The 55,308-nt window shown below is 40.9% G+C and carries 37 protein-coding genes and 3 tRNA genes (1 of these 40 cut by a window edge); 13 read left to right on the top strand and 27 right to left on the bottom strand.

Translation table 11 applies throughout. From position 1 onward, the window contains the following. The 3 genes from SANK73390_RS05995 to SANK73390_RS06005 form a co-directional block, all read left to right on the top strand. Positions 1–333, top strand: partial view of an NUDIX hydrolase gene (locus SANK73390_RS05995; protein WP_462764635.1) — the 3' portion only. The gene continues 237 nt to the left of window position 1, outside the view; 333 of the gene's 570 nt are visible here — the last part of the coding sequence; its start codon lies off the left edge, out of view; the stop codon is at positions 331–333. Between the two features lie 89 nt (positions 334–422). After that, the gene (locus SANK73390_RS06000; RefSeq protein WP_462764637.1) at positions 423–1,799 is read left to right on the top strand and encodes an L-serine ammonia-lyase; all 1,377 of its coding nucleotides are present in this window, start codon (positions 423–425) and stop codon (positions 1,797–1,799) included. 404 nt (positions 1,800–2,203) lie between these two features. Then, complete coding sequence (locus SANK73390_RS06005) at positions 2,204–3,061, top strand: hypothetical protein (protein ID WP_462764639.1); 858 nt, start codon at positions 2,204–2,206, stop codon at positions 3,059–3,061. Between the two features lie 119 nt (positions 3,062–3,180). On the opposite strand, the gene SANK73390_RS06010 is transcribed toward SANK73390_RS06005, so the two are convergent. The 9 genes from SANK73390_RS06010 to dapB form a co-directional block, all read right to left on the bottom strand. After that, entirely contained in the window at positions 3,181–3,777 is a 597-nt protein-coding gene (locus tag SANK73390_RS06010) for a rhomboid family intramembrane serine protease (RefSeq protein ID WP_462764641.1), read from the bottom strand. Positions 3,778–3,871: 94 nt separating this feature from the next. Then, on the bottom strand, positions 3,872–6,355 hold the full coding sequence (locus tag SANK73390_RS06015) for an AAA family ATPase (RefSeq protein ID WP_462764643.1): 2,484 nt from the start codon (positions 6,353–6,355) through the stop codon (positions 3,872–3,874). A gap of 41 nt (positions 6,356–6,396) precedes the next feature. Then, positions 6,397–9,534, bottom strand: coding sequence for a DNA repair ATPase (locus SANK73390_RS06020; RefSeq protein WP_462764645.1), 3,138 nt, complete (start codon positions 9,532–9,534; stop codon positions 6,397–6,399). A 126-nt stretch (positions 9,535–9,660) separates the two neighbouring features. Continuing rightward, entirely contained in the window at positions 9,661–11,766 is a 2,106-nt protein-coding gene (locus SANK73390_RS06025; RefSeq protein ID WP_462764647.1) for a hypothetical protein, read from the bottom strand. 49 nt (positions 11,767–11,815) lie between these two features. Then, positions 11,816–12,442 (bottom strand): DUF1449 domain-containing protein, encoded by a 627-nt coding sequence (locus SANK73390_RS06030; RefSeq protein ID WP_462764648.1) that lies wholly within the window; start codon positions 12,440–12,442, stop codon positions 11,816–11,818. A gap of 239 nt (positions 12,443–12,681) precedes the next feature. Further along, positions 12,682–13,158, bottom strand: coding sequence for a transcription elongation factor GreA (greA, locus tag SANK73390_RS06035; protein ID WP_261592881.1), 477 nt, complete (start codon positions 13,156–13,158; stop codon positions 12,682–12,684). A 45-nt stretch (positions 13,159–13,203) separates the two neighbouring features. Beyond that, complete coding sequence (gene carB, locus SANK73390_RS06040; protein ID WP_261592690.1) at positions 13,204–16,422, bottom strand: carbamoyl-phosphate synthase large subunit; 3,219 nt, start codon at positions 16,420–16,422, stop codon at positions 13,204–13,206. Between the two features lie 15 nt (positions 16,423–16,437). Next, entirely contained in the window at positions 16,438–17,574 is a 1,137-nt protein-coding gene (gene carA / locus SANK73390_RS06045) for a glutamine-hydrolyzing carbamoyl-phosphate synthase small subunit (RefSeq protein WP_462764651.1), read from the bottom strand. Between the two features lie 209 nt (positions 17,575–17,783). After that, positions 17,784–18,584, bottom strand: a complete 801-nt coding sequence (gene dapB, locus SANK73390_RS06050; RefSeq protein WP_462764653.1) for a 4-hydroxy-tetrahydrodipicolinate reductase — start codon at positions 18,582–18,584, stop codon at positions 17,784–17,786. A gap of 180 nt (positions 18,585–18,764) precedes the next feature. On the opposite strand from dapB, the gene SANK73390_RS06055 reads away from it, so the two are divergent. Continuing rightward, complete coding sequence (locus SANK73390_RS06055) at positions 18,765–20,846, top strand: TonB-dependent receptor (protein ID WP_462764655.1); 2,082 nt, start codon at positions 18,765–18,767, stop codon at positions 20,844–20,846. A gap of 68 nt (positions 20,847–20,914) precedes the next feature. Next, on the top strand, positions 20,915–21,364 hold the full coding sequence (locus SANK73390_RS06060; protein WP_462764656.1) for a hypothetical protein: 450 nt from the start codon (positions 20,915–20,917) through the stop codon (positions 21,362–21,364). A 75-nt stretch (positions 21,365–21,439) separates the two neighbouring features. On the opposite strand, the gene dapE is transcribed toward SANK73390_RS06060, so the two are convergent. The 7 genes from dapE to SANK73390_RS06095 all read right to left on the bottom strand — a co-directional run bounded on the left by dapE (position 21,440) and on the right by SANK73390_RS06095 (position 35,182). Then, positions 21,440–22,624 carry a succinyl-diaminopimelate desuccinylase gene (gene dapE / locus SANK73390_RS06065; protein WP_462764658.1) on the bottom strand — a complete coding sequence of 395 codons (1,185 nt, stop codon included), beginning with the start codon at positions 22,622–22,624 and terminating at the stop codon, positions 21,440–21,442. A 71-nt stretch (positions 22,625–22,695) separates the two neighbouring features. Continuing rightward, positions 22,696–23,487, bottom strand: coding sequence for a class I SAM-dependent methyltransferase (locus SANK73390_RS06070; RefSeq protein WP_462764659.1), 792 nt, complete (start codon positions 23,485–23,487; stop codon positions 22,696–22,698). Between the two features lie 20 nt (positions 23,488–23,507). Continuing rightward, positions 23,508–25,172, bottom strand: coding sequence for a (2,3-dihydroxybenzoyl)adenylate synthase (locus SANK73390_RS06075; protein ID WP_462764661.1), 1,665 nt, complete (start codon positions 25,170–25,172; stop codon positions 23,508–23,510). Further along, positions 25,169–27,193: a condensation domain-containing protein gene (locus SANK73390_RS06080; RefSeq protein WP_462764663.1), complete on the bottom strand. Its 2,025-nt coding sequence runs from the start codon at positions 27,191–27,193 to the stop codon at positions 25,169–25,171. Before SANK73390_RS06080 ends, SANK73390_RS06075 begins: the two co-directional genes overlap by 4 nt. A gap of 41 nt (positions 27,194–27,234) precedes the next feature. Further along, positions 27,235–28,902, bottom strand: coding sequence for an amino acid adenylation domain-containing protein (locus SANK73390_RS06085; protein WP_462764664.1), 1,668 nt, complete (start codon positions 28,900–28,902; stop codon positions 27,235–27,237). Between the two features lie 3 nt (positions 28,903–28,905). After that, complete coding sequence (locus SANK73390_RS06090) at positions 28,906–29,118, bottom strand: MbtH family protein (RefSeq protein WP_462764665.1); 213 nt, start codon at positions 29,116–29,118, stop codon at positions 28,906–28,908. Continuing rightward, on the bottom strand, positions 29,111–35,182 hold the full coding sequence (locus SANK73390_RS06095; RefSeq protein WP_462764667.1) for an amino acid adenylation domain-containing protein: 6,072 nt from the start codon (positions 35,180–35,182) through the stop codon (positions 29,111–29,113). The genes SANK73390_RS06090 and SANK73390_RS06095 overlap by 8 nt, the downstream gene beginning before the upstream one ends. A 113-nt stretch (positions 35,183–35,295) precedes the next feature. On the opposite strand from SANK73390_RS06095, the gene SANK73390_RS06100 reads away from it, so the two are divergent. Beyond that, the gene (locus SANK73390_RS06100) at positions 35,296–36,627 is read left to right on the top strand and encodes a salicylate synthase (protein ID WP_462764669.1); all 1,332 of its coding nucleotides are present in this window, start codon (positions 35,296–35,298) and stop codon (positions 36,625–36,627) included. A gap of 97 nt (positions 36,628–36,724) precedes the next feature. Then, positions 36,725–38,008, top strand: a complete 1,284-nt coding sequence (locus SANK73390_RS06105; RefSeq protein ID WP_462764670.1) for a lysine N(6)-hydroxylase/L-ornithine N(5)-oxygenase family protein — start codon at positions 36,725–36,727, stop codon at positions 38,006–38,008. A gap of 245 nt (positions 38,009–38,253) precedes the next feature. Here SANK73390_RS06105 and SANK73390_RS06110 read toward each other — a convergent pair whose 3' ends face one another. Beyond that, positions 38,254–38,733, bottom strand: coding sequence for a YehS family protein (locus SANK73390_RS06110; RefSeq protein WP_462764672.1), 480 nt, complete (start codon positions 38,731–38,733; stop codon positions 38,254–38,256). Between the two features lie 117 nt (positions 38,734–38,850). Here SANK73390_RS06110 and SANK73390_RS06115 point away from each other — a divergent pair, with 117 nt between their 5' ends. After that, the gene (locus tag SANK73390_RS06115; protein ID WP_462764674.1) at positions 38,851–39,201 is read left to right on the top strand and encodes a transposase; all 351 of its coding nucleotides are present in this window, start codon (positions 38,851–38,853) and stop codon (positions 39,199–39,201) included. Positions 39,202–39,646: 445 nt separating this feature from the next. Here the strand turns inward: SANK73390_RS06115 and SANK73390_RS06120 are convergent, their stop codons facing one another. Then, the gene (locus tag SANK73390_RS06120; protein WP_462764676.1) at positions 39,647–40,183 is read right to left on the bottom strand and encodes a DUF924 family protein; all 537 of its coding nucleotides are present in this window, start codon (positions 40,181–40,183) and stop codon (positions 39,647–39,649) included. Positions 40,184–40,664: 481 nt separating this feature from the next. Then, positions 40,665–40,988: a DUF6559 family protein gene (locus SANK73390_RS06125; RefSeq protein WP_462764678.1), complete on the bottom strand. Its 324-nt coding sequence runs from the start codon at positions 40,986–40,988 to the stop codon at positions 40,665–40,667. Between the two features lie 385 nt (positions 40,989–41,373). Between SANK73390_RS06125 and SANK73390_RS06130 the strand changes: the two genes are divergently transcribed. Beyond that, positions 41,374–41,718 carry a 5-carboxymethyl-2-hydroxymuconate Delta-isomerase gene (locus SANK73390_RS06130; RefSeq protein ID WP_462764680.1) on the top strand — a complete coding sequence of 115 codons (345 nt, stop codon included), beginning with the start codon at positions 41,374–41,376 and terminating at the stop codon, positions 41,716–41,718. A 113-nt stretch (positions 41,719–41,831) separates the two neighbouring features. Here SANK73390_RS06130 and SANK73390_RS06135 read toward each other — a convergent pair whose 3' ends face one another. The 4 genes from SANK73390_RS06135 to SANK73390_RS06150 all read right to left on the bottom strand — a co-directional run bounded on the left by SANK73390_RS06135 (position 41,832) and on the right by SANK73390_RS06150 (position 47,040). Beyond that, the gene (locus SANK73390_RS06135) at positions 41,832–42,437 is read right to left on the bottom strand and encodes a DUF998 domain-containing protein (protein WP_462764681.1); all 606 of its coding nucleotides are present in this window, start codon (positions 42,435–42,437) and stop codon (positions 41,832–41,834) included. 311 nt (positions 42,438–42,748) lie between these two features. Continuing rightward, the gene (locus tag SANK73390_RS06140) at positions 42,749–43,576 is read right to left on the bottom strand and encodes a GH12 family glycosyl hydrolase domain-containing protein (protein ID WP_462764683.1); all 828 of its coding nucleotides are present in this window, start codon (positions 43,574–43,576) and stop codon (positions 42,749–42,751) included. Positions 43,577–43,999: 423 nt separating this feature from the next. Beyond that, a complete protein-coding gene (locus tag SANK73390_RS06145) occupies positions 44,000–45,433 on the bottom strand; it encodes a serine hydrolase domain-containing protein (protein ID WP_462764685.1) in 1,434 nt (477 codons plus the stop codon). A 632-nt stretch (positions 45,434–46,065) separates the two neighbouring features. After that, the gene (locus SANK73390_RS06150; protein ID WP_261593416.1) at positions 46,066–47,040 is read right to left on the bottom strand and encodes a transposase; all 975 of its coding nucleotides are present in this window, start codon (positions 47,038–47,040) and stop codon (positions 46,066–46,068) included. 42 nt (positions 47,041–47,082) lie between these two features. Here SANK73390_RS06150 and SANK73390_RS06155 point away from each other — a divergent pair, with 42 nt between their 5' ends. Continuing rightward, entirely contained in the window at positions 47,083–47,331 is a 249-nt protein-coding gene (locus SANK73390_RS06155) for a hypothetical protein (RefSeq protein ID WP_462764687.1), read from the top strand. Between the two features lie 196 nt (positions 47,332–47,527). Here SANK73390_RS06155 and SANK73390_RS06160 read toward each other — a convergent pair whose 3' ends face one another. Further along, positions 47,528–50,806: a hypothetical protein gene (locus SANK73390_RS06160; RefSeq protein WP_462764689.1), complete on the bottom strand. Its 3,279-nt coding sequence runs from the start codon at positions 50,804–50,806 to the stop codon at positions 47,528–47,530. A 349-nt stretch (positions 50,807–51,155) separates the two neighbouring features. Here SANK73390_RS06160 and SANK73390_RS06165 point away from each other — a divergent pair, with 349 nt between their 5' ends. The 3 genes from SANK73390_RS06165 (at position 51,156) to SANK73390_RS06175 (ending at position 54,735) form a co-directional block, all read left to right on the top strand. Then, the gene (locus SANK73390_RS06165; protein WP_462764690.1) at positions 51,156–52,469 is read left to right on the top strand and encodes a Na+/H+ antiporter NhaC family protein; all 1,314 of its coding nucleotides are present in this window, start codon (positions 51,156–51,158) and stop codon (positions 52,467–52,469) included. Positions 52,470–52,560: 91 nt separating this feature from the next. Further along, positions 52,561–53,346 carry a nucleoside-binding protein gene (locus tag SANK73390_RS06170; protein ID WP_462764691.1) on the top strand — a complete coding sequence of 262 codons (786 nt, stop codon included), beginning with the start codon at positions 52,561–52,563 and terminating at the stop codon, positions 53,344–53,346. A gap of 336 nt (positions 53,347–53,682) precedes the next feature. After that, entirely contained in the window at positions 53,683–54,735 is a 1,053-nt protein-coding gene (locus SANK73390_RS06175) for a hypothetical protein (protein WP_462764692.1), read from the top strand. Between the two features lie 275 nt (positions 54,736–55,010). Here SANK73390_RS06175 and SANK73390_RS06180 read toward each other — a convergent pair. From SANK73390_RS06180 to SANK73390_RS06190, 3 genes are all read right to left on the bottom strand, one after another. Then, positions 55,011–55,097: transfer RNA gene (locus SANK73390_RS06180), tRNA-Leu, on the bottom strand. A gap of 35 nt (positions 55,098–55,132) precedes the next feature. Further along, a tRNA-Cys gene (locus SANK73390_RS06185) sits at positions 55,133–55,206 on the bottom strand. 15 nt (positions 55,207–55,221) lie between these two features. Further along, positions 55,222–55,297, bottom strand: a tRNA-Gly gene (locus SANK73390_RS06190). Positions 55,298–55,308: the final 11 nt, after the last annotated feature.

Here is a 55,308-nt window from a genome sequence, read left to right on the forward strand (position 1 = left end):
GCACTTAGGGAAACTCAAGAAGAACTTGGCATTTTGCCAAGCAATATTACCCCTCTCGGTACGCTAAATATACATGCAACACTCACAGGCTTTAACATACTGCCAGTGGTTGCCAAATTAACTCCAAATGCCCACTGGCACTCCGACAGCGAAGAAGTAGAACATGCTTTTACACTCCCCCTCGCACAATTAATTGATACTAATAACTGGCATATCTACGAGCTGATACTGGGCGGCAAAGCTCGCCAGCTCCCCGGGTTTATAACACCACATGGGCTGCTTTGGGGCGCGACTGCAAGCTTAGTTCAAAACTTTATAGCACTGATAAAATAGACATACTAATTTCATAGCGTAACGGGTTACAATGCTCCGTTTTAACGTTATGATGTGCCCCCGTTCAAAGGCAATGTTGAGTAAAAAATATGATTAGTGCATTTGATATGTTTAGTATCGGTATTGGCCCCTCGTCGTCTCATACCGTTGGTCCAATGCGCGCATCGCGGCTATTTGTTAAAGACTTGCAAGACAAAAACTTGCTAGCGCAAACAACCGAAATTAAAGTTGAGTTGTTTGGTTCTTTAGGTCAAACAGGTATCGGTCATGGTTCAGGTAAAGCAGTAATATTAGGGCTTGCTGGTCACGACCCTGAGACAATCGATGCAGATGCAGTTCCTGATATTTTAGAAAAAATAGAGCAAGATCAAGCACTCTACCTTGATCAAAGCCACAAGGTAAAATTTCCAAAGCAAGGGGCTGTGGTATTTCACCGCAGAAAAACCTTACCTAAGCATTCAAATGCTATGGAAGTTATTGCGCTTAATGGTAAAGAAAAAATACACAGCCAAGTATATTACTCTATTGGTGGTGGCTTTATTGTTACTGATGAGCAATTTGAGCAAGAAAAACAAGCGGCGCTCGATATTCGAGAGCAAAACCCTGCCCCTTACCTGTTTGATAGCGCTGAGCAATTATTGCTTTTGTGTAAAGAAACTGGGTTCAGTGTATCTTCACTCATGATGCAAAACGAAAAAACCCTCAGGCCGGTTGCAGAAATTAAAGCCGAATTGTTTAATATTTGGCAGGTAATGAAAGCCTGTATTGAACGAGGTATGCGCACTGAAGGTATTTTACCTGGTGGACTAAAAGTAAAACGTCGTGCTCCAAGTTTATATTTGAAGTTGAATGTAGAAGATAGTAACGACCCACTGCGAGCCATGGATTGGGTTGATTTGTTTGCCTTAGCAGTTAACGAAGAAAATGCTGCAGGAGGGCGAGTGGTCACCGCACCAACAAATGGTGCTGCCGGTATCTTACCTTCAGTACTGATGTACTATCACACCTTTATCAAAGAAGTAGACGAAGAAATCGCGACTCGTTACCTTCTAACTGCCGCTGCCATTGGTATTTTATATAAAAAGAATGCTTCTATTTCTGGCGCAGAAGTTGGCTGCCAAGGTGAAGTAGGCGTTGCCTGCTCAATGGCAGCTGGCGCACTGACAGAAATCATGGGTGGCAACGTAGTAAATGTTGAAAATGCCGCAGAGATTGGCATGGAGCACAACCTTGGTTTAACCTGCGACCCTGTCGGTGGTCTAGTACAAGTGCCTTGTATTGAACGCAATGCAATGGGTGCAGTAAAAGCAATTAACGCTTCTCGCCTTGCAATGCGTGGTACTGGTGAGCAAAAAGTATCGCTAGATAAAGTTATAAAAACCATGCTTGATACGGGTAATGATATGAAAACCAAATACAAAGAAACCGCCCGTGGCGGCTTGGCCGTCAATATCATTGAGTGTTAATAACCAGCTATAAAGCTCAGAACAGACATAGTTTATGCTCTGAGCTTTACTCCTTCAGAACATAAAGTGCGATTGCTCGCTTCTACCACTGTGATTATGACTCTCAATAATACGTACAGATTTTACTTAGCAGTCTATTAACACATAATACATAAATTCCTCTGAGTGAAGGCTATCCCTTTGACTGAGGCCAGTTCAGGCCCATATTAAACCAAGCTTTACTCTATAAACACCACACACAAAATTGATTTAAGATCATGATTTTTGTAAATACTCATAGATTCGCTACACAGCTAGAATTAATACTCTGTATAAACACTAAAATATTTAACTATTTACTCTAAAAAAAACATTTGGTATATTTAATTTACCTAATAAAGGTAAAAAATAATAAAGGATTAAATATGAAAAAAGAACTTATGGCAGGGCTGATCTTATCGTCAGCTTCCTTTGCAAGCTTAGCCTCTGACCATTTTCCTATAGAGTGCGGGTATGGTGATTATCAGGAAACTGAAGTCTACATATCAAAAATACCCGATGCAATAGAAGCCGGTTGGGGGTTTCATGCAGAGCCTACATGGACAAACCTGGGGTCATTTCTATCTAGTCTCAATCAAATTACAGAGAATAAATCTCGAAAGTTCAAATTAAGTGGTCCTGACTACGTACTAAGTGGTAACTCATACAGATACAAAGCAGACCTAGACTTTTTAGATTTTAACGACAAGTTACGAGATGTTTCATTTTATAACTCAGAGCAAGGCCGATTGGGTGTAGATAGATCTGACTGGGACTCAAACGCATACTACTCAATGAGTTTTAATCATACCCATGGGACTGCTTTAGTTTGGACTAGATCAGGTGATGAATGTAAAGCAAAACCAGTTAATGTTCAACACCATCGACCTATTATCAAAAACACCTCTGCTGTGCAAAAAAGTGGCGGCACGATAAGCTCAACAGTCAGTTTCGAGATAGATACATACTCAAAAGCGGCCGTAAAAAGCAATACGCATGTCACGGTTACCATGAAGTTGACACATGAAGCCTATGGCACATCAAGTAGCTCTTCTGTAAGTTATGTAAATAATAACCAAATAACAGGTCGAAAAACGGTGTCAGCCAGACCCCAAAATGGCGGTGGTAGTTACCTTGTAGATGTTATTGTCAGTGATGGTACATATGTCGAAGTAAAGAGACTAGGAAGAGTCCAAGTCAGTGGTCGCCCTAATCCTCCATGTGACGGTTGCGAACCTAATTAAAACTTAATATCAATGGGTTAACTGACACACTAGTTAGCCCATAAATCTATACTGAAGTACTGACTCTTAACGGAAAAAGTGATAATGACAACCGGCATCTTATGACCAACTCACCCGCCTCACATTTGTTGCTTGTACTTAGCTCTACCCCGGAGCATGTATGCAGCACAGATGCCGCTGATAAACCCAAATAAGTGACTTGATACACTCGTTGTAGCACTAAAAGAAAAAAGCGTACCAAATAGGTTAATTTGAAAGTAATGTGTCACTGCAAGCAAAGCCACTGCAAGCAAAAAACTCAACAAGTTACGCCTAAAAACAGCACTGCCCATAATAAAGCCAAAGTAACCCATCACAATGCCTGAGGCACCAATGTGATTAGCATGACTAGCAAATAGCCAAACTAATAAACCCGTCGTAACAAAGATAACCCCCGTAGCGCGTTTAAAGCTGCTTAGCTGGCTCGCTAAATAGCCACTAATTAATAAACCGAGCGTATTACCAATTAAGTGCTGCCACCCGCCATGAATAAATGGATAGGTAATAATGCCAAAGAGATGATCCCGACTTAATGGCACTAACCCAAAGCTATCAAAAGACAGCGCAAAGAGCGCACTTATGCCATGCACGGCCCACATGATAGCCACCATTACCAACACTATATTAAAATTATTCATTGCTGATATATGCTGCATTCTCAGTAATTTATTTATCAAAGTCTATTCCTAATACGGCTTTTAAAACTTAATATCACATATAACATTAACTCAAAAACAACTTTATATGCCATCAATTACAGGTAATGCCAAATTATGGCAATGGCTGCTTAGGTAGCAACGAGTCTATGTCCTGTTGATGCTGATTGTTGGGCTCGCTGCTATGCATTTTTTGCCCACTTACGTGTTCCTGCTGGGCCTGATTATGAGTCATGCTGTGCAGTGAGCTCAAAACGTCTTGCATCGCCTGTGAGCTGAGTTCGCTCGTTGCTAATTGCCCTTTTTCTTCATTTACACGTACTAAGCTATTTAACGCATGCGTTATATGCTCTAAAGCACTGGCCTGTGCTTGGCTATTTTGCACAAGACCCGTTGATACTTGTGTATGACTTGCTATTGCCAATGTAATGTCTTCCCCGACTTTTTTCAGTGTTTCGGGGCAGTGCTGCTGAGCAAGTGCATCAACCAGCGTAGCTATACTTTGTTGCACTAACACACTATGTTCAGCAAGCTGTTCACTCATTAATTGCTGTTGTACGCTTAACGATTCGCTTGTCTCTAATTGCCTCTGCTTAGCAATACTTTCTATCGCCACTTGCAAGCGTTTAAACTCATCTGCAATTAGTACATGACCACTTTTTGTCGCTACCGCATTGCTTTGTAGTGCTTGCGATAGTTTGACAAGGGCATTATCGTATGGCGCATGCTGCAACCCGTCACTAAGTACCTGTACCAATTGAGCTAACGTCTCTGAGCTATTGTTTTCACTCATTTGTGTAATTAGTTTCAATATTTCATCGCTGTAATCAAAGCTCAAATTTGACTTACTTAGCTTATTTGCAATCGAACTTAGGGAATCATGTACCAACCCTAGCTGCTCAACAGCCATCATCGCAGGGCTGCCGGTACTGTCCAATTTGTTGGCTCGGCGGAACTCTTGTTTTATTTGTTCCCACCTTTGCAACTCTTGCTCAGTTTGTGTACCCCTGATCTGTGCCAATTTAAGCAAGTTTTCTTCACTTCCTTTACTGAGTGTTTGTGCCTCACCTCGATAGTGATCCTGTAATAAATGATTAAGTTCTTCATCGTTCATGGCTGCCACCACTTTTTCTGCCATTTTGTTCATATTGCGATAACTACCTTGCAATTTAAACGGCGGCTCTTGTCGATACTTATCATCTTGCGCGGCCGAGGCAATATACTGCGCATTCACTTTAAGTACGGTTTCTCTTATCCACATCAACTTGCTCAGCACCGCTTTAATTTCATTAGCTTCTGCTTGCGAGTAATCATGCTCTAATTCATTAAGTGAAATATCCTCACCCTGACACATTCTTATGAACTTATACAAATCTTGCATGTTTCTATTTGCAAGTGGGGCAAGCACCTTATTTGACGTTAAACTATTTTCAATAAAGCTCATAGCAAATTCATGTTCACAGCCTGCAAGCGTGTCACCAAGGTTATAAATATCAGCACGGTTAGCGAGCATATCGGGTATTTTAAAACTCTCCCCCGATTCAGTATAAGGATTACCCGCCATCACGACTGCAAACTTTTTACCACGCAAGTCATAAGTTTTGCTTTGTCCATTCCATACACCATCAACTCTTCGTGAGCCATCACACAAAGAAATGAATTTTTGCAAAAACTCAGGATTAGTATGCTGAATGTCATCCAGGTATAACATCACATTATTACCCATTTCAAAGCTTTGATTTATCTTAAAAACTTCTTTTTCTGCAGTGGCATTAATTGCTTGAGAGGGGTCAAGCGATATCTGGTTATGGCCAATAGATGGGCAGTTTACTTTGACAAAGGTAAGTCCTAAACGGTTCGCTACATACTCAATTAACGTCGTTTTACCATATCCTGGCGGGGAAATTAGCAAGAGCATACCCATCAAATCGGTACGTTTATTCTTCCCTGCAGCGCCTATTTGTTTAGCGAGATTGTCGCCAATAAGTGGAAAATAAACCTTATCTATAAGTTGGTTTCGCACAAATGAGCTCAGAGGTCTGGCTCTAAACTCATCTAATTGTAATCGGCGTTTTTGTTGAGTAAGAATATCACTCCTTAGAGTTTGATATCGCTCAAAAGCTGGTACTTGCTGGCGTATATATGCCGTGGTTCGAGCATTAAATTCAGCATAGTCGACAGCGAGTACTTGTGCGTTGATACGTCGATGCTGGCCCATTAATTGTTCAACTTGCATTTGCGCACTCACAGCTAAACTTCGATACTGGGCACGTTTAAGATAATGAAATAAGCTATAATTAGCCGCTTCAATTTGTATTAAGACCGATACTTTTTGCTGTTTCGCGTAAGCCTCAAGCCAATTTAAAAATAGCACCGCTTGATGGTCAATATTATATAACGCGTCACAACAATCATACAGTTGGTTTTCAAATCCTTTAACTTTTGCTTCATTGGTAAATGCGTCAGACAAGTTTTTAGCCCCGTCATGTACTACAAAAGACAAGGTATTATCATTCTTTTGTTGTGCCAATTCGTAGAGTAAATATTCTGCACACAACTCAATACTCACATCACCTAATAGCTGTAAGTAATTGCTCATGGACGTACTAAAATCGTGCAATTCTTCTGTCAGTTGCGCGGTCAGTGATTGAATAAACTCTCCCGATGAAAGTGCTTGTGCATCAACAGCGCATTGCGGGCTTGATGACAGCGTGCAAGCCGTTTACTCTGCTCTAGCTGCTGTGCATATAGCTGTGCAACCACTCGACAACTGGCAGGGTAAATTAATAAATCTAAGTGCTTTTTTTGGCTAAGTAGTGCGTCAAGAATCGCATGTGCATCATGGTCATGGATGCCTTTTTCATATCCTTCTTGATAACGAGGCTGTGCAAAGTTTTGCACAATACTCAATAGCTCACCACTGCTTTGTGCCAAGAATAATGTATCAAAAGATAAGTGACTATTTGGGGTTTGAGCCGTTGCTAAAATTTGCGCAGCCAAATACTCACCACGATAAACTTCATCACTTTCAGACACTAAAGATTGTTGCCACAAATGTCGAGATGCATTTAGTGTTTCAAGCGCCGCGTCATCTTCTATAGGCTCAAAATAATCAGTGCCAGTTAAGTGCAGCATTAACTGCTCATCACGTGGTAACAAAGTAAGATCGAGTAGCTGTTTATTTACACTAAATGCGTGCTTGCCAATACTCAGTGTATTGCCACCATCGGTGTAAATATCAAGCTTATCTCTAAGTGAGCGAACGCCTTGATCTTTATGTGCTTTTAATTTACCTTGAATGTCCTGTGCACGTATTTCATCCCCTAAAGATTTTAACTCATCAGTTAATGATCTGAGCTTGCTGATCATCGGATCAGCTGCAAAGTAAGTATTCAAATCATCTAATTGCGTAAAAGCGTGTGCTCGCCTAGAGACTCCTTGCAAAATACGCTCAGCAGCATTTGCTAAGCTTAAGCAACGGCGCTGTCTTTGGTCGATTAAACTTTGTTTATGTGCTTCAAAGCTTTCATAAACATCATCTCGCTTGGCTGTAATTTCTGTTAAAAATTCATCAAAGTCACCAAAATGTGACTCCAGCTCTTCCAGTTGAATAAGCAAACGCGATAGCTGCTCATCACAGCTTTGTGGTGTTTTTGCATTGTTTAATGCATTAGTGATACTTTGCGAAAACAGCTTAAAACGCGCTGAAAACTCAGCACTTGCTTCTACACTCCCCAAGCTTTTTTGCTTGATCTCAATACTGGCTTTAGCGCGGTTTACCAAAGCATAAACGCCGCTAATATCTTCAAGAATCTTGGTTCTAACTCGGCTATCTTCAATCTCTAAATCAAGCATTGTATGGTTAAGTAAATCGAGCTCTGTACTTTGCTTATCGAGTTCAACAACATAGTTTTTTAACTGCGACACACTCTCACTATGTTCACTTAATTGCGCCAATTCATTAAGCTTGTCATGATAAGGTTGCAATGCTTGCTCATGTTGTAAAAAGTTTGCCGTTGCTAAACTCAACGACGCAATATTTTCACTAATATTTGCTTTTATCGTATCAAGCGCACTTAAATCAATAAACTTAATGTCTTGCTGGCCTATGACTTTACCAGTGAGTAACTTTAAAGCGTTCAATCCCGCAACAAACTGAGCGGTTTGTTTGAAACTATCCGGCCTAATTTCACGAATTACCGCTTGGTATTCTTGTTCAATATCACTGACGGCCTGCTTTGCTTTAACTTGGATCTGAGTGATTTTTTCAAACTCATCCAAAACCTGCTCTGATGTTTCAAAAATATCATGTAAGGTGTTTTGAATTGCTTGAAATGCTGGCTCACTTAGCCAGTGGTAGCGGTCGAATATATTTCTTGAAAGAGCAATTAAGTCTTCATAGTGATAAACACTTGGACTTTGCTCATTAATTGCCTTATGCACACTGTATAAGTCTGATAACCCTCTCACTAAATCTGGATTACCTATTTTTCCAAGTTGTGTTGTGGCAGGTGGCGTGTTGCTTGCATATTCTGCAGAGGTAAACGCACTGTCCCAAATTTGCATTGGGTGGATACGCTCGGCTTCATCTTTATCGGCTTTAAAGGTTAATACTTGGCCATTATCATAGAGCCCATAGCCATGGCAATAAATCGGGTTCTGCAGGTTTTTTTCAATGATATTATAAGCAAATAGCGCATAACGCCCCTCTTGCGGCTCATAAAATACATACAGTACATCTTCCCCATTGGGCGATTTTATTTGTCGATGAAACTCTAAGTTGGCCGTGCTGTGGTCAAAAGAGCGAGTCTGCCCTGATTGCAGGTAATAGCCACCAGGAAAAATAATACCATGATCTTGTGGTAAGCAAACACATGCATCCCCTATTGCATCTTGGCGTAGTACCTCGTTTGAGCGGCAATTAAAAATATAGTAGCGCCAAGCCTTCTCTCTATAAGGTAAGGCTTTAATTAATATAAGCTCACCAAGCTGCGCGTATGCAATGGTGCAGTCAGCTAAAGACTGGTTTTTGTCTTCAACCGGCTCTTGGTATATGCCCTGTCCATCATCGGTATTATTCTCAACCTTAACAGTTAAATACCCACCAATAGACTCAATAAATACTTTGTCAGCTAAGCTCACATGTGGAAAGCGCCCTTCAACATGATTTGAACGGTCCGTTGTTATCCACTCAAAATCATAATTTTGCTTTACGGTTATGTCTTTATCACCACGGTTATCAATATAATTAATGGTATTGTCGACATCAATTTGCCAGCGGAACACTTTGACATCGGTGAGCTTATCGCCCACTTGAAAAAGAGCAAACAGTTTGCCATTTTGTTTATAAAGGTGCTGCAATCTGGATTCTTTATAGTAGGTATAAAGCTCTTCAAAATCTCTCAAAAAGCGCGCATCAGTCAGAAACCGCGTTTCTTGGGGATACGGTTCAACTTCAAAGTGCTCATTTTGGCTCACCAGCTTATGAACGCTAAATACGTCACTAATATGAATATTCTTTTTAAGCCCAAGGAACACGTTATAGGCAAAAATAACTTTATCACCCACAATTACAATATCGCGAGGGATACAATTGTGCTCAGTTCGCACCCGAACTCGACCAGCCACTTTAAGGTCACAATTACCAAACTCATCAATACGTTGGTTATTCAATTTATCTGTTTGTTCTTTTAATTGATTACCAAAGTTATTGAGGCGTCTTTTAATTAACTCATATGAGCCCTGTTCCAGTGCTTGCTGCTCGGTTGCATCCGTCATTAATACTGTCCTGTCGTGTGATTTATCATCATATCGGTATAAAAGAGTGACATACCTGATTGGGGTTGAGTGAAGCCACTTAACAAACACATCTCCTGTGGCTTACTCTATAGTGAAAATTAATACTTAATCTTTAATTTCAATTGGCTCTGCGCCATTACTTGTGCTTTGCTGAGCACCTTGTAACAAATTAAGTAATTGCGCTTTCTCTGCGTCCGATGTATTACTTGCTAACTGACCTAGCAACTTACTCATATTAAAGTTTTTCAAGGTTTCGGCTGACCCATTTGCACCGGCAAGTAAACCTTTTAAATCTTCTATCAAGTTGCGCTCTCCAGACAAGTGCCCTTTAAACACCTTCTGCACTGTATCACTTTCATCCACTAAGCCATCAAGCGATTTACCTAGAGTAATTGCCCCCATAAACTGCTTCAAGAACTGGCCATCACCGCCCATGATATTAATATCTGCATCTGCTAGCGCTTTGCTTAACACCTGCGCCTGGTGCTCAGCAATATCTCTATTGGCGCTAATCTGTGCCAATGTTAGCTCTTTTTGCTGATTAAGCTCCATGGTGTAACTTTCATAATCTCGGGCTTCTTGGTTCATGGCATTCAGCGCAGTTAACTTTTCTTCTAACCCTTTGGCTTCAGCCGACATTCTGCGTTCAAGTGCAACCGCCTCGGCTTCACCTTGCCTTTCAACCGCTTCTGCCATCGCAGTTTGCACTTGAGCATCTGCTAAGCCAATCTCACGATTACCTTGTGCTTGTGCTTCAAGCTTCATGCGCAATACATGTGCTTCAGTATCACCATGTGCTGCATTAGCATCTGCTTTCGCTTTAATAACATCCGCTTCTGCTAAACCTTGAGCGGCGGTTTCTACCTGCTGAGCTTGCGCTAGAATTTTCATAGATTCAGCTTGCTGATTTGCGATTCTCAGTTCAACTTCAGCCATTTTTTCTAGCTCTCTGGCTTTGAATTCAGCAGCTTGCTCTTGCGCCTTTGCAGCTTCAATGTCTTTTACAAGTGCTTCCTCTGCTTCAGCTTTGGCACGAATAATTAACGCTTGTTTTTCACGTTCAGCCTCAGCAATCACTTGCACATCTTTGATCCGCTCTTGCTCTTCAGCCACTGTTTTATCAACAATCACTCTATCACGGACCACATCAGCTATTTCTTTGCGTTCAACTTCTAGTGCCTTCTCTTTATTAATGCGTAAAATATCAGTCTCTCGTTCACGCTCTATTACTTCAATTTCTCTTGAACGTGCAACTTTTTCTTCTTCAATAGCCAGTACGCGCAGACGGTTTTGCTCTGCTATATCAATTTCACGTTGCTTGTTTTGCTGTGCAATTTCGATTGCTTGGTCCGTCTCAAGGCGGGCTTGTTCTGATTTTAATCGCTCTTCTTGACGCACTCGCTCGGCTTCTGCTTGCTCTCTGGCTTTGACAGTTTCAATTTCGCGACTTTGACGTGCCATAGCATCTTGTTTTTGACGCTCAATTTCCAAGGATTTCTCAGTCGCTTCTTGATTTTGAATTTCAATCTTCGCTTTTTCGTCGCACTTTAACTGATTGGTCGATACATTTTGTTCAGCAGTCATTTCAGTAATACGACGAATACCCTCAGCATCTAAAATATTTTGTGCATCAAGCTTACTAATTGAAGTTTGCTCTAGGTAGTCTATAGCTACATCTTCGAGTGTATAACCTGATAAATCTTGACCTATCACTTCTTTGATTTTGTCTCTAAACTCATCACGATGTGTGAATAGCTCAACAAAATTCAATTGCTTACCGACTGTTTTTAATGCTTCTGAGAATTTTGCTTCAAATAGCTCTTGCAATGTCTCTGGTGCAGATGCGCGAGCACAACCTACTTGTTTAGCAACGCGTAAGATATCTTCTTTATTCTCGTTCACACGGATATAAAAAGTAATTGCAATATCAGCACGGATATTATCTTTACAGATCAGACCGCCTTTATCACGGCGTTCTAACACCATGCGTTTAGTAGAAATATCCATTACTTCCATTTTATGAATTACAGGGTAAACAATGCCCCCTGTCGTAGTAATATCAGGCTCATTTTTCATCTTATTGATGATCAATGCCTGCCCCTGCTCAACTTTGCGATAAAACTTCCCTACCATCAGCAAAATTGCAAAGATAACTAATATTGCCACCCCAACAATTGTAAAAACGGGCATTAAATTGTCTATAAATTCCATGTTCTTTCCTAACTTATTTATCTTTTGTAGATTGAATTACACTGTGAAGTTACCAAGGCTTAGTCGTTATCACATAACTGTGTGTTGTACTATCATGCTCAATTAATACGCCCGTATCACCTCGTTTAAACTCTTCTTCTCCTTGCACTCTTACTTCAATGAGCTGTTCAGCACCTTGAAAAGTAATTCGTGCTTGACCAAAAGAATGGGTTACTTTGGAAGTTGCAATAACACACTCCATTCCGAGCACATCCACTTTACTGGCCGTTTCTTTACTTTCAAAAAAACGACCTAAGGGTTTGCCCAATAGCATCGCAAGTGGTACTGCAACTGCTATGCTTGTTAATACCATCACGGCACCCATGACATAAAACGTAACACCATCACCTAGCAAATAAGCAAAGGCTTGATGGGCATACATACTCACCAACCAACTCAACATAACCACAAGTGATATCGATACAGTAATTGGTAAATCTCCAAACCCAAATTTAACAATTGAGCCTGATACGTCACTATCTCCTTGCTGCCCTTGGGCCTCTAACTCAAGATCTGCTTCAAACATATCAATGTCTGCAAAACCAAAAATGGTTATTAACCAAAAGCAAAGTACGATAAGCATCAAGACGCTAAATATAAGCGTGGGGAAAGTAAAAGCGGTATTTAAATAATCCATTTCTATCAAAACTCCATTTAATATCTTCAGTGAGAACTGAAATATCTTAGCGGTTAATTATTATAGCTTTTATACATTGACTCTCAAACCTCTGTTTAACCTGCACAGGCAGAAAGACATAGTATGTCCGTCTCTAAAATTCGCACAAATGCAACTACTGAGTCAAGGGGAATTGCTGATAACATAATAAAAAAACCGAGCCTAAGCTCGGTTTTTTTATAACTAAATCAATAAATAAGTTATAGATATTCAACTTCGATGATTTCAAACTCTACCGCGCCATTGGGTGTTTGAATATTAGCTGTATCATCTAACTCTTTACCTATTAAGCCACGTGCGATCGGTGAGTTAACGGATATCAAATTACTTTTAATATCAGCTTCATCATCGCCCACGATGCGGTATTTTAGTTCTTCATCTGTATCGACATTACAAATAGTTACGGTAGTACCAAAAATAACCTTGCCGTTATTTTCTATCTTAGTAACGTCAATGACTTGAGAAGTCGAAAGCTTCGCTTCAATTTCTTGAATTCGACCTTCGCAAAAACCTTGCTGTTCACGCGCTGCATGATATTCAGCATTTTCTTTTAAGTCGCCGTGCTCTCGCGCATCTGCGATATCGGCAACTATTTGTGGACGAACAACCGATTTTAAATGGTTTAGTTCATCACGAAGCAACTGCTCGCCTCGTACTGTCATCGGAATTGATTGCATAAGTATCTCACTTAACACCAAGGCCCTTTGGCCTTGGTTTAGTTCTTAGTTCAATCGTTGGTGTAGCTCTTGTACAGAATTTACTGTGCTTCTGTCATCTGCAGCGTGTGCAGAGCAGTTCGCAAATGCTGCGTTAAGCGTGGTTGTGTAGTTTGTTTTATGTTGCAACGCACCACGACGTAACACCTTCGAGTCTTCGATCGCTTGGCGACCTTCGGTGGTATTTACTATGTAGCTGTACTCACCATTTTTGATTCTATCAAGAATGTGAGGACGACCTTCGTATACCTTGTTCACGCGACGCACTTCAATGCCTGCTTCTTCTAACGCTTTAGCAGTACCCTTTGTTGCATCTAACTCAAAACCAATCTCTGACATGATTTTAGCTAGTTCAACAACACGTGACTTGTCGCTATTGCGCACAGATAGTAGCGCGCGACCACCTCGCGGTAAAGCATTTCCCGCGCCTAATTGCGCTTTTGCAAACGCTTCGGCGAAGTTTTCACCAACTCCCATTACTTCACCTGTTGAGCGCATCTCAGGGCCTCGTAATGGGTCTACACCTTGAAACTTAGCAAATGGCAATACCACTTCTTTTACACTGTAGTATGGTGGAATAACTTCTTCAGTAATACCTTGGCTTGCTAATGATTGACCAGCCATACAACGAGCGGCTACTTTTGCCAATGCAACACCCGTTGCTTTAGACACAAACGGTACGGTACGCGCAGCACGTGGGTTTACTTCGATTAAGTAAACTTCACCATCTTTCACAGCAAACTGTGTATTCATCAAACCGATTACGCCTAGCTCAAGAGCCATATCTGTCACTTGCTTGCGCATCACATCTTGGATCTCTTCAGATAATGAATGTGCTGGTAAAGAACACGCTGAGTCACCAGAGTGAACACCCGCTTGCTCAATGTGCTCCATAATGCCGCCAATGATAACTTGCTCACCATCGCAAATCGCATCTACGTCAACTTCAATTGCATCATCCAAAAAGCGGTCTAAAAGCACAGGTGCTTCATTTGACGCTTGCACGGCTTCAGTCATATAACGACGTAAATCATCTTCGTCGTAAACAATTTCCATAGCACGACCACCGAGTACATATGATGGACGAACAACCAATGGGAAACCGATTTCTTGTGACTTGGCAATCGCTTCTTCAAGTGATGTCACCGTTGCATTTTCAGGTTGTAGTAAATTCAAGCGCTCAACCATTTGCTGAAAACGCTCACGGTCTTCAGCACGGTCAATGGCATCTGGAGAAGTACCAATGATTGGCACGCCATTTGCCTCAAGTGCACGGGCAAGTTTCAATGGCGTTTGACCACCATACTGCACAATCACACCTTTTGGCTTTTCAACACGAACAATCTCAAGCACATCTTCAAGGGTGATTGGCTCAAAGAACAATCTATCTGACGTATCATAGTCTGTTGAAACAGTTTCAGGGTTACAGTTAACCATGATAGTTTCATAACCGTCTTCACGCATTGCAAGCGCCGCATGTACACAACAGTAGTCAAATTCAATCCCTTGACCGATGCGATTCGGACCACCGCCAATAACCATGATCTTGTCGTTGTCAGTCGGGTTTGCTTCACACTCTTCGTCATAGGTAGAGTACATATACGCGGTGTCTGAACTAAATTCAGCAGCACACGTATCAACGCGTTTGTACACTGGCACGATATTTAACTGATGACGCTTTTTACGAATTTCTTTTTCAGATACACCTGCTATTTCTGCAATGCGCTCATCAGCAAAGCCTTTACGCTTCAAGCGGCGTAAAAAGTCTTTATTTAAACCTGCAAGGCCAACTTCGGCAATAGTCGCTTCATCTTTGATAATGTCTTCAATTTGTACCAAATACCAAGGGTCTATTTTAGACAACTCAAATACATCTTCAACGCTCATACCATGGCGCATGGCATCGGCAACATACCAAATACGCTCAGCACCGGGTTCGCGTAATTCACGGATAATCGTTTCTTTGGCTTTAGGGTCATCCAGCGCAACAATCGGGTTAAAACCAGTCGCCCCAACCTCTAAACCACGTAATGCTTTATGTAGTGACTCTTGCTGATTACGGCCAATCGCCATAACTTCGCCTACCGACTTCATCTGAGTCGTTAAACGGTCATTCGCGCCAGCAAACTTTTCAAAGTTAAAACGTGGGATCTTCGTTACAACGTAGTCAATTGATGGCTCAAATGACGCAGGTGTTGCACCACCTGTGATATCATTTTGTAATTCATCAAGTGTGTAGCCTATCGCAAGTTTGGCTGCAATTTTAGCAATCGGGAAACCCGTTGCTTTTGATGCTAATGCTGATGAGCGCGATACGCGCGGGTTCATCTCAATGATAACCACACGGCCATCTTCTGGATTCACACCAAACTGCACGTTTGAACCACCCGTTTCTACACCAATTTCACGTAAAACAGCCATCGAGGCATTACGCATAATTTGATATTCTTTGTCAGTTAGGGTTTGCGCTGGCGCTACGGTGATTGAGTCACCGGTATGAACACCCATAGGGTCGAAGTTTTCGATTGAACACACGATAATACAGTTATCGTTTTTATCACGAACCACTTCCATCTCATACTCTTTCCAACCGATTAAGCTCTCATCAATTAGCAGCTCGCTGGTTGGCGACAGGTCTAAACCTCGAGTACAAATTTCGTCGAACTCTTCTTGGTTGTAAGCAACACCGCCGCCCGTTCCACCCATGGTGAATGAAGGGCGAATAATACATGGGAAACCGATACGCGTCAGTACATCATGCGCTTCTGTTATTGTGTGAGCAATCTCAGCACGCGGACACTCAAGGCCGATATTTTTCATCGCCACATCGAAACGTTCGCGGTTTTCCGCTTTATCAATGGCATCAGCAGTTGCACCAATTAGCTCAACGCCATGTTTAGCCAATACACCGTGCTTATCTAAATCAAGCGCACAGTTAAGTGCAGTCTGTCCACCCATTGTTGGCAACACTGCATCCGGCTTTTCTTTTTCAATTATTTTCTCAACAACTTCCCAGTGAATAGGCTCGATATACGTCGCATCAGCCATTTCTGGGTCTGTCATAATCGTTGCTGGGTTTGAGTTTACAAGAATAACTCGATAGCCTTCTTCTCTTAGCGCCTTACATGCTTGTGCACCAGAGTAGTCAAATTCGCACGCCTGACCAATGACAATTGGCCCTGCGCCTAAGATAAGAACGCTTTTAATATCAGTACGTTTTGGCATTTTTACTCCGCTCTATTAAGCTCTATGCTTGTGCATTAGGTCGATGAAATGGTCAAACAACGGCGCCGCATCATGTGGGCCGGGGCTTGCTTCAGGGTGACCCTGAAAGCTAAATGCTGGCTTGTCTGTGCGATGAATACCCTGCAACGTGCCATCAAACAATGATACATGCGTAGCACGTAGCTTATCTGGTAAACTGGCTTCATCAGCCGCAAAACCATGGTTTTGCGCTGTGATCATAACTACGTTACGGTCTAAGTCTTTAACTGGATGGTTACCACCATGGTGTCCAAATTTCATTTTTGCCGTCTGAGCACCTGATGCTAATGCCAATAATTGATGACCTAAGCAAATACCGAAAATAGGTGTTTCAGTCTCTAAGAATGCTTTAATTGCGTCGATGGCATAAGTGCAAGGCTCAGGGTCACCTGGGCCATTAGATAAGAAAATACCATCAGGGTTGAGTGCCAACACGTCTGCAGCGGAGGTTTCTGCAGGCACTACCGTTAATTTACAGCCACGGTCTACAAGCATACGCAAGATGTTTTTCTTAACACCAAAATCATACGCGACTACGTGAAACTTTTCTTCTTCTGCCGTTAGGGTTTTAAACCCTTCGCCAAGGGCCCAACTTGACTCTTTGAAAGTGTACTGCTCTTTTGTACACACCACTTTGGCTAAATCCATGCCTTTCAAACCTGGGAACGATTTTGCAGCCTCTAATGCGTGCTGTTCACCCACTGTATCACCGGCAATTATACAGCCGTTTTGCGCACCCTTATCTCGTAAAATACGAGTTAACTTACGCGTATCGATATCAGCTATCCCTAGGATATTTCGAGCTTTAAGATAGTCACTTAATGATTGCTCGTTGCGGAAATTACTGGCAAGCAAAGGCAAATCACGGATCACTAGGCCTTTAGCCCAGATCTGGTCCGCTTCTTCGTCTTCACTGTTAGTACCGGTATTACCGATATGTGGGTAAGTCAGCGTTATGATCTGTTCCGCGTAAGACGGGTCTGTCAAAATTTCTTGATAACCAGTCATAGACGTATTGAATACTACTTCACCGACTGACATACCGTCAGCACCGATTGCAGTACCGCGAAACACTGTGCCGTCTTCTAGGACTAACAGAGCGGATTTAGTCAAGTTAACCTCCTAATGGTAAAAAACGGGAGCAAGCTGTTACGCTTTTCATCCCGTTTACAAAGCGCTTGGTAACACGCAGTTATTAATTTTTGGCAAATTCGTTATAGTCTATAGTAATTTCTTAGATTCGTCTAATCCAACAAGCAAAAACATTAAAAACATCGTGTTTTATTAAAAAAACACACCAAAGCGCCAAAAAACCATGTTTACTACTTCAATCCAAGCACATCTTGCATGTCATAAAGTCCATTTGGCTTATTTCTCAACCACTTCGCAGCCCTTACAGCACCAGTAGCAAAGGTAAGGCGAGATGTTGCTTTATGAGTTAATTCAAGCCTTTCGCCCATAGTTGCAAAGTAAGCTGTGTGTTCTCCTACTATATCGCCCGCTCTGAGCACTGAATACCCGATTTCATTTTGAGCTTTTGCTTGTTCCTCTGTCGTTCTATCGTACCGCGCTACTTGCTCATGCTCCCATCCTTTAGCCTCAGCAATAGCCTCTCCTATCATCAATGCAGTGCCCGAAGGTGCATCAACTTTATGCCTGTGATGTGCTTCAAACACTTCAATATCAACGTCTTCATTCAAGGTCTGAGCCGCTACTTTAACCAAGTTTTCCAGTATATTAATACCGACCGAGAAGTTACGAGAAAACACAATAGGAATATGCTTCGCTGCTGCTTTGAGTTCAGCCATATCTTGAGCAGTGAGCCCCGTTGTACCAATTACGATAGGCAGCTTTCTTTCTATTGCTAAGGATAAGTGCTTTTTCATACCAAGTGGCAGTGTAAAATCAATGGCTACATCCACATCATTTACCAAGTCAGATTCGCCTGTATAGGTTAATGCAGTTTTGCCTTGGCTTATCAAATGCGTAACTTCGCTGCCAATGAGTGCATGCTCTTGTCGCACTAATGCAGCAACAAGTTCTGAGTCATTAGACATTAAGCACGCTTCACACAGCACTTTACCCATTCGCCCATTGGCACCAAAAATAGCAATTTTGGTCATTCGTCATTCCCCCATTTCAATTTTGTCTTTTTATACAGACTTTAATATGAGAAATCACGCTTTAAAAAACACAAATATAGGAAAGGGTACAATCGAACAATTAGAGATTGTTTTATGCCCTTAAAGTAAATTATAATAATAACCATTCTCAATAACACTCACATTCAATGGAGATAAAATTTGAAACTCAAGGATATTGTCATTTCTCTGGCAGTTGTAAGTTCAACAGCTCAAGTTGCGATAGCTCAACAAAGTTTACAGACACCAGACCAAGCCCACCAAGACATGACCATAATTGAAGTTACTGGTGAATTACTTTCCAGAAACTTGCAACAAACAGGTAATAGTGTGGTCGTTATCGACAGTGAATTACTAGCTATTAGACCTGAGCTTAGAACAGTGAGAGACATTCTCAGCGAGATCCCAAATATCACCATGGTCACAGGAACGGGTAAAGCACCGAGTGTACGTGGTGTTGATGGCACCGGACCTGCTGAAAATGCCAATGCCTTTTTTGCAGGAAGTCGTCCTCGCTTAAACTGGCAAATTGATGGGCGATCGGCGACCTATAATGAAATTGTTTTCAGCGATATTGGCATTTGGGATTTAAAACAAGTTGAAGTTTTAAGAGGCCCGCAAAGTACTCTTGCAGGGCGTAATGCCATTGCCGGTACGGTCAGAGTACAAACAAACGACCCCACTTTTGAACAGCAATTTGCAATACGTGTTGAAGGGGGCAATCTAGATCAAAAAAGAGCATCAGCAACATTTAACCAGCCGCTAACGGACACGTTATCATTTAGAATTGCAGCAGATAAATTTCAAAAACGCTCTCCTGTTTCCTATGACGCTTACCCCGGAGTAGCAGACCCAGCGGATATCGACGGCGCTCAAGTACGTGCCAAATTAATGTACGTACCTAAAAATGAAAACAATACTCGCTTAGTTTTTACATTAACTGACAACGAATACTCGGGCCCTAATGGCGAAATAGTAGACCAACCATTTGCAAAGCTGCGCTCAAACTTCCCTGCGCAACCTGTGCATGTTACCGACACACAAAGTTTAGGGGTCGAATTTAGCCATGATTTTTATAGCAACTTAAGCTTTGAAGCCGTTGCGTCAATCACCGACTTTACTTTTACTCGAAAGTCCACCCCTGATGGTAGTAAAGCAGAAGTTGACTCAACCGAGCATGTAATTGAACCAAGAATTAGATATACCGCTCAAAACGGCAGCGAAGTGGTGATCGGCACACGCTGGTATCAAGCAAAGCAAGACGAGTGGATCCAATTTATAGCCAAACAAAGCTTTAAAGATGAAACCGACGGTATCGCAGCCTATGTTGAAGGTGCAGTGCCACTTTCTGATAAATTAGAGCTTACTGCTGGTTTAAGATATGAAAAAGAATCACGACAACGCAGTGGTGGTGACCCTGGCAGAGCAATTGCTAATATTGAAGCAGATAATGACTACAGTGCATTGTTGCCTAAGCTAGGCCTAAGTTATGAGCTTAGCGATACCAACTTGATAGGACTACAGTTTTCTAGAGGCTACAACGCTGGAGGCGGAGGTATTACTTTTGCTATGCCAATCGTAAACTATTCATATGACGAAGAATATGTAAACTCTTTGGAGCTCTATGGCCGACAACAATTTTTAAATGGCGATATTAATACCTCTGTAAACTTTTTCTACTCAGATTACAAAGATATGCAATTGCCCTTCGATTTAACCCCCAACGACACCAGAGATGAAGCATTTGTCGTTCGTAATGCTGAGCAAGTGCAAACTATTGGCGCTGAATTCACGGGTAGATGGGCCCTCAATCAGCAACTTTCTATCAATGGTAGCTTGGCATTATTAGACTCTGAAATAAGCAAGTACCCTGACTCAGGCTTAGAAGGCAATTCACTTATTATGGTGCCTTCTTTATCTATGAAACTTGGTGCATCTTGGCAAGCGAAAAACTGGGTAGCCAATATCAGTTCAAATTACACCAATGGTTGGTATACCACAATTACCAACCTACAAGAGAGCAAAACTGATGGTTTTATCAGTGTCGATGCGAGCTTTAATTATTATGTTAATGACGATACTAAGTTATATCTAAGTATTAGAAACTTGCTAGATAACGATACACCTATTGCACTCTACCCGGGTACAGCCCCAGCAGATAGTGATAAGCCAAACAGTGCGTTTGACAAAGCAGTACTCAATCAACCTCGTACTATCAGTGCTGGATTTGAGTATAATTTCTAATCTACTGATTGATGTCGGCATAACACCCGGCATCACTTTTTTGTTTTTACTTAGTGAGTAAGATAATTATGGCAATTCTTAAATTTGATGACAGCCTATGGCCACTAGCAGTGAGCGTTGCACAGGGCAACTGTGATTTAGATATGCATAAACAATCTCTAAAAAAGTGGAACACTTGGTTTGCTCATAAGCGCCCATTCTGTGTGCTCAGGGTCTACCTTGATGAGCCATCTTTGGTTCACCCAAAAGGAGCAGGACCTATCACGCAACAATGGTTGGCTGAAGGGGGGGCTGAAAATATGCAAGAACTTGTGCAAGCAATGCTTATTGTCGTTCCACCTTCTGAACATGCAAGAATGAGTAAAATGAGCGTACAAAAAGCATTTGGTATTGATGGGGCTATCTTAGCATCAATTGAACAAGCAATTGACTGGCTTGCAGCTAAAAATTTACTGCCGGACAGTATTAATACAAATACATTAGATGCACTCATCACCAAACAATGCAGCAGCGAATAAATTACAAACATCGAGAAACTGTTTAACCGCTTCTCGATGTTTGTTTAAACAAGATCACAACAGATGATACTTACTTTACATACCAAGCACGTTACGAAATATTGTGAAGTACACAATGGACAAGGTGCTGAGCTCATTAACATGAATTCGCTCATTTTCTTGATGAATAGTTGAATTGGTGAGCCCAAGTTCTATCACTTGATTGCAAATATCTCGCACAAACCGACCATCAGATGTGCCGCCACTTGTTGATATTCTTGGTATTTCACCAATGCACTGTGCGATTGCCTGCTGACATATATTAACGAAAGATAATTCTGAGCGTGTGGGTTCATCACAGTAATATGGGACGCAACCACGATAGGCTTTACAAGTATAATCCAAAGTGCTTTTACGGACGATCTTATCAACCACTTTAATCAATGACTGCTCGTCAAATTGCTCTGTAAAACGAACATTAAAGCTAAGTTTAACCTGATCAGGAATGACATTATCACTCCATTTACCAGAGTCTATATGGGTTATTTGCAATGTAGTACTAGGTCTGCGACTTTCACCTTGCTGCCAATCATATTGTGTTAAGTTCTGTACAACTTCACCAGCTAAATGAATGGCATTTACACCTTGTTCTGGGTACGCAACATGCCCGCTTTTTCCGTTAATTACGACATCAAAACTTAACGCGCCTCTTCGCCCTACCTTTATTGTATCACCACAGACTTTGTCAGATGTAGGCTCTCCAACAATGCAAAAGTCGAACTGCTGATCACGTTGAGATAACGTATTGACAATATGTTTTGTGCCAAACTCCGCTTCGCCCTCTTCATCACTGGTGATCAAAAACCATATCTTTCCAGCGCATGTGCCTTGCTTGATGATTTCCTCCACCGCCACCAAAGCGGCAGCTATACCTCCTTTCATATCAGCAACTCCCCTGCCGATGAGGTGCTGATCAATTATTTCACCTGCAAAAGGCGGTGCATCCCATTTACTTTCATGACCTATAGGTACAACATCGGTATGACCACAAAAGGCGATATCAGGACCATCTCCTAAGTCTATCGTTGCAATTAAACTGCTCACCTCATTGCATTCAAAATGTTCAATCTCAGCACCAAGCTGCTTTAACTTATTTGCTATCCAAGTTTGACACCCCATGTCATTAGGCGTGATTGACTCAAATTGAATTAACTGCTGCGTATAGGCCACAACTCGGCTATCAATTGATTGCAATAAACATTGTTCTGTAAAAATAGTCATTTTCCTTAAATCTATAACTCGCTCAGCCATCTTTTAACCGCTGTGACAAGCACACAGCTGTTAGCAGCAAGCTAACGTTTACGCTTAACTACGAGCTCAGTATTAGCAACTTGCAGTGCATTTCTTTGCATCAGCAGTGCAAGACACTCATCAATTAATTCATCCACCTCATCGCCTAATACCACGGTTTGCGCAGCAAATGCAGCGGATCTTAAAGCACGCTTTAGGCTTTCTGGCGTTTCGCCTCCACCAACTTGCACATTTTCACGCACAGAGATCACTTCAAAGCCTTTATTTTCAAAAAAAGCAGTCACATCTTCGATGGGGAGTTGGTACATAGTCAAAGGCGCAGCTTTAAGCTTAGAGCTCCACTTTGGTCTATCAAATACCTCTTGAATGGTATCTCTGAGTACAAAACCTTGCGCTCTTGGCTGACCACAGCTCCATTGCAATAGAGCATACCCGTTTTCTTTTACCGCATCGGCCATTTGCTTTAACGTAGGCGTTGCATCAACAAGCCAATGAAGCATCCAAAAACTGGTGACTAAATCATAGTGATTTTTTTCAAGTGTCAGCTTACTTGCATCGCACACAGCAGCATTAACAGGTAAATCAATACACCGTTTTTGTGTGGCTTCTACCATTGATTCAGAAACATCAGTTGCATCTACACGCCAGCCTTGTTGTGCTAAACATGCTGCAAATTTGCCACTACCACAGCCCACATCAACCGCTTTGCGCTCATCAGGAAAAGTTGCATCTGATATTTTATCAAGCGCCTCTAATGCCGCTTTAAACTGACCATCGTTTCCTTGCTCATATTCATCAGCTAACCATTGAGGTGAAGTTGAAGAGTTTGTCATCTAGATTTTCCTTTATACATTTATGATTGTTTTGTTTGGATTTCTTGAGCTAGTTTTTTTCGAGAAATTTTGCCTATAGCCGTCATAGGTATGCTTGTCACATAGCTCATCGTATCAGGGAGCATATGTCGTGCAACGCCCTGCTCTGTTAAATACTGCCTAATTTCACTGATCTCTATTCCCTGAGGTGCCCCCTTGGACAGCACAATGGCAGCACAGGTTTTTTCGCCCAGTAATTTGCATGGCAAACCTACTACGGCGATATCTTGTATACTTTCATGTTCGACTAATAAAGCCTCTAAGGTCTCAACCGCAACCGCTTCTCCTGCGCGGCGCACCACCTCTTTAATGCGCCCCACCACCATCAGATGGCCTGTCCTTAGTTGCCTAACTAAATCCCCTGTTTGGTAAAAGCCATCCGCTGTGAACGCGCTTTTATTAGCTGTTGGATTGCGATAGTACCCTCTCAAAGTATAAGGGCCACGTGTTAAAAGCTGGCCTGTTTGACCCGGTTCAACCGCATTACCATGTTCATCAATTACTTTGACCTCATCAAATTCACTTAGTGGTCGCCCCTGCGTTTTATACTTCAAAATTTGTGGGTCTTGGCTTTGTGTAAAATTTAATAGTCCTTCAGCCATCCCAAACACTTGCTGCAACTCACACCCAAGCTCTTTAGGGATACGCCTAGCAATTCGCTCATCGAGTTTGGCACCACCAACTTGTAACAAACGCAGGCTTGCACCGGGTGTTACAGCCACTTGGGCATACTCTAACCACGCATTCACTAAGCTAGGCACCAAAGCACTGACCGTTACCTGATACTTATCAATATACGCAAAGGCAATATCAGGCGCTCCCAGCGCTGCCATTACAACATGCGCTTTTGCACAAAGCGCACCAAGAATACCCGGACACGCCAACGGAAAATTATGTGCGCTAGGTAAGGCCACGAGATAAACATCGCTGCTATTGAGGTTTGCAGCGTCGGCACTTGCCTGGGCGTTGTAGATGTAATCTCTGTGAGTTCTGGGTATTAGCTTTGGAATCCCGGTTGTTCCACCAGAGCACAGCAGCAATGCAATACTGCCGCAATCAACTGTGGCAGGTTCTATAAAGGCATGATCAGCACAAGGTGCAAACAATTCACTCAGATTGATATGTTGTGTATAGGCCACATCTTCAACAAACACCTGTAGAATTGGTAGCTGTGCCTGTAAGTCAACGCCTAATTTTTCCACGTCAAAGCTGGTTGCTTTGTCATTGACAAACCAAGCCTTAGCCTCAGTCAATTCTGCAAATGCACTGATCTCTGTTCGACCGTGGCCCGGTAATGCCATCACGGGTATCACCCCGATGTATAGCAATGCAAACAACAGCACCACAAATTCATTATTATTAGCCATCTGCACAATGACTTTATCGCCTTTGCTTAGCCCCTTTGCTTGTAGATTAACGGCACAAAAATGTACATTTTTGAGCAACGCTAATCCAGACAGAGATATTTCACCGCTATTACTTGAGCTAACACCACTTAACACGGTTTGATTGCCATAATCTGCGAGTTTTTCTGCTATCCATTGCCATAAGGTTTGCTCACCCCAAACACCTTTGCTGATATATTGGTCAACTCGTGTTTGCGGCCAAGGCGTTAATTCTGGATCCAATAAAAAATTGCGACTCATATTTGCGCCTCCAGTTGTGCAGCCAATGCTTCATCATCTAAAGACAATATTTCGCAATACACTTGCGCGATACTTTCCACTTCTTCGCTATCACACGCTGTTAATATCGTATCGCTTATTCCAGCAATAGTCGGCGCGCAAAACAGCTTTTTCATATCCATAGCATGATTACCAAATACTTCTCGTAACTGCGCGATTAAGGCGCTTGCCAACACCGAGTCTCCACCAGCGGCAAATAAATCCTGCTCAACAAAAACCTCTTCACACTCAAGTACACCTTGCCAAAGTGCTGCGACGGTTTGCTCCAATGGGTTACGCGGTGGCGTTTTTTGCACAACAACCTGTCTACTCGCCGTTACATTTGCATTTCGTGGCTTCGTGCGCACTTGAGGCAAACCTACCTTTATACTGTCCTGCCAATAAGATGGATTGCTTGCCAAGCTCTCAACTGTTTGTCTAAAATAGGCAAACATATCATCCAGTACTCCAGGTTCAAAGGCATCTTCTCGGCAATCCCAATTTACCAGCACGCCTGCATTTAGCTCTGTGACTTGCGCATCGAGCAAAACTTGCGGCCCTTGAGAAATGATCCAAATCGGCTCACCGAACACGTCAGCCACCACAGGTGCAAACAACTCGCCAAGATTTAAGGCGCTCGTAAACACAACTGGCGCTGTGACTTGTTTCCCTTTCGCTCGACCTAAGTCACGTAGTACATGTACCCCGCTATAATTAGCATGTGCTGCGTCTTCATGCATACGTGTTTGCAGTTGTTGCGCCAATTGTGAAAATTTAACTGGTCCAGTCGCATCAACATCCACCAAAATTGAGCTACTAAAGTCACCAGCCACACCTGAAACATTAGCTTGTCCCATCGGTCTTTGAAACAATGGTACGTTCAGTAAAAAGCGAGGTTCGACACTCCAACCTGCGATAGTTTCTGCCAGTACTGTCGCCAAGGCAGATGAGGGCGTTACCCCATTTGCTTTACACAACTCATAGAATTTAAGTTTTAAAGCTTGGTCAAAGTGAAAATGTCGACGCGTGGTGTTTGGCTGTGTGTTTAAACTCTCAACAAGTGGTAATTTGGGGCCTTCAGGTAACTTCGCAATGCGCGATTGCCACCACTTGCCTGATGTTTCTTTAATGAACGCCTCTTGCTGGTTCGCTGCCGTACGACAATCTTTGTAACTCAAGGGTAACTCAGCTAAAGGCGCATCAATAAGGCCATAAAGTGTCGCTAACTCTTTTAATAATGTTCGATAACTCAGTGCATCAGCAGCAACCATATCAATGTCAAAATGCAGTCGACTTCCACCGTCTGGCAATAAACTTAATGCTAAAGAAAAGACTTCCCCGGCTTCAATATCTAACATCTGGCTTGAGTATAATGCTCGCAATCTCTGCAACTCATTTTCGGCATCCGATTGCGAGTATTGAGTCAAATCAGTAACCATCACTTTATATGCTTCATAGGTCGCAGGATGAATTTGATTGCCCTCAGCATCAACAATGAGTCTTAATGAACTATGCCTTTTAACTAATTGATTAATCGCTTTTTCTAATTGTACAGGGTCAATAAACTCTGCAGCTTTGTTTGCTTCAAGCTGAAATTCACAATATAAATGTGCAGCAACACCACCTAAAGGTTGGTTTTTGTTACGCCCTACCCAATAGGCATATTGCATCGGTGCAAGTAGAAATGGTGCATGTGGTTGAATACCAATTCGGTTATTTGGTAACCCATTGAGTGACGTTTGATTTGCCTGTTGTAATTTATCTTCACCTGCACGTATTTGCCTTGCCCATGCAATCAAAGTAGGCGTTTTTGCAAGCTGAGAAAAATTGACGTCAATACCCTGTGAGCGCCATTGAGATACCAAAGACATCAGTGACAATGAGTCCAGCCCCAAAGCAAATAAGTCGCTGTCTTCATTAATAGAGTGCTTCGCTAGATTTAATCGCTCTACCACTTGCGATTGAAGCTTAAGCACAATATTTGTAAGGGTTTTATCGTTCATCTTTATTTCTTTCCTTGGTGACTTTTTGTGTACCTTTGTGTTTAAACATCGGCATTGTTCAATTGTTGTTTTCTAGCATTAAGTAACTGCATTCTCTGCTCAAGCTTAGTGCTAAGTGTGTTTTGCGTTGATAGCCACTGTTTGTGAAGTAACGCGATATCTAACTTACCGTTTATCGTTAACGGCAATTCACTAACAAATAAAAAGTCGGTCGGTAGATAATGGGCAGGCAGTTGCTCAGCAATATGGCTTTTGAGCTGTGCCTTGAGTGCTTGACTTGAAATATCAGTCTCTTTGGTTGTCAGTACTGCCAGTAAGCCTTCGACTAAACCATGCTGATTAACGGGTGTGGGAATGATAAACGCATTTTCAACGCTTTTGTGCGTTTCCAAAACGGCTTCTATTTCTGCCGGTTCGATACGAAAACCTCGTATTTTTAGCTGCCTATCTGCTCGGCCAAAGTAATACAAATTACTGCCTTGTCGCATAGCCAAGTCACCCGAACGATACAATCGTTTTCCATGGTGGAAAGGGCTTGCCACAAACCGTGTTGCTGTTAAATCTGCGCGCCCAAGATAACCATATGCTAGTTGTTCACCCGCAACGTAAATCTCACCAACTTCACCTTCATGAACTTGCTCAAGATTTTCATTGAGCAAGATAACCTCTAAACTTTCTAAGCCAATGCCAATTGGGCTTTGCAAAGCGTCCATATGTTCCTGTAAAGTTAACCATGTAACATGCACGGTGGTCTCAGTGATACCATACATATTAACAAGCTCAGGCTGTCCTTTAGGATATTTGGCCCACCAGCTTTTGAGCCTATCTAAATTTAATGCCTCACCACCGAATATCACGTACCGCAATGGCAAAGGTTCGGCGGTGTTATCAAGACTACCTTGCACATCTATTAAGCCATAAAATGCTGAGGGCGTTTGATTGAGTATCGTAATACCTTTATCTATTAAAAAGTCTGAAAATGCTGATGCTGACCACGCAATACTCTTCGGTACAATCTCAAGCCTTGCTCCCGTACTCAGAGCGCCCCACAGTTCCCATACTGAAAAATCAAACGCCAAAGAATGAAATAAGGTCCATACATCACCAGCCCTCGCATCCATTTTTGCCAAGGCACTGTCAAGTAGCGCTAATACCTGCTCATGCCCCACAGCAACCCCTTTTGGTTTGCCAGTAGAGCCTGAGGTAAAAATAATATAAGCAGGGCAATTAGGTCTTACAGGCTCAATAGACACATCACTTTGCAGCTGCAGCTCGGTATCAATATGTTCAGCAGATACTAAGTGTAAATGTCGCTTATCATGACCCATGTCATACAATGCAAATCGTGCTGCAATATCTTGGGTAATAATAATCGCACTGGGCTGTGCCGCATCTAAAATCCAATTGACTCGCTCACTTGGATAATCTGGGTCAATCGGTACATAACAAGCACCAAGCTGCAAGATAGCAATAACCGATACGACTTGTTGTACCGAGCGATTTAATAAAATACCAACATTATCGCCAGGTTTAACACCTCGTAACCTAAGGTTATGCGCTTTAAGCGTCGCACTCTGTGCTAACTCTGAGTAGGTTAACGTCGTATGCTCATCACTTACTGCAACATTATTTGGCTGTAATTCAACATGCCTAGCAAATCGAGTAAACAACGACGCTATACTGTCAAAATCTCCTTTTAATTGCTTCATCGGTTAACTTAACTCCTGCACTTGCAGTGATTTTGGGCGTAAGTCACACCAGTGAACATTGACCCATTGCAGGCATTCATCTCGTTGATGAGGGCCAAATACGACTTGCCAACCATCAGGGATAGCACAAGATTCTGGCCAAAGTGAATACTGCTTTTCATCATTGCTTAAAACCAAAAATGAAATGTGCTCGTTATCGAAAATATTGTTACTCATTAATAGACTCCGTAACATTAATTGAAATAGTACCTGTATGATTGTCGCTCACCAAATCATCAGCAATGCTCGCTTCGATTGCAGTCAGCTTTGTTACAAAGCAATCAACCATTCGCTCAGCACGGTGCTCAGTAACCGCACTGGCATCAAAACTCAATCGCAGCTTGATTTGTTTGTGCGGATAGACAAATAAGGCACAGGCATAGCCCACCGAATCTTGCCATTGAATATCATTCACACCTGCCAAGCCATAATTGACGTATTCATTCTGTGTCAATTCATATTCTTCAGCATGCTCTCGCTGGGCATTTAAGGCATTTTCAACCACCAATAAAGTATCAAATACAGGTGCAAAACCGGCCTGAGAACAAATGACCTCCATATCCAGCGGCAGCAAAGATTGCCAGTCATAGCGAGATGATTCGATTTGTGCCAAAGCGCTGATCAACGGTTGTTCTACATCCAGTCGTAGAGGTACACACTGTGTTACCAAGCCAGTCAAAGTTTCGATACCATCAAAATGAGTTGCCCTGCCAGAGTCAAATAAGCCAAATGTGACATCCGAGTATGAGACTACCTCTGACACTGTGTGAGCCCACGCAAGTTGCAGCAATGTCGCAAATGACACTTTTGCTTGATGCGCCGCAATATTCAGTCGCTCACTAAACTCCCTCGCCAGCGTTTTCGATATATCCACTGTGATGCTAGAATGCAGTCGTTGCGGTGCAATCAAACTCGCACGCTTTAACCCTTTGAATTGCTTGAGCCAATATTTCCAGCTCTGAGTAAAATCTTGTTTAGTTAACCAATCTAGGTATGCATGCCAAGTTGCATTTTGGGCTATAGTCGGCAGCTGCTTCGTGGGTGCTAGCCAACAACTCAACAACTTCGGTAACGACCAACCATCAAGTAATAGATGATGGCAATGCACACTTACCTGCCAAGTATTATCACTCACTTGCAGACATAAAAATCTCAATAATGGTGGGTTAGTTAAATCGAATTGAAATTGTTGCCATTGACTGACATTCCGTTGAGCTTCGTGCATAACATCACTTGACTCAAAATCTCGTAAATCGACACTCTGCCAATCAGGCACTAGTCCTTGATGAAACTGACATAGGTAGGTTTTTTTATTGTAACTTGTTGTTAATACATCAAATTGTGTTAATAACTGCCTTGCATTAGTTTTTAAATACTGCTCATTAAGCCACGGTGCTTGCTCAGCACTTAAAGACAAGGTAATAAATGATGTCCACGGATCGCTATGCGTTGATATTTGCTGCAACATAGTTTTTTGTAATGGCGTTACTGGCATGCTCTGCGAACTTGCAATAATCGCTTGATTATTATCATTGTGGCTGCGCTCATCAAGCAAGCTGACAAGCGCCATAAGAGAAGTGTAAAAATCTGATAGCTTGTCAGTGTTGGTCAAGCTATCAGTGAATATTGCGGTTAGGCATAAAGACTTACCCCCCTCTTTTTGAGCATAATAAGCACTAAAGTCTATATCATTCAAAATAGGCCAATGCTCGCCCGAAGCACTTTTAATTTGCTCTAATAAAGGGCTGACGCGCCACATATCATCACTACTGCCTTCTAACACATCACCTAAGTAGTTAAACCCCACTCTGAGCGACGTCATATTTGCTATTTGTTCAGACTTGACTGTTGTTTGCTCTAACAGCGATACATCATGGGCTATGATTGAACTCACATGTGCGATAAGTTGTCTCATCACTTGCTGACGTGTTGCTTTATCAAAACAAGGTGAAACCGATATAGGGACAAAAGTCTCTTTGGCAAACCAGCCAACAGTACGTGACAAGTCTTGGGTTGCATTAATAGCCTCTCGTCCGTGTCTCTCTAATATCAATGTATAATCGCCATCAGCCGTCATTGCTTGTGCATTTTGTAATGCCATCATTACAAGTGCAGGCAACATACTTGCTAAAGGAAGATGATTTTGTTGTGCAATGTGACGAACTGGGCAACCTTTGTTAGACAGTGGAATATGCCAGCTGATTGTGTCGGTATTGGCCAAGGTACTTACTTTGTGCGGCTGATAGATTTGTTGCGTCAAACCCACATTAGGCAGTGACTTAGACCATGTTGGCCACGCTGTCGCGGTTGGCTCAAGTTGCAACGTCTGTGCATGGCTAAACTGTTCAAACAACGTTGCCAAATCTTCTATCAGCACAAACCAAGAGCCAGTATCAACCACCAGATGATTAACGGCTATCCACACACTCTTGTGCTTAGTACCTTTTGACTCAATTAAAAAACTAGATAGCATGGTGCCATGCTCTGGAGATAGCTGGTTGCATAGCGCTCGTGCGAGCTGCTGCGCGTTGCAATACTGCGCTAATGTATCATCGCTGTCGACGCTATTTATTAACTGATACTGCCCTTGTTCAACTTGTTGATACAGCGCATTGCAGTAAGTTTTAAACTGCGGTGGTTGAGTGATTTCTAAGTGCGGTATTGTATCGTTTTGCGGGTAAGCCAATGTCGCATGCAACATACTATGGTGCGCTACTAAATGATTGAGCAATTTATTCAGCATGACAACCGACACCCCACTTGGGACCGTGACTGACACTAATTGCGCAAATCGTTGTAAAGGTATTTGAGTTGATAAATACTTGCGCATTAAAGGAGTACTGAAAACCTCGCCCAACACATCATCATGCTTAACCGCTTCAGCCTTACCTGTTAACCCTCTGCCCGCTAACGCCATGGCTATTTTGGCAACTGTATTTGCATCGAATACCAATTTTGGTGATAAATATATGTTCTTTTTGCGCGCTCGGCTTACTAATTTAATCACTGAAATACTATCTCCGCCGCAGTCAAAAAAGCCCTGCTCAACACCGATGCTTTCTAGTCCCAAAACGTCACAAAATAGCTGACATAAAGTAATTTCAAGCTCAGTAGTTGGTTTTTTTATGGTGGTTTTTTCAATGTTTTTAGGTACTTCAAGCTGTTTACGGGCAATTTTACCGCTTGGTAACTTAGGCAAGTTAGTTGCCAATACAAAATATTTAGGTATTAGGTGCGAAGGTAACGCTTGCTCACATAGTTGCTTATAGGTCGCAATGGTACTAGCTTCATCAATTACATGTGCGCTTGCTGTTTCTACAAAACAAATAAGGTGAGTACCAGTAGACATCTCGTTAGCAATAACCGCACATGGGCTTTTGATAAGCTGCTCTATGTTTGACTCCACTTCCAATGGTTCAACCCTAAAGCCACGAATTTTAACTTGCTCATCAATGCGACCTAGGAACTCAAGCTTGCCGGCATCATTCCAACGCACTCTATCCCCCGTTAAATAAAGGCGTTCGTGTTGAGATGAGAATGGGTTGGCAATAAATTTCTCTGCCGTTAAGTCACCCCGATTTAAATATCCTCGCGCCAACCCTGAGCCAGAAACAGCCAATTCACCCGCAATGCCTATTGGTGATAGTTGCATACACTCATCAAGAACGTACACTTTAGCGCCCGATACAGGCACACCAATATTTGGCTTGGTGTTTTGCTCAACGAAGCCAATCATAGTGTCAACCGTTGCCTCAGTAGGACCATATAAATTCACAGCCAATGTATTATCAAGCATGGCAAGCTGTTGCCATAATAAGCTTTTAACCGACTCACCACCAAACCCTAATACTGCCGGTACATGCGGTAATAACGCTTGCCCACTTGCAGAATCAAAACCAGAGCGTAACCAAGGAAGTACTTCTTCTAGCAAGCTGGGAGTTAGCTCAATAAAGTCCAATTTTTGGCTAATAATTGACTCTGCCAGTGCTAACGGATCTCGCATCGTTTGAGCATCAAACAAGCACACTTTGTGCCCTGCAAACAGCCATAATGTGGGTTGCCAAGCAGCATCAAATGCAAACGACCATGCATGGCCCACATTCAGCTGTGTTTTGTTGGTATTTAAACAAGTTGGGTTATATAAATCTCGCTTATGGCTGTTAAACAAGTTCACCAAACTCGAATGAGGCACCATAACCCCTTTGGGCAAGCCAGTTGAGCCAGAGGTAAATATTAAGCAAGCAATATTCTTAACACCTAACGGGCGCACTCTATCTGATTGCAAAACATCATCTGCTGCATTTGATGTTGCCTGCATGGCATGTTCAATACACTTAATTGACGCCAGAGTGATTTTCTGGTTGCCGGTATCAAACTTATCTGCTTGTCCACAAATGACAACTTTAGGTTGTGCAAGTGATACAACCCGAGCTCTATATTCATGAGGATAAGCGGGGTCAATAGGTAAAAATGCCGCACCCGATTTGAGCACCCCCAACATAGCTATAAACCAATCAACGGTTCTGCCCAAACTAATGGCAACACTATCTTCAGGACCGACATTTTGTAAAATTAACCAACGAGCAATGATATTAGCCTGCGCATTTAACTGTGCAAAGGTCAGCGCAGAGCTGGGAAAATGAGCATTAATTGAGCGCAATTCACAAGCAGTTTCATCTTTATTTTTTAACACTGTTTGCTCAAAAACATCCACTAATGTCTGCTCTGCGTTATCTTGCGCGTCACCTCTGTCGCCCCATACAAGCTGCTGGCGATCGGCTAAATTACATATCGAATGATGCGCAAGCACTTTGCGAGGTTCATTAACACATTGCTCAATTAAAGCCAACAAGCGCTGTAAATGACTTTTTATAGTTTTAGTGTGATATAGCGATGTGCGCCATGTTGCTTGAAATTGTAGTTGCCCATTTATCAGCAATGCATCAAATGAAAGGTCTGTTTGCGTTGTGCCATTAAAGTGTTTTTGCCAAGATACATCTACCCCTGACATATCAGGCGCTGCCATACCACGACTTAAAAAGGTCAACATAGTATCTAACAGTGGACTTTGCTTATGACCCCGCGGCACTTTTAATTCATTGAGTAGTATCTCAAATGGCAGATCGGCATGTGAAAAACTTTGTCGACAACGCGCAGCAGTTGCACTAACAAAAGTGGCAAAGTCTAGAGTACTGTCAACAGGTATACGCAGTGGTACAACATTACCAAAATTACCAATTAACGGCTCTTGCTCTGGTAAGTTACGCAATGAAGCGACTGTGCCAATGGTCACTTCTGAACTACGTGATAGTCGAGTCATAAAAATAGCAATCACAGCCACAACCACCTCGAATGCAGTGATTTTTAGCTCAGCAGCAAATACCTGCAGGTTTTGAGTCGCCTGCTGTGTTAGGTTTGCTGTTAGCCACCCACCAGCTTCATTTTCATTGCCAGTACGAGGTAAATCGGTGGGAAAGTCTATTGGCTCTGGCAGTGGTGTTAATACACTGCGCCAATAGTCTAAATGTTGCTGCTTGATATCATAATCTGATTGCCACTTTGCTCTATGCCACCTTGCAAAATCACCATACTGGATGGGCAAAGGCTTACGCTTTGCCTCTTTCCCTTGCACTAGCTGATTATAAAAATAGCCAAGTTCTTGCGCAAAAATGCCAAACGATGGACCATCCCAAACAATATGCTGTCCGACCATAATTAATGTATGTTGTGTTTGAGATTGCTTTACTAATGTGAGCTTTAAAGTACTCAAGCAGGCTAAGTCAAATGCTTGTGTACTAAGCGCTTGAGCTAAATTGTGAAGCTTTTGTTGTTGCTCTTCTGCTGGCAAGCCACTCAAGTCAATATAATCCCATTGCGGTTCAAGCCTATCTAAAACCTGCTGTTGTGCACCATCAGTAGCATCAGCCCTATATATCGTTCTGAAAATATTATGCCTTTTAGTGATTTCTATGCAGCTGCTATGTATTGCCCCACCATCAAGATCACCTTCAAAATGCCATAAAACGCAAACATTGAATGCAGATGATGTAGGGTCTAATTGATGTAATAACCACATTCGCTCCTGAGCATGAGACACCATGCTCGGTTGCAATGTTGTGTTTTTTAAAACGGGAATAGTCAATTGCACCGTATTAGACTCGCTACCTCCATTAGTGCTTTGCTTTAATCCACGCGCTTTAGCTAGCTGTTTTGCCAACTTAAGTCTCAGAGCAGCATCCATAAATAATTTCCTTTAAGCAAATGACAATCATTTGCATTATCATTTAATTGATGTATGATTTCAAGCCTTAACAGCATATTGTTTCAGATATCTAAAAGGAGGTTTCTTTGAATATGAATAGCAACAGTGAACTTAATTATTCTAATAACTCAACACAACAATCAGTGCTAAACCAAGCTGCAGCTTTGGCAGATAGCAATTTATTTGCAGATTACCTTGTTTACGAAAACCAAGGCGAATGTTGGTATGCAGGTGGTATTCAACGTGCAATCACTGTATATGCAAATTACATAGAAGTGAAAACAGGCGAGACAGTTAAAAGTATCAGTGTTGCTCCTCAAGACTTAGCACAAGAACTGCATGAGCAATTAAAGCAATGGCAAGGTAACTGGCAAGTATGCGGTTGGGCTTGTTTTGAATTTGCATATGCACTGCATACCCCTGAGCTACTCAAACACGGTGAGCTTGACGAGAAAGAGCCTCTGCTTTTTTTATGCGAACCTGAACTGTCTGTAACACTACGAGACAATCATTACGAAATCAAAACAACCAATAATGCGCTGCAAAAGCAGGCACAGGCGATTTTAAATAATGTAACTCTGGCAAGTACACTCAACTACCAACCCGTTACTGTGACAGATGACCCACGCTATCGTGACGCAGTACGAAAGTCAGTAACTGCTATCAACAATAACGAGTTAGAAAAGGTTATTTTATCTCGTAAAGTACCGCTTCATTTTACACCTGACTTAACCGCCACATGGTTGTATGGGCTACAAAACAATACTCCTGCTCGTTCATTTACCATGCAGTTAAAAAACTGGAAAGCCACTGGCTTTAGCCCTGAGATTGTTATGGCGCTAGACAAGCACGGCATGCTAACAACCCAGCCGCTTGCTGGTACTCGAAGGCTTGAAGGTGACATGGAGCAAGACAAACTTATTTTTGATGAGCTACTTAAAGACCCGAAAGAGACGCATGAGCATGCTATTTCTGTTCGCTTATCTATGGATGAAATGGAGCAAGTCTGTACGCCATCCACCGTACATGTCGATGAATTTATGACACGTAAGCTACGTGGCTCAGTACAGCACTTAGCCTCCAAAGTACGTGGGCAGTTAAAACCCAATTATAACGCGTGGCATGCCTTTACCAGTTTGTTTCCGGCAGTAACCGCTTCGGGCATACCAAAAGCGCCTGCTTTTGCACAAATTTGCAGTCATGAACTAAGCAGCCGGGGATTATATTCAGGGGCTATCTTCAAACTAAACAGCGAGGGTGAAATGGATGCGGCGCTGGTGCTGCGCAGCGTGCTAAGCCATGGTGATAATTACTGGCTACAAGCTGGGGCTGGTATTGTTAAAGACTCGACACCATCACGCGAGCACACAGAAACGACTGAAAAGATGAACAGTATTTCACCTTGGGTAGTCGCTCAACGCTAGCGGCGTTACTTTTTGCAGACTCAACACTAATTTTAAAAAGCCAAGGAACTGGCTTTTTTGACTACATCACACTTTACACCCGTGACAAGGAACATTTATGACTCAAACAAATGACGCAACCTACGACCTAGTTGGTGTCGGTTTCGGGCCTTCAAATATTGCTCTGGCGATTGCGCTTGAAGAAGCAAACCAGCAAAATAAAACGACCAATGCTTTATTTTTAGATAAGCAAGTTAAGTACCAGTGGCATGGTGATACAATCACCGACCAAAGTGGCCTACAAGTTTCCTTTTTAAAAGACTTAGTCACACAGCGCAACCCACAAAGCCCCTATACATTTTTAAACTATTTGAAAACCCATAACAGACTGATAGATTTTATCAATTTAGGCACCTTTTGCCCCAGTCGATTAGAGTTTAACGATTACTTAAATTGGGTTGCTTCACACTTTAGTGAACAGTGCAGTTATGACAATAATGTAACAGCCATCCACCCAGTCTATGAAGGGAGTAATGTCACTAAGCTAAAAATAGACACTGTTTCAAGTAACGGTGAACACCATGTTCATTTCGCTCGCTCTTTGGTATTTAGTACTGGCGGCAGCCCAAATATACCTGCGGCATTTCAAGGCCTGCGAGATTCGGCCCAAGTATTTCACCACAGTCATTACCTTAGTAAGCTGTCTGAGCTTGCCATAGACAAAAACCGGCCATTAAAAGTCGCAGTCATTGGCGGCGGACAAAGTGCCGCTGAAGCCATTTTAGATTTAAATAATAGATATGATCATGGAGAGGTTGACTTACTGTTTCAAAGTGATGCTATGAGACCCGCCGACTCAAGTCCGTTTGTAAATGAAGTTTTCAACCCTTCAACAACCAACAGAATGTTTGAAAAATCACACAATGAAAGGCAACGACTCCTCACAGCTTATAAACATACCAATTATTCTGCTGTTGATGCTGATATGCTTGACCAAGTCTACCGACTCTTTTATATGCAAAAAATAACTAAAAAGCAAAAACATAGTTACAATCCTAATAGCCGAATTACACAGGCTAAATCGGTCAATAACAAAATAGAACTGACGGTTTTAAACAAAGACCTTGGCATAACCACAAGTAAGCAATATGACCTTGTGATCCTTGCAACTGGGTATCAACGACCCAAAAACAACCCTATTTTAGCGCCATTACAAGAGCATTTAGGTGACTTTACCATAAACAGAAATTACCAAGTTAAGACTGGACCAAACTTTGCTCCGCCTATTTTTGTCCAAGGCTTGTCAGAGTCAACTCATGGCTTAAGTGATACGCTCTTATCCGTACTGGCTATTCGCTCACAAGAAATTGCCAGTGCACTGCAACATTCACTAAAGATTTAGTACACAACAATACTTGGATAAAATGCAGTAACATCACTTGGTGTTAGTAGAGCAACCTAAGTAACTTTTAACTTGCTTCTGTCAGACTAGATTAGGGAGAATAAAACCTGACAGAAGTATGAATGACTATAACGAATGTTATAACGAGACTAATAAGGCACAAATAACGCACACATCAGTCGCTGCACCTTTAATGCTTAACCCAGCTTAGACTTAATAAAGCTAAACCTCTGTTTAGCGTTTTATCATGATTCGGTTTTATGACTATTTGGGCGCAACTGATGTTGAAGGCCAAGTAAAAAGTTTCTAAGAATTTGGTCTTTACACTCTCTGTAGTGCTTATTTTGAGGCTTGCGAAAAAACGCACTGAGTTCATGCTTACTTAACCGAAAATCGACACATTGCAGGGTCTCTAAAATATCTTCAGCTTTGAGGTTCAAAGCAATACGTAACTTTTGAAAGACAATATTATTGCTTAACTTATCTTCAGGTTTAGGCTGCTCACCTTCGCGCTTACCACGCTTTAAATTAATGAAACCATTAAGGAATACAGCTAATTCAGTATCGCTAAGTTCAACGAAAGACTCTTCCTCTTCTTTTTTCAGCCATTGAGAGACTTGTGCATTGGTTACATTAACATTTGCTAAAGAGAAAATTTCAGTCATTACATTATCTTTTAAATCAAATATATAGCGAATACGTCGTAAAATATCATTGTTGGTCAAAATAGTTCCTAGTCTTAGGTAAATCCAGCACTATCAACATAATTACTGGCAAACTTGGATTTTATCAGATTAGTGGTTTACTCCCTACTAATTATGTCAACTGGCTAACTAATTGTAATGCCCAATAAGTTAGCTAGAAACACTCTCTCTGCCTTTGTGCATTTTGCAAACAAAATATTTAAAGCTTTAGCCTATGTTACTGACAGTGAGTGGCTAGTTATTGATGGAAGCATTGTAAGGACACATCAGCATAGTAGTGGAGCACAAAGTAAAAAGAACGAATCGAGTGGTAAAAGCCGTAGTGGTTTTTCAACGAAAATTCATTTAGCCATTGATAGCTTTCATTTTGAAATAGCAGGAGGTCAAAGAAACGACTTTGTGATGCCTGAAAGTTTGATAGCCAATTCACCTAAAAGCGAATACGTCATTGCCGATAAAGGTTATTACAATCAATTAGAGACTTTTTAACAGAGCAAACGGGCGGTAAAGCAGTGATACCTCGGCGTAAAGGTAATACTAAGAAAAACAAAGAGATGGATTGGTGTCTATATAAATACCGTCACCTAGTTGAAAATGCTTTTGCCAAAATTAAACATTTTAAAGCTATTTCAACAAGGTACGTTCATATTTACTGTAAAATAGTATGATGCAAACATTCTGACCATTTTACTTAATTGTTGGTACAGCTTAAAAAGACCGTTACTTAAAAAGAGCAAATCAAACTTTTCCAGCCACGTACTATTTGTTGGCCTATCTATATGCCGTATGCTACTTGCTTAACTGCCGCATCGACAGAGGCAGTAAACAAGTTTGTTTACTGATTTAAAACTGACTGTCACCGTGCAAAAATAGCCAAGATAGAACATTATTGCCTATTAACATAATTAAGGCCTATATGTGTTAAGTTGTAGCTCTAGAAGCTTGAATTTGGCTGACGCAAAAACTCCAACTCTTCTTTTGTTGAACTACGGTTTAACATTGCATTTCGATGCGGATAACGACCAAACCTGTCAATTATAGCTTTGTGCTTGTGTTCAAAGTCGAGACTGCTAAGTATCCCTACAGACTCAAATAGCTTAACTGCCTCCGTATGAATTAATTTCGATTCGCTGTGCATAAAAGGCATATAAAGAAACGTTCTTTGAACATTAGATAGATGTGAATCAAGCCCCTTTGAAATTGCAAACTGAGCTAACGCTAGCGCCATGAAATCACATGCAAATGACTCTGGTTTATCTCGGTAAATATTGCGAGAAAATTGGTCTAAAATAATGACTTCAGCTAAAGAGCCAATCGCGCTATCACGCCACATAAACAATTCACCTGCTTTGGCTTGATGGTGTAACTCGCCAAAACGAGTTTGAATCATAAGATCCAAACTTGAGCTTTTTCCCCACCACTGCCGTGGTTCAAGTTCATTAAACCAAAAATCAACAACTTTACTCTTCATATTCGCCCTTTTCTATATAAACCATTGTGCAATATAACGAGCCTGTAGAATTACTCGTTTTAATTTATTGGTGCCTCAACCTGAGCTGAGTTACTATTTTGATTCAATCGATTAGAGGCTTTCCACTTGACATTCAGGAGTAGCTTGAAACGCAGTGATAATATTTGGTATCCGACAAACTGATTGCCGCCTCCTGCTAATCCGATCGCCTTATCCTTAAAGCATGCAATTATTTTTGAAGAACTTACAGCATAGCAAGCTAATTAAAATTTCAAATTTGCCTACCTGCCCATAAAATTAGCCTAAAGCCTGCCTAAAATTCGATCTTTTATTTGGCATTAATCACTGCTGCCACCACCTGAACCATCATATCCAGAATCACTATAGCTAGAAAATGAATCTAAGCTATTTAAGTACTTGGAATTGAGATTTCCTGCAGAGTGTAACAAACACGATAAATTGAATGATTTTTTCTTTTTATTTAAAAAAGAACACCGATTATTTCTGTTCTTAATTCTTTGTAATCAAGCTTGGGATATAAGTTGGTAAACTCACTCTCTGAGCAAAACATTGCATAAGCATATTTTTCTCGTTTGATGTTTTTTAACAGGCCTGTACCTAATTGAGTTATTCTAAGGACTTGAGCTACTTGATCACGGCTGAAGCTTTCCTGCTCTTTGAATCTCATCTTCAATTGTATTGGCATTTCTATTGAGTATTTCTTAATTAATTTCTTATTTCGATATTTAAATAAACTTGAAATCATCCACGAACCTCTTTTTGCCTTTTCTTTTGTAGTGGTCAACTAATTTTGGCCACAGTTTTTGAATGCCTGTCCATAAAATTTGTTAATACTTCAACCATAGCCGAGTTCCTATTTTGGTTCAATCGTTTACTGCAATTGCGCATTCACTTTCATTTGACGCGTATGGTCAGTTGATCCATTTATACTGCTCTGATAGCACTATTAATCTTAAACACCTATTACTTAATAATGATCATTTTTGCTGGTTTGTTAATGACTTATTCCAGACTATCTATCGTGATTTCCTCCTTGCCATTCACTATTGGTTATCGTTTAATAATAGTCAGTTATTAAGCGGTGATCTGTCTACGGAGGGCTTCTCCTGATAAGTCAACACCCATGTTAGGCGAACACAAAATCATCAACCATAAAAAGGAGATAAATCATGCCACACTTTGTTATGGACTGCTCTGAGGAGATCCTCAAATTTTATGATGAAGAATTTATTATTGAACAAATTCATTTAGTCGCAATTGCAAGCGGCCTGTTTGATGAAAATGAAATAAAAGTTAGGATCACCCCTTTCAAAAAATATTCGGTAGGTAATAAGCGAGAAAACTTCATTCATATTTTTGCTCACATTATGCAAGGGAGAACAACAGAACAAAAATCAAAGTTATCTCTTCAAGTAGTTTCAAAACTTACAACTATGTTTCCAGATGTGCCTAATGTGGCAATGAATATTAGCGACTTCGAAAAGGCTACTTACTGTAATAGAGCAATGCTGTAGAGTATTGTTTACCAAGTAGCCAGAGGCCAGTAACCTCCAGCCCCTAGAAAGTCACTTCAGCTCAGTGAGTCTTGATTGACATCGCAGCGTTAGAGCCTTTTACGAGTTTACAACTACGCCAACACTAATGAAAAAGTACTTAACCAAATTAGCTGAATTCCATAAGAAATACGTTGATAGATACCCATACCACTTTGTGATTTGATAGCTTTAGCCATGGCAAATAGATAATAAACAGCTGCAATAACAGATATCACAGAAAAAATACGAAAGTATAGAGGATTCATTGCAGTTGTTGGGCTTATGGCTATTAATATTGGGGCCACAACGAGTGAAAGCAACATGATAAAACCAGCCCAAGAGTGCACCTGACAATTAAAAGTTGGATTTTTAGTAAATGGATCAGCGTCCATTGGAAAGTAACCTGCCACCCATGTACCAATACCATGCGCTATCACTAGCCAGCCAGTTATATTAACTAAAATAGACAGATTTGATAGTTGCACCAAATACCAACCAAAAAAGCAAAACAGAAAACCTAAAGGGTAATTATTAATTATTGGAGACAATTTTTCTGTTGGGCTTCCAGTTGCACCCAGTTCACTACAAAACTGTTTTGAGTGACTATAACCTGGGTAGAATCGGCTTACTACGTATACACCTATAAATATCCAAATTGTTGCAATTAACCCTGAATAGATCGCAAGACTTTCAAACACCACCAAAATCCTTTTTTGTAAACTAACGAGTGTATAGAATTACTCATGCTTTAATTTATCATTTTTAATACATTAACCATAGCTGAGTTCCTATTTTAGTTCAATCGTTTACTTCGATACCATATTAAATAAAAAAATGTCACTTGCCGTTGTTTCAGTTAGCTTTTTTAAAGGTATTAGCAGAACGATTTAACTAGGAGCCCGAACTCTAAGGTTTAACACACTGGCAACTTACAATAGAAATTGAACTAGTTTAATAACATAATTTAGGCTGAGGCAGAGCTCTGAACACCTCAACGTTTGTTAGAGATTTACTCATAAAGTACACTAAACTCTTTTACCCACGCGATTCCAGAGCCGCTCATGATCTCATTTCCTAACTCTACATCTGCTATAAATAGGTTTTGCGAAATCAACCTCTCGTTGATAGCATATTTTAAAAGTTTAAGTGCCGGGATATTAGCTGACATCATGAGTTTTTTAGCTCTAAATGAAACATTTACCCACTTGTTATCATTTACACCCGACTTGTCGTCCCAGTCTTTCTGATGCCAAACTTCCCAAGTAGTATCATTAACCATGATTTCACCGAGTTTTTGACCCGCTGGATTAAAATGCCCAATAGTGGAATATGTCCAGAACATAATTTCAGCAGCAATGACTGATTTATTAGGTTCCGAACCGTTATACTCTTCAGTAATAAGCCACATAGTTGTAGCTATATTATGCTCTCCGTTTGTTTTAACTTCGATTTGGTATGAAACATCTAGTTTTTTAAGTTCAGAAATTTTTAAGGGAAACGAAGTGTCGAACTTTGGCTCAGGCGCCCAAGGTGAAGCACCAATTTTAATTTGAGGCTGGGAATAGATAACTCTGCGCCCGAATGGCCATGACCAAGACCAACCAAATTGAACCTCACCATCAATTGTTCTCTTTTCTAGACATTGGCTCCAATCATCACTCTGTGCAGCCGTTTTATTCCAAACATTATTGGTCAGTATCCCTTGCTTAGAATAAACAGTAGAGTAGTCATCACAAGTGATCGTAACTGAGTCAGGCTTAATCCATACCCTTTTTTGCTCAGCCTCCCCTGTACAAGATAAAAGAAGAGGCAAAAGTAATATAATTATATTCTTCAAAATGACTCGTCCTGCATTTAGAAAATACATAAAAAGCAGAGTACTCAAGGCTTCAAATTTGAGTATTTGTTCATGTTTAATTTTTGGAGGCTGAGGGTTTGAGACCTCCGGCTACCCAATTAGAAATTACTAGCACAATATAAAGTGCATTGAGGTAAGGTTTGTTGCTTCAGAATACTTTTTAATCAAATGTATGTGTCACCATTAGTGCTATCATCGCTAAGTAGTTACTATAAAGTATTATGAAGTAAGCGATATGACCCCTTTATTCTATAAGATCACAGTAGACAAGATGAGTTAAATTTACTTAGTATTGTTCAAAATACGTTCGCATTCTTGCCCTGACCTATTACTCTTACAGCTCCAATTTATCTGTCCAAGTAACGTAAAAACCTGAAAGGACAGTCTCACTTTAAAAAAGCACTAGCTACATATACGCACTCTATTTTCTGCATTTTTTGCAAACTGGTGCTCGCATGCTCGCTGCAAATTTAATTTGGCTTGTGAAGAATTTGGAAACTCATTATTGATAAAAGCAAACAATTTCAAAGAATCACTTGCGATATTAGCCCAAAGAAGCTCAAACGCTAATGACGATAAGCTTTGCTCGTTAAAATCAAAATTGTTTTTTTCAGCCTTTAAACTGTTAAATATATGATTAAAGTTACCAGAAACCACGCCTTTGATTAAAGATAAAGTTAGATCATTTTTACGATTAGGAGCACCTTGACCATATAAAACACTTGCAATATCGAGAGTAAGTTGCTGTTTCAAAAAATAGCTTATACCTGTATTACTTAGAATAATAATGCTGTGCTTATCATCTATGAAGCGAGTCATCATTGCGCTATACCCATCAAACTTTCCATCATACGTGTGGGCATTAACTTCGAGGCTTTGGGTAATAGGGATATTTTCTATGCGCCAACTGTAAGGGTGTTGTGGGGAAAATAAACGTTTTTTGCTTTTATCACTTAGAAAATCATCTCCATATAGTGCCAAATCAAACCTATGGAGATCATTTACACTTGTGTAAATGCTTGCCCCAGCGCCAAATAAAGACATATTCTTTGAGATTTGTTCTTGGTATCCTCCGCCTACTTTCCATTGATAGCCCCTGACTTTATCCGCATATGATTGGAAGCCAAGTGCAACACCAGATTCCATCATATTTAATGGTTCATAAATATACTTTTGAATACTCCTTAAATATGATTCTTTAGTCGATTTTTCTATAATTTTTCCCAACAAAAAATATCCTAGATTTGAATAAAGATAGTCTCCACCGGGGTCAAATAAGGGAGATAGCTTTGCAATTAAACTCGTAAATTCCAGCTCCGAAGTTTTTCTATGAAAATCTTCATTAAACCACCCGTCGATAGCAAAATGATTAGGAAGACCCGAAGTGTGACTTAAAAGGTGATGTAAGGTAACCTTTTTACCTGACGCATTATTAAACTCTGGAAAATAATCTGCGAGAGTCGAATCGAGTTTTAGTTTTCCTTGCTCTTCTAGTTTAAGTACCAATGCTGCGGTTATTGGCTTGCTTAATGAAGCTATTTGAAAAGAGTCATTATTCTTGATCCGTTTATCTAATAGACGATCAGCTAACCCATAAGAACCTTCGTATATAACTCTTCCCGACTTTGCAACCAAAATTACACCGCCATCAAATGCATGACTGGAAACATAACTATCAACAATTTTGTTAATTTTTGCACTGTTAGTGCTTGGTTTAATAAGTCCTTCTTCTGGGCTTTTTTCAGCAAATAAACTGAATGATATGGAAGCTCCAACCAAAAAAATCCACTTTTTAAAACCTACCACCTGACTAACCCTTTGTTTATTAAGACTCATTAAGCCATAACATTTTAGTATTTATGCGACACGCAATTTGTATTGCATAATCGATTGTGAACTGTGCTGCAAGCCACTCGGTGTAACAGAGTTGGTCTTATTTATGCTATGGGAATTTATTTTTAGCGGCTCTACCTAAATCAGCTAGTTTAATCTGCTTACTTATTATAATTTTAGTTTCCCTACATTGCTCAACGTTTATTTTTACCCCATTACATCTAATTTCTTACACTTAAACAATGGTAATTGTCTTAAGCGCATACGTTAGTAGACTGAGTAATTAAGCATTTGACTTAATGCAGCAACCGTAACTGCTAGCTAACCTACTATATGCTTAAAAAAGTTCAAGTTAAATAAGGAAATGGAAAAAGTAGGCTGCGATGCGATCGCAATAAGAGAGCCTCACTATGCAAAAATAAAAAGACAGCCATAAAAATAAAAAGACAGCCATAATTAAATTCAAACTATTATCATTTAAAGCCAGTACGTTTGATATTTTTACGCCAAAAGTACTTTTTCGCTGCAATTTTTAGCTCAATCAGGCGGGGGTTGGTGATAATTGCAAAGTATCAAGCGCAGCTTTACCTACCTTGCAGCATTATTGTGGTTTACTTTGTGGATGCTAAATTGGCTTAGCCGAGTAGCTTTTCGCATTGACTGAAACTGGTTCGCCGTTTTACCTCTAAATGCGTGTAGTAGTCATCAAGCTTGTTAGTTCGCCCCACAGCACCTTTAAATACTTTGGTGAATTGTGTTGTGAGCTTTAGCCAATTTTCGGGCGCTATGCTTAGTCGCTCTAAAATAGGCAGTGTGCGCTGCTCTATGTGCCCGCGTTTATCTTCTCTCATGCAGCGGCCTGTTAGCTCAACCAGCTCAAGGTATGACTTAAGTTCAAAGGGGAGACCTTTGGGCATGTGTTTTCTTGGGCTTCCTGCAAAACGGGCGAGTTGCTTGGGTTGTTTAGCGTCTTTGGCTGCTCTAATTCGCTTTTGAACGCTGGTGTGTGCAGAGTCTTCTGGTGTTTTTGCCATTTTAGCTCTGATGGGGTTTAGGTCAACATAGGCCATACATGCAGCCAGCGCCGCTTCATCAAGCAGAGCTTGCGATTTAAAGCGCCCTTCCCAAAATCGGCCTGTGCAGTTATCTTCTTTATTGGCTTTTCTGGCAATGTCTTCGTTGAGCACGCGCATAAACCAGCTGATATCAGCAAGTCGAGTGCGATAATCTGCAATGGTACGATTTAAAAAGAATTGTTGCGCTTTATCCAGCTTATCCCCTTGCAAATATTTTTGCGTAAGCAGTGTACCTTTAAATAATTTGTGCCAACGAATAAGTATGGCTTTATCATTCAGTCTATTGGCTTTTTTATCATCAACATACAAAACAATATGGGTATGATTGCTCATCACAGCATAAGCACACACATCAATACAAAATACTTTGGCAAGTGCCAGTAGTTTATCTTCTACCCATTGCCTGCGGTGCTCATAACTTTTGCCAGTTACTGTATCGTCACCACACAAAAAAGCACGGCGAACACACCGTGAAATACAGTGATAGTATTTTGTATCAACTAGACTAACCTGCCTTTTACGTGCCGTTGCCATGAGACTTGCCTACCTTTTGAATAGATAGATAAAAGATAGGCAATGACTGAAAAACGAGCAAATAAAAGTGGGTGCCTGGTTTATTTTTGTTTATTTCCAGGTAGATATGAACGTGGCGAGGCTGTACCTACAATGCAAACTTGGCAAAAACTTAATGAAGCCCTCTTTGGTGAAGAAGCTGAAGGTGATGAAATACCACCTTTTAATTCGTCACTTGAAACCGCCACCGTCGAAGAACTGGTGGAAGAGCTTCAAGCTCGTGGTGCAACCAAAGTAAATTTAATTTTCTAATGAATAACAATGAGGTGAAATACATCTCTGAGCTTCTTAAAACCCTAACGAATGATATGGACCCACTGTAGTGGCCAAATTTATTGTGCCACTACAGTCACAACATAAGTATATTGCCAAGATCCCCATCCAATATGATGGAGCTCTTTAAGTTTATGTTGTTATCGGTTTAACAAATAAATCATGAAAAAATAAATTAACGACTTTCCTGAACAATAAACTGAAATTCACATTGTAAACCTCGACATTCATTATGTGGAATAAATACAGCAACACCTTGAATATTTGTTAGTGCCATATCACCACTTTTTATTTGGAAGTGATCATGTCCGACCTCGATAATAGTAAAATCACATCGCCAAGTAAATGAACCGCAATTTGATGAGATACTTCGCCTAAGTTTCTTATCAATGTTATCACTGACTACACCAATAGGAGATTTATGGCCTAGATCAACATCAATAAACTTAATACCTTGATAGCCATTATCAAGATCTTCAACCCAAAAATCGCACTTATTAGCATTACAGTCACTTGCTTCTCGCGTGGTCAGCTTTAACGGATATCCATGTCTAGCAATATTCTGAACAAATAGCGGTAACCCAGTCGCAACGTGCTTAATGCGATATTTCTTTTGTGATTCAACACGTCGAGGCGTTCCTAGCACACATTCATCAACCAGTGTTGATCCAATTAGTTCATTAAATTGGCACTTATCAAAAAGTTCAGGAGTATTTCCCATCATAAGCCTGAGTGGCTGCATTGGTTGACGACGTTTATCCATCTGCGTAGTTACATCTTGAGAAATCAACGCTGCTACAGATAAGGGTGTAAAATGGTTCTCGCTATCATGACATTCAAGGCAAAAGCTGTTCTTACTGCTATCAGGCCTCTGCATATCCCAAAACAATGGCCCTTCTGGAAATAACAGTATTTGCCTTAATGAGTGGTCATCAGTTTTGCTAAATAACAATGAGTTTGCTGCTTTTTCTTTAGCAAAGCCATGCTCTTCAGTATAATTATGTAAACATGCGTAACGTGAGAATAGTTTAGCGCTTATTGATTTTGAAACCACTTCATGGGTTGTTGCTCCATATTTATTCGCTTCATTCCACCATTTTTCATTGTCTTGCTTGGTATTAATACCAACTATGGTGCCATGACCATGATTACATACAGACTCTAAATCAGGACGATATGCAAATACTTTAAATTCATCAACCCAACCACGAATGCCATCAGCACTTCCTTTAAGAGAACCTAGGACAGTATCTCCAGCAGAAAATGGCTGATGTATAGGTGTATTCCACTGTGTTAAAAGGTAACCATTTAAAAAAACATCTATCTTAACGGTTCCACCCTCAACTTTATTCACCTGTAAAGCAATGTGGCGCCATTGTTTGTCAGTAAAGGCAAAAGCGGTTAAATCGACTTCAAAAACGTACCCAATTTTCGTGCTTCCTTCTACAAGATAGCTGAGTGTTTTATGTGATAGACGCAAAGTTGATTGATCAGCAAAGGTTAACAATGTTTTGCTTTCCTCACTATCATTTTGTCGAGGATCAACAAACAAAGTAATAAACGCTTCATCTAACGCTTTTCCTATACTAAAACTGACACCCGATTCTCCATCTAGCCATAGTCCTTTGCCAATAATGCCACCTTTAGCAATGGGTTCAATTCTCACATTACCATGGGTGTATCCATAGTTCGGTGTAAAATCATTAGAGCCAGTTGCTGCATTTTGAATTCGAGGCGCCTCATAATCAGAGAACGTAGAATCTCCATACCTAAAAAAACCTTTCCCACCAAAATTATAACGAGTTTGAAAACCATCATTATGACGCATGTGAAGATGATTCCTTATTTCCCACCTCTTTATTGGCCCTTCATCTTCAATGTCATGAGTCAATGATGCATTCATATTTGCAACAATAACGCTATGTTTATTGATAAAATCATCAAACGCAACATCAGCTGTGCCACGACCTGTACTTAAATGCCAAACAACATCTCGTGGCGTACTTGGCACCATGTTTGAGTTATAGTTAAATAGATTTTCAAGTGAATCAATAAACGTTGTATTTTTAGCCCCCATTAATGGTAGTTTGTCCCGCTCCGTGCTTCGAGCTGATCCAACAACTTCCATAACATCTTGGCCCTGCACATCTCGGTATAGTGTTAAATACTTATGATTTGTTGTACTCAGACCATAATCTGAGTTAGCGAATGCGCCATCCAGTAAAACCATTTTACCATTAGTCCACGCACCCATGGCAACAACACCTTGGGTATGAAGCCCAGATTCAACCCGACTTACAGCTTCTGAACAACCTTCTGCACAGCTAGTTTTATAACGCGTATATTCCACTCCATGATTACTGTAATTTAACATCGAGCGAATTGCGGTAAAAAAAACATTCCGTCCTTCTCTATCAACCCACGGGTAAGTACCTTTAATTGGTTCACCATCTTTGATCAAACTGCCTTCAGGGTCGCGAAACTGTCGTTGAGCAAAGCCGTATTTATTCTTTACTAAGGAATGAAACGGCGCATGAGAAATAGGATAAGGTCCTTGTAACTTGGTAATATCACATGCATTCTCACTTTCAGGAATTACCGCATAAACCATATCGTATAAACCCGACTTTTCTGTACCGTCGTCGGTTTTCCATTTTAATGGTTTGGTATCTCTCCCTTCATTAATTCTAAAAACAAACAATCGACCATCAGCAGTCACCATTGGCTCTAAAAACCGACTGACATCAGGCATTAGATTACTTTCAACATCGTCTTGGCTGTTATAAGTTACTTTAACAATCTTGGCATTTTTTGTTTTAGGGTATTGCACTTCTACACTAAACTTCGAGCGCACTACTTTAGTACCGCTCTTATCTGTCTTGGAACCAATCGCAGACAGTTCATAACAATCATTTTCTGGGTTGCTACTACATTGTTTTGGATTTGATACAGTATTATTATCAGAAAAGACCGAGCTGCCATCACACAATGCTAGGTGATGCCCATGACCAATATTTTCTAACCTCAGATCACTTAAAAAGCCTTTAGGAATACCTGGCTCTAAGGTACTAAAAGGCCGCTCAACAGCTTCAGGGCGAAGCACTGTCAAATTACGAGGGTTGCCAGTACCTAATCGTTTTAAAAAAAGTCCAATTCGACCGTCATTGCTAGTTCGAATGGCTGGAATATGAGGAGCGGTGTATTGAAACTCTTTTTTACCTTCCTTATTTGTTATTGCTTCAATCCCTGTCGTTTTGATATTCAAAGTAGGAGGTTCTGGTATCACGACTGGCTCATTTAGAGGCTCAAAAACTCCAACTTCTTGTCCATAGGTATAAAAAGAAAGTAAGGTAACTATTAACAAGGTAAACTTACTCAATCGCTTTAAACTTATAGGAAATAAATTACTTACACCTTCCATATCAATACCATTAGAAATAACAACTTCTATCACAAAAAATATACCATATCAAATGTGCATTCCCCTTTTCTCGTTTTTAAAATAGAGGATAACCAAGCCGTGAATAGAGATAACGATGTTGATACTTTGCTGCATTACTTTTTTAAACCCACCCTAACACTTAACACCTAACACCTAACACCAACCAAATACTTCTTAAACGACTTTAATGCTTAAATAAACGCTATTGCCGTATTTTCCATGTAAATAACCGCATTAAAGTTTGACAAACCATCTAGCCATCTATACATTCACACATCTTTCATACCTCTTGTATTATGCGCTCAAATATGTAAACAATGAATGCATAATAAAAACAACTATTTATTGATATGAGGTTTACATGTCAACGTCTGTAAACAAATTGGCAGCTAAGTTGTCACTGCTTCCTTTGCTCACCTTTGTGGTGCTATTTTTAGGTGCCGGCTTATACTTACAATCGCAAGGTGTTGATTATGCGTTTTATCAACTACCTGCGCCAGTTGCCATCTTACCTGCCATCGTTATCGCATTTTTAGTTAATAAAGCAAGCATTAACCAAAGCGTTGAAACGTTTATTAAAGGCGCTGGGCACAATAACATTATTACCATGTGTCTCATTTACCTCCTAGCTGGTGCCTTCTCTGCTGTAGCAGGTGCCACAGGTGGCGTTGATGCTGTGGTCAATGCTGGTTTATCGTTTATTCCTGCATCGTTTTTATTACCTGGCTTATTTTTAATTTCAGCCGTGGTTTCTACCGCTATGGGCACCTCTATGGGCACCATAGGTGCCATTGGCCCAATTGCGTATGCAGTGTCTTTAAAAACCGGTATTGACCCCGCGTTGATGGCAGGTACCATTGTATCGGGCGCTATGTTTGGTGATAACTTGTCAATTATTTCTGATACAACAATTGCCGCAACGCGCACGCAAGGCTGTGAAATGAAAGACAAGTTTAGAGAAAACCTAAAAATTGCACTCCCCGCAGCCATATTAACCGTATGCTTATTAGTATTTTTAACACCCGAACCACAGGCAGTAGCAGCTAAACCATTTGATTGGCTACTGGTATTGCCTTATGCGTTTATTTTAGTGTTAGCGGTCGCTGGCATGAACGTATTTGTCGTACTATTTAGCGGTATTATTTTTGCCGCAGCCATGGGGTTTGTTGGCGATTATCAAGCAGGCAGCTTTGTTAAAGACATCTACAAAGGCTTTAGCGATATGCAAGAAATATTCTTGCTATCAATGTTTATTGGTGGCTTGTCTGAATTTATTCGCATCAACGGTGGCTTAGATTACCTAGCGCAAAAAATACAAAAATTAACTGCAATTATTGCCAAATGGCATAGAAAAGTGGCTGATCAACTAGGTATTGCGGCGTTAGTTTTAGTCAGCAATTTATGTATTGCTAACAATACCGTCAGCATTATTGTTGCAGGCCCAGTTGCCAAAAAGCTAGCTGATGATGGTGAAATTAGCGGTAAACGTTCAGCAAGTTTGCTCGATATTTTTGCTTGTGTAATGCAAGGATCATTACCATATGGCGCTCAAGCACTATTATTGGGAGCGACTTTTAAAATCAGTCCTTGGGACGTGTCTACCTCCTCATTTTACTGCTTTATTTTAGCATTTACGGCTATTTCAGTAATTTGTTTGCGCAGAAATAAAGTCTAAAGCATACATTCACGCTTACCAATACGCTCGCTTTTTGAGCGTATTGTCTATACTTCTTGTCAGTGATGCGCTCAAGGCTATGGATACTGACATGAGATACTTTTATATAACCTTGCTAAATATATTCTTATTCATGCTAACTCCTGTTTTGTACGCAGCAAATTGGAGTAAAACACAACTACATATTAATCATGGCCAGCTCGATAACCCATTTACAAAACAACAAGCAATGACCACTATTTATTCATTGCAACACGCATCTGGTCACGATTTCGGCGATACTTTCTTTTTCATTGATTACCTTGATGACAACTTAATAGATGGCTTTAACGATAGAGACTTTTACGGTGAAGCCTATGCCACTTTTAGTACTAAGGCGATGTTTGACTGGCAATATAATGTGTGGCGTTTAAAAGATGTGGGGTTTGTAATGGGTATCAATGCAGGCGGCGATACCAAAGTTATGAAGTACTTACCAGGCATTAAGTTAAGTTGGGAGGTTCCCGGGTTTAACTTTTTAAGCACGACTATCACAGGTTACTTTGATAACAACGGTGGACTTAAAAAACAAGGCGCACCCCAAACTAACAATAGCTTTATGTTGGACTTAGCTTGGGGATACCCTTATCAGCTTGGTTCGCATAAGTTTTATTTTACAGGTCATGCCGAATATATAGGCTCGCGACGTGATGAAACAGGTAAATATGTGAATAACTGGATATTAGCGCAAATGATCTTTCAATGGGATTTAGGTCATACTCTGGGTAATAAAAGTGACACGCTAATGTTAGGCATCGAATGGCAAGTCTGGCGTAATAAATTAGGTACATCCGTGAATGAATCATCACCACAACTACACTTAGCTTGGACATTCTAGTTAACCTTAATCCAAGATAACAATAGCAAATAAACTCAGATGAATACTGCGCTAGAGCAAGGGTTCATTCAGCTTGATAAAAAAGAGTGAGCTTCGCTAAACATACTCTTTGCGGTGTAAAACTTCCTGCTTTAAATGATAAAACACTAACTTTAAACTGTTCAGTTTACCCTCACTATCAAGCCACGGTAGTAACTCAAACTTAAATATGATTGCAACTGTTGTAATGTCCAGTAATACACATAAGTCATGTTTTGAGCTTAAATGAACAACCTATATTGCAAGTTAAACTCAATTCACATCAGCAAAAATTTATGACTATCAAGGAGCATAGCAATGTCGCATATTACCTTTAAAACACCCACTTTTCTTGGTGGAGAAACTCTGCACGAGTACAGAGACCGTCAAATGTGTGAGCCGCGTTGGGCAAATGTTGTCCAAGGTGTGTCCGACCAAGACTTAAACAACAACTTTGAGTTTTTAAATAATGCTGTTTTAAATCGCAGTGCCGATAAAGAACTACTACTGACTACCACAGGCTTATTCGGTCCAATTCGCTCTGGTACTTTGGTACATTTAGATAATCAAGCAAGCAATTTTGTTGTGCAAAGTAAGCGTGCCCCAATGAACCCTGAGGCAGACCTTATTACACGCCTTAACAGGTTACATAACGAACGAACAGGCTTACCACCAAGTAAAGAATGTGCACTGTGTGTAAGTGGTTTTTGGAGCGCTGTGACAGATGGCGCAGGAATAAACGGGTTAGATGGCTCTGCCAATGTATTTGGCAGCACCGGGCAGCTCATTTGTGATATTGATGAATTAAGCTTTCCCTTACTCACTTATGGCTCCACTCCCAAATCACAACAAACATACTTAGATACCTTAGCCTATTTCGGTGGTATTTTGTTAGCACCAAAAGAAGAGTTTGCTCTAGGCTTTAATCAGGATTTATGGGGGATCCAATACGACCAAAAATTACCTCAGTACATTACAGACTATCAATTTAGCGCAACTAAAGCAGGTGGGTTATTTGTTGAACATCACCCATTTCCACACATTTGGTTACCAGCTCAAGGCAAAGATCTCGTCTTTGGCAATCACACTAAATCTCGTATTTTACTGGGCCGTAGGTTTGATAGTACACATGAAGATGATTACTACCGAACAGTTACAACGCAGCAATACCACTTTAGCATGTTTGAAATTCCTCTCGATGGCAGCGCACTGGCCATTCGGCCACAATGTATACACAACGATAGCTTTACTGAAGGCGCACAAACTGTGTTTCTAGCTAATACTCCTGCCAATACAGTGGCTTTGCGCCATAGTACGCCTATCAAAAAAATGTCAGCCGGTGGCGTTTCAGTGTGGGATTTACAAGAATAAGATCAACTATATTAAATAAATGACCAGATATTGAGACAGAGAAATGGCTTAGTTCAAAGGCAAAAATTTCGGTATGTTGTGATTCTACATAAGTCATTTTTAACACAGTTAATGAGTCATTAGGTCGCTAGAATGATCAATAATTTAATAAAATTGGTATAGTTTTATTTGAGTACAGTTATTTATCTATCGGAGTAGTTATTTCATTCATTAACATACATCAGTTTGTTTAGATGAAATATATTGAAATATTATGAACTGAATATTGAATAAGATGGTGCCCGGGGCCGGACTTGAACCGGCACGTTCTTACGAACGAGGGATTTTAAATCCCTTGTGTCTACCAATTCCACCACCCGGGCATCGGGCTGCTTGCGCATGTGGAGATTTTAATAAATGGAGGCGGAACCCGGAGTTGAACCGAGGTAGACGGATTTGCAATCCGCTGCATAGCCACTCTGCCATTCCGCCCTATTATCAAAAGTTTGGAGCGAGTAACGAGGTTCGAACTCGTGACCTCGACCTTGGCAAGGTCGCGCTCTACCAGCTGAGCTACACTCGCATCATAAATGC

Source organism: Pseudoalteromonas sp. SANK 73390, from assembly GCF_054966645.1.

Excerpts from the sequence above, each read along its gene's own strand:
- SANK73390_RS06000 (WP_462764637.1), top strand. The coding sequence starts at position 423 with ATGATTAGTGCATTTGATATGTTTAGTATCGGTATTGGCCCCTCGTCG.
- SANK73390_RS06005 (WP_462764639.1), top strand. The coding sequence starts at position 2,204 with ATGAAAAAAGAACTTATGGCAGGGCTGATCTTATCGTCAGCTTCCTTT.
- SANK73390_RS06015 (WP_462764643.1), bottom strand. The coding sequence starts at position 6,355 with ATGAGCAATTACTTACAGCTATTAGGTGATGTGAGTATTGAGTTGTGT.
- SANK73390_RS06020 (WP_462764645.1), bottom strand. The coding sequence starts at position 9,534 with ATGACGGATGCAACCGAGCAGCAAGCACTGGAACAGGGCTCATATGAG.
- SANK73390_RS06025 (WP_462764647.1), bottom strand. The coding sequence starts at position 11,766 with ATGGAATTTATAGACAATTTAATGCCCGTTTTTACAATTGTTGGGGTG.
- SANK73390_RS06030 (WP_462764648.1), bottom strand. The coding sequence starts at position 12,442 with ATGGATTATTTAAATACCGCTTTTACTTTCCCCACGCTTATATTTAGC.
- greA (WP_261592881.1), bottom strand. The coding sequence starts at position 13,158 with ATGCAATCAATTCCGATGACAGTACGAGGCGAGCAGTTGCTTCGTGAT.
- carB (WP_261592690.1), bottom strand. The coding sequence starts at position 16,422 with ATGCCAAAACGTACTGATATTAAAAGCGTTCTTATCTTAGGCGCAGGG.
- dapB (WP_462764653.1), bottom strand. The coding sequence starts at position 18,584 with ATGACCAAAATTGCTATTTTTGGTGCCAATGGGCGAATGGGTAAAGTG.
- SANK73390_RS06060 (WP_462764656.1), top strand. The coding sequence starts at position 20,915 with ATGGCAATTCTTAAATTTGATGACAGCCTATGGCCACTAGCAGTGAGC.
- dapE (WP_462764658.1), bottom strand. The coding sequence starts at position 22,624 with ATGACTATTTTTACAGAACAATGTTTATTGCAATCAATTGATAGCCGA.
- SANK73390_RS06070 (WP_462764659.1), bottom strand. The coding sequence starts at position 23,487 with ATGACAAACTCTTCAACTTCACCTCAATGGTTAGCTGATGAATATGAG.
- SANK73390_RS06075 (WP_462764661.1), bottom strand. The coding sequence starts at position 25,172 with ATGAGTCGCAATTTTTTATTGGATCCAGAATTAACGCCTTGGCCGCAA.
- SANK73390_RS06080 (WP_462764663.1), bottom strand. The coding sequence starts at position 27,193 with ATGAACGATAAAACCCTTACAAATATTGTGCTTAAGCTTCAATCGCAA.
- SANK73390_RS06085 (WP_462764664.1), bottom strand. The coding sequence starts at position 28,902 with ATGAAGCAATTAAAAGGAGATTTTGACAGTATAGCGTCGTTGTTTACT.
- SANK73390_RS06090 (WP_462764665.1), bottom strand. The coding sequence starts at position 29,118 with ATGAGTAACAATATTTTCGATAACGAGCACATTTCATTTTTGGTTTTA.
- SANK73390_RS06095 (WP_462764667.1), bottom strand. The coding sequence starts at position 35,182 with ATGGATGCTGCTCTGAGACTTAAGTTGGCAAAACAGCTAGCTAAAGCG.
- SANK73390_RS06100 (WP_462764669.1), top strand. The coding sequence starts at position 35,296 with ATGAATAGCAACAGTGAACTTAATTATTCTAATAACTCAACACAACAA.
- SANK73390_RS06105 (WP_462764670.1), top strand. The coding sequence starts at position 36,725 with ATGACTCAAACAAATGACGCAACCTACGACCTAGTTGGTGTCGGTTTC.
- SANK73390_RS06115 (WP_462764674.1), top strand. The coding sequence starts at position 38,851 with ATGCCCAATAAGTTAGCTAGAAACACTCTCTCTGCCTTTGTGCATTTT.
- SANK73390_RS06120 (WP_462764676.1), bottom strand. The coding sequence starts at position 40,183 with ATGAAGAGTAAAGTTGTTGATTTTTGGTTTAATGAACTTGAACCACGG.
- SANK73390_RS06130 (WP_462764680.1), top strand. The coding sequence starts at position 41,374 with ATGCCACACTTTGTTATGGACTGCTCTGAGGAGATCCTCAAATTTTAT.
- SANK73390_RS06145 (WP_462764685.1), bottom strand. The coding sequence starts at position 45,433 with ATGAGTCTTAATAAACAAAGGGTTAGTCAGGTGGTAGGTTTTAAAAAG.
- SANK73390_RS06150 (WP_261593416.1), bottom strand. The coding sequence starts at position 47,040 with ATGGCAACGGCACGTAAAAGGCAGGTTAGTCTAGTTGATACAAAATAC.
- SANK73390_RS06155 (WP_462764687.1), top strand. The coding sequence starts at position 47,083 with ATGACTGAAAAACGAGCAAATAAAAGTGGGTGCCTGGTTTATTTTTGT.
- SANK73390_RS06165 (WP_462764690.1), top strand. The coding sequence starts at position 51,156 with ATGTCAACGTCTGTAAACAAATTGGCAGCTAAGTTGTCACTGCTTCCT.
- SANK73390_RS06170 (WP_462764691.1), top strand. The coding sequence starts at position 52,561 with ATGAGATACTTTTATATAACCTTGCTAAATATATTCTTATTCATGCTA.
- SANK73390_RS06175 (WP_462764692.1), top strand. The coding sequence starts at position 53,683 with ATGTCGCATATTACCTTTAAAACACCCACTTTTCTTGGTGGAGAAACT.